Origin of the sequence: Collimonas humicola, from assembly GCF_018304945.1 — a bacterium.
Lineage (GTDB): Bacteria > Pseudomonadota > Gammaproteobacteria > Burkholderiales > Burkholderiaceae_D > Collimonas > Collimonas humicola.
In genome coordinates, this window is record NZ_JAGQEE010000008.1 from 57,672 (window position 1) to 115,342 (window position 57,671).

The following is a 57,671-nucleotide window of genomic DNA, read 5'->3' on the forward strand; positions in this document are numbered from 1 at the left end:
CGGACTGCTTGTAGCCGCCCACCGGCATTTCCGCCGCCGACTCGCCCCAGGTATTGATCCAGCAGATGCCGGCTTCCAGCTGATGGATCACGCGATGGGCGCGGCTCAGGTTTTCTGTCATCAGGCCGGCCGCCAGGCCATATTCCGTATCGTTGGCGCGGCGTATCACTTCATCTTCTTCCTCGAAGCCGAGGATGCACATGACCGGGCCGAAGATTTCTTCGCGCACGATCTTCATCTCGTCGCGGCAGTCGGTGAACACCGTCGGCTGCACGAATGCGCCCTGGGCAAAAGCGCCGCCGACTTCGCGCTTGCCGCCGGTCAGCAGACGCGCGCCTTGGGCGATGCCGGATTCGATGTAGGACAGCACGCTATCCATGTGCGGAAAACTGACCAGCGGGCCGAAGTTGGTGCTGGCGTCGAGCGGCATGCCGAGACGGATGCGCGCCACCCGCTCCAGCACCTTGGCTTCGAACGCCTGCTTGATCGCACTGTGCACGAAGACCCGCGTGCCGTTGGTGCAGACCTGGCCGGAGCTGTAGAAATTGGCCATGACGGCGACGTCGGCGGCACGCTCCAGGTCGGCGTCGGCAAACACGATCAGCGGCGACTTGCCGCCCAGTTCCATGGTCACTTCCTTCAGGGTCGAGCTGGAAGCGCTGGCCATCACTTTCTTGCCGGTAGCGGTGCCGCCGGTGAAGGAGATTTTCTCGATGCCGGCATGCTCGGTCAGCCAGGTGCCGACTTCGCGGCCGCTGCCGGTGAGGACGTTGAAGACGCCGTCCGGCAGGCCTGCCTCAGTGTAGATTTCGGCCAGCTTGAGCGTGCTCAGCGGCGTCACTTCGCTCGGCTTGAAAATCATGGCATTGCCTGCCGCCAGCGCCGGCGCCGACTTCCACAGGGCGATCTGGATCGGATAATTCCAGGCGCCGATGCCGGCCACCACGCCCAGCGGTTCGCGTCGGGTGTAGACAAACGAGCTTTCGCGCAAAGGGATTTGCGTGCCTTCGATGGACGGCACCAGGCCGGCGTAATATTCAAGGACGTCGGCGCCGGTGACGATATCGACCGCACGGGTTTCCGACAGCGCCTTGCCGGTATCCAGGGTTTCCAGCTCTGCCAGTTCGTCATTGCGCTCGCGCAGGATGGCTACTGCACGGCGCAGCACGCGCGAACGCTGCATGGCGGTTTGCGCGGCCCAGACGCGCTGGCCCTGCCTGGCGCTGGCGACAGCGCGGTCGACGTCTTCCTTGGTGGCGCGCTGGACTTCGGCCAGCACTTCGCCGTTGGCGGGATTGATGGTCTGGAAGGTATCGCTGCCGCTGGCGTCGACACGGCGGCCGCCGATGTAAAGTTGTTGTTGCTTGAAAACAGGCATGCAGATTCTCCTCAATGGGTTGCTGTCAGATAGGTCAAAGATCAGGCCGCTGCAGTGGCTGCGCCGCTCTTCTTTGCCAATTGGTAGTCCAGATATTCATAGGCCATCTGCCGGGCCGCATCGGCATCGAAAGCCTTGCCGGACAAGGATCCGCGCAGCCATAGTCCGTCGATCATGGCGGCCAGCCCGCGCGCAGCCTGGCGTGCCTGCAGCAGCGGCAGTTCGCGCTGAAATTGGCAGCACAGGTTGGAGCGCAGGCGCTGGTCGTTGACGTGCTGCAGCCGGCGCAGCGATTCCTGGTGCATGCTGGAAGACCAGAACGCCAGCCAGGTTTTCATCACGGGACCGCTCACCTGGCTGTCGTTGAAATTGGCGTCGACGATGGCGCGCAGGTGCGCGGCGGCGCTGTCGGTGCTGAGTTCGTTGCGGCGGCGCCGGGTATCGGCGCTTAAATCGTGCAGGATCTGGCGCATGGTGGCTTCCAGCAGACCGCTTTTGTCGCCGAAATAGTGGCTGATGATGCCGGTCGACAGTCCTGCCTGGCGGGCGATCAGGGCAATGGTGGCGTCCGCCAGGCCGGCCCGGTCGATCACTTCCAGCGTTGCCTGGATCAGCTGCTTGCGGCGCAGCGGCAGCATCTCGTTTCTTTTCCTCAACTCACTCTCCCATTGCGTTCGCGGAAAGCGGTCCGCCAATCCGCTGCATGAAATCAGTATAATTTAAATTGATTGGACGTTCAATCAATTTAAGATTAGGCTCTCATCGTGATGTCAGTGACAACATCATATTTTTCTTTCGACAACAATATCCATACCCGGCAACAGAATCGGAATGAGGTTTATTCAAATGCAACAACAGGCAAACACGAGACACCAATCGGCCATGCCGGCACGCCGCGGGCAAACCCAATGAGCGCGGCGACCATCATCGCCGGCAGCCTGCCGGCCAAGATCGGGCTCAACCGCCCGGTATTCTTTTCATCGGCGCTGCTGATCATCGCCTTCACCATCGTCATCATCGCTTTCCCTCAGGCCTCGACCACCTGGCTGTCGCAAGCCCAGGTCATGCTGGCCAGCAGTTTCGGCTGGTACTACATGCTGATAGTGGCCGCCTACCTCGGCTTCATCGTCTGGCTGGCGGCCTCGCCTTACGGCAAGATAAAACTGGGCGCGGACGATGAGCAGCCGGCTTTCAGTTACGGCGCCTGGGCCGGCATGCTGTTTTCTTCGGGGATCGGGATTTCGCTGCTCTATTTCGGCGCTTCGGAGCCTATTACGCATTACCTGCATCCGCCGCAGGGGGCAGCGGCGACACCGGCAGCCGCCGGCCAGGCGATGACGCTGACCTTCCTCCACTGGGGCCTGCACGGCTGGGCCATCTACGCGCTGATCGCGGTGGCGCTGGGATATTTTGCGTATCGCCACCAGCAACCACTGGCTTTGCGCTCCGCCCTGTATCCCTTGCTGGGCGAACGCGTGCATGGCGTCGCCGGCCATGCGGTGGATTGCTTCGGCATCGTGGTGACGGTGCTGGGCCTGGTCAGCAACCTCGGCATCGGCTCGCTGCAGATCAGCGCCGGCCTGGAACACCTGTTCGGCCTGCAAAACGGCCATGGCACGCTGCTGGCGGTCATCATCGTGATGACGATCGTCGCCACGCTGGCCGCCGTCTCCGGGATCGAGACAGGGATACGCCGCCTGTCGAATCTGAACGTGGTGCTGTTTGCCAGCCTGCTGATCTTCGCCTTGGCCATGGGCCCGACCCTGCACCTGTTGAACGCCCTGATCCAGAACCTGGGCGACTACCTCAGCAATGTCGTCGGCAAGACTTTCGACCTGTACGCCTACGACCGCCCCAGCGACTGGCTCGGAAAATGGACCCTGTTCTACTGGGCCTGGTGGATTTCCTGGGCGCCATTCGTCGGCCTGTTCATTGCTCGCATCTCGCGCGGCCGCACCATCCGCGAAGTGGTGACCGGCGTGCTGCTGCTGCCGCTGGCGTTCACGCTGGTGTGGCTGTCCGTGTTCGGCAACAGCGCGCTTGACCTGCTGATCAACCACGGCGCCACCGAACTGAGCCAGAGCGCGCTGCAACAGCCGGCCATGACCATGTACAAATTGCTGGCCCACTACCCGTTCGGCACGGCCATGTCAGGCGTGGCGATCTTCGTCGGCTTCGTGCTGTTCCTGACGCCGGCCGATTCCGGCGCCGTGATGCTGGCCAATTTGTCGATCCGCGACAGCAGCAATGGCGGCGAAGGCGATGCACCGCACTGGCTGCGCATATTCTGGTCGGCGCTGATCATGGCGGTGACCGCCGGCCTGATGTTCGCGGATAACATCAGCTCCATCCAGACCACCATCGTGCTTGCTTCCCTGCCGTTTTCTCTGGTTCTGGTGCTGTATATGGTGTGCCTGCTGAAGAGCTTGCGGATGGAATTCAAACCCGTGGTTGCTCCCAAAGCCATGGCAAAGACATTCAGGCAAACATAGCCAAAATCCGGCCGAAAAAAAAGCTGCGCAATGCGCAGCTTTTTTTCAAGCGAATCAAACCGGACTTCCGTCTCAGGACTTCTTCCGCAACAGAGCGTGCAAGATGATCGCCCCAAAAGTCGCGGTGCCGATGCCGCCCAGCGAGAACTGGCCCAGCTTCAGGGTAAAGTCGCCGGCGCCCAGCACCAGCGTCACGGCCGCCACGATCAGGTTGCGGTTATCGGAAAAATCCACCTTGTTCTCCACCCAGATCCGCGCGCCCGACACCGCGATCAGGCCAAACACCACGATCGAGACGCCGCCCAGCACCGCACCGGGAATGGTCTGGATCACGGCGCCGAATTTCGGCGAGAAGCCCAGGATGATCGCCAGGCAGGCCGCCACCACGAACACCAGCGTCGAATAGATTTTGGTGACCGCCATCACACCGATGTTTTCCGCATAAGTGGTAACGCCGGTGCCGCCGACGCTGCCTGAGACGATGGTCGCCAGGCCGTCGCCGACGAAGGCGCGGCCCATGTATTTGTCCAGGTTCTGCCCTGTCATGGCGGCCACCGCCTTGATATGGCCGAGATTTTCCGCCACCAGGATGATGGCGATAGGCGCCAGCAAGGCCATGGCGTCGGCCTTGAATACCGGCGCCGAGAAATGCGGGATGCCGAACCAGGCGGCGTTGGCGACAATCGCAAAGTCGATCGGCTTGCCAAGGCCGGCGCCGTTGGTCAGCACGGCATAGACGACATAAGCCAGCATCAGGCCGACCAGGATCAGCAGGCGCTGCAGCATGCCGCGCGCAAATACGGCGACCACGCCGACGCACAGCACCGTGCCGAGGGCCATCCAGGCATCGAAATTGTTGCCGCTGACGCCCTTGACCGCGATCGGCGCCAGGTTCAGACCGATCACCGCCACCACGGCGCCGGTGACCACCGGCGGCATCAGGGTTTCGATCCAGCGCGTGCCGATCGCCATCACCAGCAAGCCGATCAGCGCATACAGCACGCCGCAGGCAATGATGCCGCCCAGCGCCACGCCGAGATTGGCGTTCAAGCCGTGTCCGCCATACGCGCTGACGGCGATCACCAGGCCGATGAAGGAAAAACTGGAACCGAGGTAGCTTGGTACACGGCCGCCCACCAGCACGAAGAACAGCAAGGTGCCGATGCCTGACATGAAAATCGCCAGGTTCGGATCGAAACCCATCAGCAGCGGCGCCAGCACGGTCGAACCGAACATCGCCACCACGTGCTGCACGCCCATCGCAAAAGTCTGCGGCCAAGGCAGGCGCTCGTCGGCGGCGATGACCTGGCCCTGCCCGTCCGCCGTGCCGGCGCGCAAACGCCACGTGGGAAAATAAGATCCTGCCATGTGTTCCTCCCTGTATGCCGATCAGCCATCTTCCTGCCGCCCGCGGACCGCAGGAAGATGGCTGAATCGTGTGATTGATTTTGTTTTTAACCGGAGGCTAGTGTACGAAGGCAGCCATGAAATAACAATCGAGATCGGGACAAAATCGGGAGAAATCGACGCAACGGACACAAAAAAAGCACCGGCCGGCGGCTCGGTGCTTTTTCATCGCCGGTTCAACGATGCTACGGGAAAACCGGAATATGCTTTTCAACCCCGGCAAAGGAGGCTTCCGGATGGCGTTTTTCAAGCAGCTCCTCGATTTCCGGCACGCGCTTGAACGGCACGTCCACCAGCAGCAGGATCTTGCCTTCCTCGATGCCGGCATGGAAGGCTTTCAGGCGGGAATTCGGCAAGGCCGCCGCCGCCATGCCCGACATCCAGCTGCCCAGCACCGCGCCGGCCAGGGTCAGCGCGACCAGCGCCAGCCAGTTCAGGTGCACCCACTCGGGCGGGAAATACACCAGCCACATGCCCAGCAGCAGGCCGATCACGCCGCCGGCCAGCAAGCCGACTTCCGCGCCGTTGGCCAGATCGGTCTTATGCAACACATTGGCTTCCGGCATATCGGCCGGCAACTTGCCGTCGGCCGCCCAGAAGTGGATATGCCGGATCCCTACCCGCGCCAGCAATAATTCGTCCAGCATACCGCGCGCACTGGGAACATCCGGCAACATGAAGTAAAGCCTTTGTCTGCCCAACATGATGGTCTCCTATGACTGGTTATGCCTTCAGCATAGTCAATCGAGGTCGAATCCACAAAGTCTGATTGGCGCCTTGCGCCGTGAACAACCCGAAACAATGAAAAATGCGACAATCGCCATTCAGTTAACCAATCACGATGGAAACCCCATGATCCTCGAATTAGCCGATATCCGTATCCAGCCGGGCAAGCAACAGGAATTCGACGCCGCGATCCAGCGCGGAGTCGAGCAAATCATCAGCAAGGCCAAGGGCTTTGCCGGTTACAAGGTGCACAAGGGAATTGAATCGCCGGAGCGCTATGTCCTGACCATCCTCTGGCAAACCCTGGAAAACCACACCGTGGATTTCCGCGAATCGCCGGCATTTACCGACTGGCGGGCGCTGGTAGGACCGTTTTTCGCCGTCGCACCAACCGTCGAGCACTTTACGCTCTTGACAGAATCGCATTGATTGCAGGGCGGGGGAGTAAGAAGACGTGCACTGTGTGAGCAGCAGGGCAACCCGTTCAGACGGCCAATGCCGGCGGGATGCCCGACTGCTACGCAGCGACGATGTACTACGAGATGTTGAAACTACTGCTAAAACTGTACTACTTACTGCAAACAACTGCTGCGGACCTTCAATTGCCGGCAACTCCGGCAATTCCGCCCAAACAAGATTTCAGACCATGAAGCAGTCTTAGAAACTCTTGATCCATGCTGCAGTCTGGGCGCTTTCACGGTCCAGGCGTTGCATGCGGTATTCCAGGTCGTACAGGTCGACGGCTTCTGCCAGATAGGCTTCCTTGCGCGCAGCTTCCGAACGCTCGTAGGCGGTACCGAGACGCTTGAAGAATGCGGCGACCTTGCTCAGGGAGCCGGCGCTTTGCACAGCAGGCGCCGCTGGACGGCTCACGGCAGCAGGACGAGCTGCTGGGGCTGGACGGGCAATACTAGAACTGTTGCTGATTGTCATTGTAGACATGATGAATTCCTCTTTCGTTTTGCGTTCACCGCAAGCCAATTGTTGCGTCGCACAACCAGAATAGCGTTTCCCCATTAATTATCCAATTTCGATTGCCAATAGCAGTTATCAGTTTTGTGAATTTAAGGGGCTAAATGCGGTTTTCCGAGCACTCCCGGGATTTGTCTTGATGTGTTGTAAAACTGCTATACAGGCATGGAAAGATGCCTGTAAACTGCAGCACCTTCCTTACCAGCCTAGCCCCGATGTCTAACCACACCTTCCTCTGGCACGACTACGAAACCTTCGGCGTGCAGCCGCGCCGCGATCGCCCGGCCCAGTTTGCGGCGATCCGCACCGACGCCGAGCTGAACGAAATCGGCGAACCGATCATGCTGTATTGCCAACCAGCAAATGACTTCTTGCCGGATCCGCAGTCTTGCCTGATCACTGGCATCACGCCGCAGCATTGCCTGCAGCATGGCATTCCAGAGCACCAGTTCGCCGCCCGGATTGAAAAGGCGTTTTCCGAACCCGGCACCATCGGCGTCGGCTACAACACCATCCGCTTCGACGACGAAGTCACGCGCTTCCTGTTCTGGCGCAACCTGATCGATCCCTATGCGCGCGAATGGCAAAACCAATGCGGCCGCTGGGACATCCTGGATGTGGTGCGCACCGCCTATGCGCTGCGGCCGGACGGCATCCAGTGGCCCATCAATGACGAAGGACGGCCCAGTTTCCGCCTCGAACTGCTGACCAAGGCCAACGGCCTCAGCCACGAAGCGGCGCATGACGCGCTGTCCGACGTACGGGCGACAATCGCCCTGGCGCGCCTGATCCGGCAGCACCAGCCGAAGCTGTTCGACTTCTGCCTGGCGCTGCACAAGAAAGACCGCGCCGGCGCCGAAATCGGCCTGCCGACGCCGCGTCCCTTCCTGCATATTTCCGGCATGTTCCCGGCCGAGCAAGGCTGCCTAGCCGTCATGTGGCCGCTCGGCGTGCATCCGACCAACAAGAATGAAATACTGGCCTGGGACCTGGCCTACGATCCGAGCGAGCTGTTTGCGCTCGATGCCGACACCGTACGCACCCGCCTGTTCAGCAAGTCGGCCGACCTGCCGGAAGGCGTGACGCGGCTGCCCTTGAAATCGGTGCATCTGAATAAATCGCCGATGGTGATCAACAAGCTGCAAACCCTGTCGGGCGACATGGCGGCGCATTGGGGCATCAATATTCCACTGGCTCTGAAACATGCGGAAATCGCGGCGCAGGCGCCCGATCTGAGCGGCTTGTGGCGCCAGGTGTTCCAGCGTCCGGACGAAGGCGCAAGCGATGTCGACGAGGATTTGTACGGCGGCTTTGTCGGCAACAACGACAGGCGCAAGCTGAACGAGCTGCGCGCCATGACGCCGCAAAAACTGGCGGCGGCGCATATCAGTTTCGACGACCAGCGGCTGGAAGAACTGACCTTCCGCTACCGCGCCCGCAATTTTCCCGACACCCTGCTCCCGGCGGAGCAGGAACGCTGGGAAGAGCATCGCGCGGCGCGCCTGTTCGACGGCGAAGGCAAGGCGCGCACGATCGACATGCTGTTTGAAGAGATCGACAAGCTGTCAGAGACAGCGGACGAGCGCGGCGAGGAAGTCCTCGGCGCACTGTATGACTACGCCGAGATGATTGCGCCGGCGCGGGAATAAGCGCGCTGGCCGCGGCGCACGCCAGGACCACAGCAACCAAGCGGGGCCAGGATGGTTTTCGATCAGCTGCACGAAAACCATCCTGGCCCCGCTTGCTTAGAAAGTACTAAGCCGAGATTGAGTCATGTTTTTGCGAATCCGTTCAAGCCCTGGCCGGCAAATCGGCAAAACAACATCAGCGCGGGCGCTTGGCCAGGTATTCGGGCTGGAACATGCACATGCGGATCGCATCGCGATACACGCCGTTGATAAAAAACTCGCTCTTCAATTCGCTTTCCAGCTCAAATCCGCACTTCTGGTAGATATGGATCGCCTTGTGGTTTTCCTTGTCCACATACAGATACAGCTTGTACAGGTTGAGCACGCAAAAGGCGTACTCGATCGCCAGCCGCGTGGCGCGTTCCGCATAGCCCCGGCCCTGGGCGCTCGGCGCCACGATGATCTGGAATTCGGCGCGGCGGTGGATATGGGTGATCTCGACCAGTTCGACCAGTCCCACCATCTCGCCGTTATCGCTTTCAAGGATGAAGCGGCGCTCGCTCTGGTCGTGTACGTGCTGGTCATATAGCTGCGTCAGCTCAACATAGGCTTCGTACGGCTCTTCGAACCAGTAGCGCATGATGTGGCTATTATTGTCGAGCTGGTGCACAAAGTGCAGATCGTTGCGTTCCAATGGGCGCAGTTTAAGGCCCGGTTGCACGAGGGTAGTCATAAAACGTCTTTCTTGTTTGTTAGTTTGTTTGTTTTTTGTTGAAAATATTATCGTTATCGATGGCTTGAATGATTGCTGCCTGCCTGCATCGACTCAAGCCGGCTGAAGTCTTGCGGGAAGTCGTCCACCTGCACGCTGATGTCGCCATAACGGGCAAAATCCTGCAGCACCTGCTGTTCTTCTTCGGTGATCGCGCCAGTGGCCGCCACCGCCGCGATCCAGCCTGGCATTTCGATCAGGCTTTGCGGCATCGGCGCCAGGCTGCCGGCCTTGAACGATAGCTTGAGCCGCGCTTCGATGGCATTCACTTGTGGAATCAGCTGGAACGCCAGTTCGCCAAAAGCTTGCGGCGATTGTTCGGCGCTCGGCATGAAGATTCCTCCGACCAGGCGGTCGCGGCTGGCGCCGTTGGTTTGCATGGCTTTCGCCACGGCGCTGTCGAGCGCATCGGAGGGCTTGTCGTAAGGCCGGCCGAAAGGAAACACGATGGCCCGCAGCAAAACCGCCAGCAGCCGGTTCGGGAAATTGTCGAGCACGCCTAGATAAGCTTCCTGCGCCTGGTGCAAGGCATCCTGGATCGCCCAGTGCACATACGGCAGATCTTCCTGCGGACGGCCATCGTCCTCATAACGTTTGAGGACGCTGGAAACCAAATAGAGCTGCGACAGGATATCGCCCAGGCGCCCGGAAATCCGTTCGCGGAACTTGAGCGAGCCGCCGAAAACGAACATCGACTTGTCGCTCAGCAGGGCGAACGCGGCCGACATGCGGTTGACTGCGCGGTAAAAATGGCGCAGCTCGGCCGGCGCCGCGCTCGGCGCCGCCGGGAAACTGCCGCCCGACAGGCCGGCCACCAGGGTCCGCGAAAAATTGGCGAAGACAAAACCGATATGGCCGAAGAATGCCTGGTCGAAATCGGCCAGCGCCTTTTTCTGGTCGGCCTCGCCCGCCGCCGCCATTTCCTTCAGCACATAAGGATGGCAGCGGATCGCCCCCTGGCCGAAGATGATCAGGCAACGCGTCAGGATGTTGGCGCCCTCGACCGTGATGGCGATCGGCATCTGCTGGTAGCTGCGCGCCAGGAAATTGTTCGGCCCCATGCAGATGCCCTTGCCGCCCAATACATCCATGCCGGCATTGACCAGGATGCGGCCGCGTTCGGTGACGTGGTATTTCGAGATCGCGGAAATCACCGATGGCTTTTCACCGGCATCCACCGCCAGCGCCGACAGCCGCCGCACCGCGTCCATCAGATACAGGTTGCCGCCCATGCGCGCCAGCATTTCATGGATGCCTTCGAACTTGCCGATCGGGATCCTGAACTGATGGCGCATCGCTGCGTAAGCGCTGGTGCCGCGCACCGCCAGCTTGGAAAAACCGACTGTGGAGGACGGCAAGGAAATGGCGCGGCCGGCAGCCAGGCATTCCATCAGCATGCGCCAGCCCTTGCCGATCCGTTCGCGGCCGCCGATCACCCAGTCCAGCGGAATGAACACGTCCTTGCCGGAAGTCGGGCCGTTCTGGAACACCGCGTTCAGCGGCCAGTGGCGCCGGCCGGTGACAACGCCGGGATGGCTGGTGGGAATCAAGGCGCAGGTGATGCCAAGATCGACTGCCGCGCTACTGTCTCCCGCGGCCAGCAGATGATCCGGATCCTGCACCTGGAACGCCAGCCCCAGCACGGTCGCCACCGGACCCAGGGTGATGTAGCGCTTGTCCCAGGTAAGGCGGAAGCCCAGCATTTCCTGGCCGTCGTATTCGCCCACGCAGACGATGCCGACGTCCGGAATCGCGGCCGCATCGGAACCGGCGTAAGGGCTGGTCAGCGCGAAGCACGGTATCTCCTCGCCGGCGGCAAGGCGCGGCAGGAAATAATCCTTTTGCGCCTCAGTGCCATATTGCAGCAGCAGCTCGGCCGGCCCCAGCGAATTGGGCACCATCACAGAAATCGCCGCCGCGGAACAGTGCGAGGACAGCTTCATGATCACCTGCGAATGCATGTAGGCGGAGAACTCCTTGCCGCCGTACTGCTTCGGAATGATCATGCCGAGAAAACCTTTGTCCTTGACGAATTGCCAGGCCTGCGGCGACAGGTCCTGCCATATTTCGGTGCTGTCCCAGTCGCTGACCAAGCCGCACAGCTGCTCGACTTCATGATCGAGAAAATCCTGCTCCTCCGCTGTCAGCGCGGGCGGCGCCAGCTGCAGCAATTTGTCCCACGCCGGCTTGCCGGAAAACAGTTCGGCATCCCACCAGGTGGTGCCGGCCTCGATGGCGTCGCGTTCGGTCTGCGACATGCGCGGCAGGATGCGCCGGAACATCTGCAGCACCGGCCCGCTCAACAGACGGTAACGCAGCGGCCGGATGGCTACGATCAAGGTCGGGATCGCCAGCAGCAGCAACAGCAATATGGCCGCCAGCGCGCCGATGCCGGCCAGCCGGAAACCGCCGGCTATCCACAGCAGCATGGCGCCCAGCCAAACCCAGGCGCCGAGGCGCAACTGCATCAATGCCAAAGCGCCGATAAGCAGCGCTGCGATCCAATAGAACATGCTTGCTCCCAAATTTGACTGTTGTTCGTGCGGCGAGTCTTGACATGCGCGCCGCCAGGCGGACGCGATCAGGAAGACAGAATGTGACTGAATGTAGATGAGCACATAATGGGCACATAAAAGCATTGCCCGGAAAACCATGGCCCAGTTAAAGAAATAAGGTAATTCTTTATCCTTTGGTCACTTTTTGGACACGAAAAGTTCACGGACAGCAAATTTAAATGTTAAACAACAACAAGTTAGCTTATTCTATGCAGCGCTTGAGGGAACAATTAAAAAGATATGGAATCAGCAACATGCAACCCTTTGTAAATCTTTGTATCCATTTGTCAACCATACTATACAATCGCGCGTTAGACCTTCGTATAGTTACGCATTGCTATGGGAAAACCTAGTAAAACCAATTCCTAGCCTGAGCGCTCGGCCCATATTGCCTATGTGTACCTCGTAGCCAGCCCGCCCGCAGGCGAGTCTCCAAACCGTATCAGACCAGTTACAAGAGCATTTAGCCTTTAATGAATAATTTAATTTTGATGACCGGCGCGACCGGCTTTCTGGGTGGCGCAAACGCTGTCGAGGCAATTCACCGTGGGCTAGGCAAAAATCTGTTGTTGCTGGCACGCGCGGACACCCCTGAGGCAGCGCACGCCCGGGTGATCAAGAACCTGCAATTGCTGGGCGCCAGCGCGGCCGACATCGCACAGATCGGCGTCGAACAAATCCTCTGTTCGGACTTGTCGGAGCTCGACAGCGTCGCCGGCGATCCGCGCCTGGACCAGGTATCGGTGGTAGTCCATTCGGCGGCGCTGGCAACTTTCTCGAATCATCCCTCGCTGGAAAAAATCAACGTCGACGGCACGCTGGCGCTGGGCAAGCTGATGCACCGGCGCCCTGCCCTGAAACGCTTCATGTACATCGGCACCGCCATGGCCTGCGGCGAAGGCGCCGGCATCAATGCCGTGGTCAAGGAAAGAATCGACCTGCCGCTGGGCGACGAACACCTGGTGGCGTATACCCGCTCCAAGGCCATGGGTGAAAAGAAACTGCGCGACACCTATCCCGACCTGCCGGTGATCTACGTGCGGCCATCGATCATCGTCGGCCACACTGTGCTCGGCTGCGCACCCTCGCAAAGCATTTTCTGGGTCTTCATGGTGTGGCAGCTGCTGGGCGCGCTGACCACCGCCCTCGATGAAAAAGTGGATGTGGTGCCGGTGGACTGGTGCGCGCAAGCGATCATCGACCTGGCGCAAAAGGAAACCCTGACGCACAATGTATTCCATATCTCGGCCGGCACCGGTTCCAGCGTCTCGTTCCGCGAGATCGACCTGGCACTAGCGGCGGCGCGCGGCATCGAACCGATCGGCGCTACCTACAAGCAGATCACGCCGGACGCCATTGCCACCCTGCTGCCGCGCATGCGCGAATGCGTGCCGGAATGCAATGACCGCCTGCTGCTGCGCGCGCTCAAGCTGTATGGCGCCTTCGCCGGCCTGAATTACGTATTCGACAACAGCAACCTGCTGGCAGAAGGCATCCGCCCGGCGCCGCTGTTTACCGACTACATCCCGCTGTGCGTCGAGTCGGCAAGGCATATCCCGATAGCAGAACAGATGAAATGGGACTTTAAATAGTCTTCGCCGTCAGGCCGCACATATCTTTTGCATTCATCGCTTGCCCCTAATCAGCGCCGCTTTCCGTTAGAATTGGCTCCTCGCGGACAACAAAATCAACAGGGGTAACGACCATGAAATGGGAAGGCAATCGGGAAAGTGACAACGTCGAAGACCGTCGCGGCGATGACGGCGGCGGTGGCGGCGGCGGATTCGGCGGCCGCTCGATAGGCCTCGGCACCATAGCGATTGCCCTGGTCGCCTCGTATTTTTTCGGCATCAGCCCTAGCACCGTCCTCAGCCTGTTGAGCGGCGGCGGCCCGGTCAGCCAGCCGCAATCGCAGCAAGCGCCCGCACCCAACCGCAACAATCAGCCGGAAGATCAAAAGAAGAAATTCGTGCGGACCGTGCTGGCCGACACCGAAGATGTCTGGACCCAGATTTTCCGCGCCAACGGCAAGACTTATCCGCCGCCAAAACTGGTCTTGTTTTCGGGCGCCACCCAGACTGCGTGCGGCACCGGCCAGACCGCCTCCGGACCGTTCTACTGCCCGGGCGACCGCAAGGTCTATATCGACCTCAGCTTCTACCAGCTGATGCAGCAGCGCTTCCACGTGTCGGGCGAATTCGCCCAGGCTTACGTGATCGCCCACGAAGTCGGCCACCATGTACAGAACCTGATGGGCATCATGGACAAGGTCAACAGCGCCGAACGGCAGATGTCGAAGGCCCAGGCCAACGCCATGTCGGTACGGCTGGAGCTGCAAGCCGATTGCCTGGCTGGGGTCTGGGCCTTCCATGCCAACCAGGCGCGCAGCATCCTGGAACAAGGCGATGTCGAAGGCGCGCTGAACGCGGCCACCGCCATCGGTGACGATGCCCTGCAAAAACAGGAACAGGGTTACGTCGTGCCGGACTCGTTCACCCATGGCACCTCGGCGCAACGGGTGCGCTGGTTCAAGCAAGGCGTCAGCAGCGGCGAAGTCAAATCCTGCAATACCTTTGAAGTAAAGACGCTTTAATCGACGACACATGGCAAGCCGGCCTGCGCAGCTTGCCGGGCTTGCGCAAGCGCTCCGCAATGCAACCGTTCAAGACAGGGCGGCAAGCCGCCAAAGCCGGATGGGCTGGCCGGAACCTGCCGCTAAGCCCTGAGGCCAAGCGCGTCCTCAAACATTCATCGCGACTCATCAAGCATGTCACATCAAGAAACCATTCAATTACTGCGCACCGCCCTCGCTGCGAAGCCAAGCACTCCCCCGGGAATCACCGCCCTGGCCCAGACCTGGCGCGCGCAGACTGCTCTGCTGTCGGCGCTGCCGCCGCGTTTTACCGAGGTGGCTGAAAATTTCCTCGGCCGGCTGGAAGCCGCAAGCCTGTTCTCGGAAGAAAGCTGTTCGTACAGCCAGCAAGACCTGCTCGATCATCTGGGCGCCTGGCTCGATCAGGCGCAGCTGGCGCTGCAAAAGAGCGCCAGCCTTTAATTTTTTCATCCCCACCATCATCGGAATACTATGCAACAACTGGAATTACGCCTCAACAGCGATTACGTCGAACTCAATCAATTGCTCAAGCTGACCGGCGTCTGCGACAGCGGCGGCGCAGGCAAGGCGCTGGTTGCCAGCGGCGTGGTGTCGGTCGATGGCAAGGTCGAGCTGCGCAAGACCTGCAAGATCGTGGCTGGCCAAAAGGTCACCATCGGCGATCTTCTGATCTACGTGCTGCCGCGGCGCGCGGCAAACTGACCGACAAAACCCGGCAAGACGAGCAAGCGCGAAGTATCGAGGGGGAGACGAAATGGCAGAAGATATTCTGACGATCAGGCAATTCTGGTTTGGCGACAATCCGGATGACGCAGCCGTCGCCAGCCAGCAATCGGCCCTGTGGTGGAGCAAGAACCCGGCCATCGACCTGCAGATCAGAGAGCGCTTTGAAAGCGTGTTGCTGGCGGCTGACAGCAAGCAGCTGTCCGACTGGGAAACAACACCGCATGGCGTACTCGCGCTGGTGATCCTGAACGATCAGTTCCCGCGCAATATGTACCGCGAGACGCCGCGCTCGTTTGCTTTCGATGAGCAGGCGCGCGGCTTTTGCCGGCTAGGCCTGCAGCCCGGCTTCTATGACGCCTTGCGCCCGATCGAACGCAGTTTCCTGCATTTGCCGCTGACCCATTCGGAACTGCTGGCCGACCAGGAGCAGGCGGTGGCGCTTGCCGCCGCACTGGTCGAGCAAGTCCCCGCCAGTCATAAGGAATGCTTTGCCGGCTACCTCTCGTTTGCGGTCCGGCACCGCGACATCATCGCCCGCTTCGGCCGCTTCCCGCATCGCAACCGCATCCTGCAGCGGCCATCGACTGCGCAGGAACTGGCATTCCTGCAACAGCCTGGATCCTCTTTCTAGCCGGCTGCAACAGCCTGCTCGGCGCCTTACAGGGCGATATTCAAGGGAATTTTCAGATAGCTGACGCCGTTCTCTTCCGGCGCCGGCAATACCCCGGCACAGATATTCAGCTGGATCGAGGGCAGCATCAGGGTCGGCAAACCCAGGCTGGCATCGCGCCTGGTGCGCATGGCGATGAATTCGCTTTCGCTGATGCCGTCCCTGACGTGGATATTCTTTGCACGCTGCTCGGCGACCGTGGCCTCGCAGGCCGGCGCCCGCCCCTCCGGCGGATAGTCGTGGCAGACGAACAGCCGGGTCGCCGGCGGCAGCTGCAACAGCTTGCCGACTGAGCGATACAGGCTGCTGGCGCTGCCGCCGGGGAAATCGCAGCGCGCCGAACCGAGATCCGGCATGAACAAGGTATCGCCGACAAACGCCACCTCCTGCTCCACCAGATAAGCCATGTCGGCCGGCGTATGGCCGGGCACATGCAGCGCCTGTGCGCGCAAATTGCCGATATGGAAAATCTCATCGGCCGCAAACAGGCGATCGAACTGGGCGCCGTCCAGCAGGAATTCCGATTGCAGGTTGAAGACCTTCTTGAATACCCCCTGCACCACCCGGATCTGGTCGCCGATGGCGATGGCGCCGCCCAGTTGCCGGCGCAGATAGGGCGCCGCGGAAATGTGGTCGGCGTGGGCATGGGTTTCCAGCAGCCACTGCACTTTCAGATTCTTGGCGCGCACGAATTCAATCACGCGATCGGCAGCCGCGGTCGAGGTATGGCCAGCCACCGGATCGTAACCAAGCACGGAATCGACGATCGCGCATTCGCTGCCCGCCTTCTCGTACACAACATAAGTAAACGTGGCGGTACTCTGATCAAAAATCACTTCTACCTGAGGACTAGGCATCGAATCACATCCTTAAACTTAACAATAGGTAACTATATATAAAAATATATAACATTGACAAATACTTAATCCGCCTTTATATTATTAACAATTAAATAAGTAGTAATCTGACAATCTAACATTTAACACAGCGTTTCATTGAAGCATCCGATATAACGCGACCAGTCGCAAAATGATCGCAAATTGTTAAACGCATTGGTAAACCGAAGAGCATGTCTAGCCCCGGTCGTTCATCTGTGCACGTTTGTCCCGCCATCTTAAACATTTGCGACCTGTGGCGATACTGGTGCATATCGATACCTGATCCGCTGGCCGCGCGTGTAAAGAAGCCGGCCGGCCAAACAACGGGCAGAGAAGCAGCGCCATTCACCCGTCACGATGGAAGCAGCGCCTATGAATCTTAATATCATCAAGCATAGCGAATTATTTTCGACTGCCGGTCAAATCGGCATGGAAGACTTGAGCGAGATCGCAGCGGCCGGCTACCGGTCGGTGATCTGCAATCGGCCCGATGCCGAAGACGGCGGCCGTCATGTCTCCAGCGGCGAGCTGGCAGCCGCCTGCGAAAGACTCGGGCTGGCCTTCAGCTATCTGCCGGCGGACGCCACCCATCTCAGCAAGGAACATGGCGCCGCCTTGCGCCGGCTGCTGGTCAGCATGCCGCCCCCTATCCTGGCTTTTTGCCGCACCGGCAACCGTTCCACCAACATCTTCCGCCTGGCGAATGCAGCCGAGACAGCCGCTCCCGCATCGCAGGCAGGGCCGGCGGACGACAGGCCCAGGCAATTTGAAGTCGTGATCGTCGGCGCAGGCGCTGCCGGCATCGCCGTCGCCGCCAGCCTGTTGCGGCGCGCACCGAATATGCAGATCGTCATGATCGACCCGGCCAGCCGGCACTACTACCAGCCGGCCTGGACCCTGGTCGGCGGCGGCGCCTATGCGCAGAAAAAGACGGTACGGCCAATGGCCTCGGTGATCCCGGAGCGGGTGCAATGGCTGCAGCGGTCGGCGGTGGAATTCCTGCCGGACCATAACCGCGTCCGGCTCGACGACGGCAGCCTGATCGCCTACCAGCAACTGATCGTCTGCCCTGGCCTGCGCCTGGCCTGGGAAAAAATAGAGGGCCTGGAGCAGACCCTGGGCCGCAACGGCGTCACCTCCAACTACCGCTACGAACTGGCGCCGTATACCTGGCAGCTGGTGTCGCAGTTAAAACAAGGCAAGGCGCTGTTCTGCCAGCCGGCCATGCCGATCAAGTGCGCCGGCGCCCCGCAAAAAGCCATGTACCTGTCATGCGACCACTGGCTGCGCAGAGGCGTGCTGGACAAGATTGCGGTTGAATTCAATATCGCCGGCGTCGCCTTGTTCGGCGTTCCTGCGTTTGTGCCGCCGCTGATGTCCTACGTCAAAAAATACCAGGCGCAGCTGGCATTCGAGTCGAATCTGGTCAAGGTCGACGGCGATCGCAAGCTGGCCTGGTTCGATGTCAAGGACCGCGCCGGCAATATCGTGCGCCAGGAAAAATCCTTCGACATGCTGCATGTGGTGCCGCCGCAGGTGGCGCCCGACGCGGTCCGCAACAGTCCGCTAGCCAATCTCGACGGCTGGTGCGAAGTCGATCCGGCAACGCTGCGCCATGTCCGTTACCGCAACGTCTTTGCGCTCGGCGACATCAGCTCCACCAGCAATGCAAAGACAGTGGCCGCCGTCCGCAAGCAAGCCGTGGTGGTCGCCGCCAACCTGCTGTCGGCCTGCGCTGGAGAGCCGCTGAGCGCACACTATGACGGCTATGGCGCCTGCCCGCTTACGGTGGAAAAAGGCAAGGCGATACTGGCCGAATTCGGCTATGGCGGCAAACTGCTGCCGACCTTCCCGCTCGATCCGACCATTGCCCGCCGCAGCAACTGGCTCCTGAAAACCACCGTGCTGCCCTGGGTCTACTGGACGCTGATGCTGAAAGGCCGGGAGTGGCTCACCCAATCCTCTGCCTCCAAAGAACATCCATAGCGCCGGCATTGTTCCGCCGGTGCGCATGCAGACGCAATCTCAGCGCAGCGCCCGCAGCAGCCGCAAGCCGTTGAACACCACCAGCAAGCTGGCACCCATGTCGGCAAACACCGCCATCCACAGCGTCGCTTCGCCGCTCAGCGCCAGCACCAGGAAAATGGCCTTGATGCCGAGCGCCAGCGTGATGTTTTGCATCAGCACGGCGTAAGTCTTTTTGCTCAGGCGGATGAAGTCCGGGATCTTGCGCAGATCGTCGTCCATCAGCGCCACATCGGCGGTTTCCAGCGCCGTGTCGCTGCCGGCTGCGCCCATGGCAAAGCCGATATCGGCTTGCGCCAGCGCCGGCGCATCGTTGATGCCGTCGCCCACCATGCCGACACAGGCGAAGCGCGCGCGCAAATCGTTGATCGCTTCCAGCTTGTCCTGCGGCAGCTGGTCGCCACGGGCATCGCCGATGCCGACCTGGGCCGCGATGGCTTGCGCGGTGTGCGCATTGTCGCCGGTCAGCATCACCGCTTCCACGCCGATCGCGCGCAACGCCGCCACCGCTTGCGGCGCAGTATCACGCACCGTGTCGGCCACCGCCAGTATCAGCAGAGGCTGCGAGGCCGAGCACAGCACCACCGTGGTCTTGCCTTCGCTCTCCAGCGCCGACAAGCGCGCCTCCAGCGCGGGGCTGCAGATGTTCATTTCATGCACCAGGCGGTGATTGCCGAGGTAAAGCTGCTGGTTGCCTATCATGCCCTGCACGCCGCGCCCGGTCAGCGCTTCAAAGGCGCTGACCTCAAGCAGGCTCTCGGCCGCTTGCCAATGCGCCGCCACCGCCGTCGATACCGGATGGTCGGAACGGCCGGCCAGGCTGGCCGCCTGATGCAGCAGCTGGCGCAGCAAGCCGCCATCGGCGTCAACCGCGGGCTGCACCAGCTGCACATCCGTCACGCGCGGCTTGCCCAGGGTCAGGGTGCCGGTCTTGTCCATCGCCAGCGCCTTGATCTTGCGTCCCATTTCCAGATAGACCCCGCCCTTGATCAGTATCCCGTGCCTGGCCGCGGCCGCCAAACCGCTGACCACCGTCACCGGCGTCGAAATCACCAATGCGCAGGGACAGGCAATCACCAGCAGCACCAGCGCCTTGTACAGCCATGGATAGAAAGCCGCGCCCATCAGCAGCGGCGGCAAGGTCGCCACCAGCAACGCTGCCAGCACCACGACCGGAATGTAGTAGCGGGCGAACTGGTCGACGAAGCGCTGGGTCGGGGCGCGCTCGCCCTGCGCCTGCTGCACGCTCTTGATGATGCGGGCCAGCGTCGAATTGGCTTGCAGCGCGGTGACCCGGTAGACGAACGAGCCGCGTTCGTTGATGGTGCCGGCAAATACCTGGTCGCCGGCCTGCTTGGCGACCGGCATGCTTTCGCCGGTGATGGCCGCCTGGTTGATGGTGGTCTGCCCTTCCGTCACCGCGCCGTCGAGCGGCACGCGCGCGCCCGGCCTGACGCGGATCAGCGCCGCCAGCTTGACCTCGCCGGTGGCCACCTCATGCCATTCGCCATCGGCGCCTTGCACCGTCGCCAGGTCCGGCGCCATGGCCATCAAACCCTTGATGGCATTGCGGGCGCGGTCCAGCGACAGCGCTTCGATCATTTCCGCCAGCGCAAACAGGAAAATCACCACCGCCGCTTCCGGCCACTGGCCGATGATGGCCGCGCCGATCACCGCCAGCGACATCAGGAAATTCATGTTGAGCGAGAAATTGCGCAGCGCGATCCAGCCCTTCTTCAGGGTATCGAGGCCGCCAGCCAGGATGGCGGCCAGCGCCAGGCCGATCACCAGCCACGAGCTGTCCTGGCCGCTGCTCCAGGCCACTACCTCGGCGCCGACCGCGGTGATCCCCGAGATCGCCATCAGCAGCCATTTCTTGCGCGATATCTTGAACGCGCCGTCGCCCAGGCCTTCAGTGAGGCCGACGGCGCCGGTCAGTGTGTCCGACTTCAGCGCCGGCTCCATGTCCAGCGCCTTGAGGGTAGCGACGATGGAATCCAGCGACGGCAGGCGATGCTGGACCGTCAGCTCGCGCTGGATCAGGTTGAACTGCATGGCCTCGATGCCGGCCATCTGCCTGAATCTGTCGCGGATCAGCTTTTCTTCCGTCGGGCAATCCATCTTCTGGATCAGGAACACCGCCTCTTGCGCGCCGGCTGCCAGGATCGGGCGGCTGGCGCCGGCATCGGCCTGCGCGTGCTCGTGGCGCCGGCTTTGGCCATGTCCGTGGCTATGCTCATGGCTATGCTCATGGCCATGCTGGTGGTCGTGATGATCATGATGATCGTCATGATCGTTGTGATCGTGCTTGCAAGCGGCCATAGGCCCTCCTCGATGCAGGTTTTAGCAATGCAGATTGCATACTCCTTGCATATTTAAAACCCTGTAGCTACTATAAGGTCAAGGATTTACTTGAAATAATCAGGAAAGGAGCAGGTACATGGCTGCAACTGCACTCAAGATCGGCGAACTGGCAGCGCATGCCGGCTGCCCGGTGGAAACCATCCGCTACTACGAGCGCGAAGGCCTGCTGCCGCTGGCGGCACGCTCGCAAAGCAACTACCGCCTGTATGGGCAGGCGCATATCGAGCGCCTGCAGTTCATCCGCCACTGCCGCTCGCTCGACATGACGCTGGATGAAGTGCGCCGGCTGTTGCAGTTCCGCGACTTGCCTGAAGATAATTGCGCGGAAGTGAACACTCTGCTGGACCACCATATCGATCACGTCGCCGCCAGGATCACGGAATTGAAGGCGCTGCAGACGCAGCTGAAGCAATTGCGCAAGCAATGCCAGAAAACCCAGGCGGCCAAGGATTGCGGCATCCTGCAGGGCCTGGCCAGCATGGACGATGAAGCGCCGGCCAATCTCGGCAGCCATGGCGGCGGCGTCCATTAAGCCAAGCCAGATGAATATTCACTCCGACGATCTGCGGATCTTCATCGCCGTGGTTGACTGCGGCACGCTGAGCGCCGCCGCCGAACAGCTGGGGCAGACCACCTCGGGCCTGAGCCGCGCCCTGTCGCGGCTGGAGCAGAAGCTGGCCACCTCGCTGCTGACGCGCACCACGCGCCGCATGGAGCTGACCGAAGAAGGCCATCTGTTCCTGGAAAAGGCGCGCGCCATCATCACGGCAATGGAAGAGGCGGAAGAAGCGATCCAGGTGCGCCACCAGCGCCCGTCGGGGCGTTTGCGGGTAGATGCCTCGCCGCCCTTCATGCTGCACTGCATAGTGCCGCACATTGCCGAATTCCGCCGCAACTATCCCGACATCACGCTGGAACTGACCAGCAACGACCAGAATATCGACTTGCTGGAGCAACGCACCGATATCGCCATCCGCCACGGCGCCTTGCAAGATTCGATGCTGCACGCACGCCGGCTGGGAGCGAGCCAGCAGCACATCGTCGCCAGCCCCGGCTACCTGCGCCTGCACGGCACGCCGGCCGACGCCACACAGCTCGGGCAGCATCAGCTGCTCGGCTTTACCCAGCCCGATTCCTTGAATACCTGGCCCTTGCGTCACCAGCAAGATGAAAACATCAGCATCAGCCCGACGCTGCTGGCCTCCGGCGGCGAAACCATCCGCCAGCTGGCGCTGCACGGGCTGGGGATCGCCTGCCTGTCGGCTTTCATGGTGCGCGAAGATATCGCTCGCGGCGCTCTGGTCGATATCCTGGCGCCCTATAACAATGGCTACCGCCAGCAGATTCACGCGGTGTATTACCGCAATACCCAGCTGGCGCGGCGCATCAGCTGCTTCCTCGATTTCCTGCAATTGAAACTGTGAGATCGAGGCCGGCCCAGCGCTTCAAGGCTGGCCGGCAGCCGATGCTCATTTCGAGTGCGACTGCTCGCTATCGAGGTGCGCCATCATCACCGGCGCATAGCGTTCGCCGGCGATGGCATCCGCCGGCAGCGCGGTTTCTATGCGCCCCAGGTCGTCGGCGCTCAACTGCACATTGCTTGCCCCCAGCGATTCGGCCAGACGATCGCGACGGCGGGCGCCGACCAGCGGCACGATATCGCTGCCGCGCGACATCACCCAGGCGATGGCAATCTGCGCCACGGTAGCCTGCTTGCTGTCGGCGATAGCGCGCAAAGCATCCAGAAGAGACAGGTTGTGCGCCAGGTTGTCGCCGCTGAAGCGCGGGCTGCGGCTGCGGAAATCGCCTGGCGTCAGCGTCTTGTCCTGGTTCCAGTGGCCGCTGATCAAGCCGCGCGACAGCACGCCGTAGGCGGTCACGCCGATCCCCAGTTCGCGGCACACAGGAAGGATTTCGGCTTCGATGCCGCGCGAGACCAGCGAATATTCAATCTGCAGGTCGGAAATCGGATGCACAGTCTGCGCCCGCCGTATGGTTTGCGCGCCTACCTCGGACAAGCCGATATGGCGCACATAGCCAGCCTTCACCAGGTCGGCGATGGCGCCCACGGTTTCCTCGATCGGCACGTTCGGATCGAGGCGCGCCGGACGGTAGATATCGATGTGGTCGGTGCCCAGCCGCCGCAGGCTGTAAGTCAGGAAATTCTTCACCGCCTCAGGGCGGCCGTCGATGCCGCCCCAGGCGCCGGCGGGATCGCGCATGGCGCCGAATTTAACGCTCAGCAGAACCTGCTCGCGCTTGCGGCTGCGCAGCGCTTCCCGGATCAGCATTTCGTTGTGGCCCATGCCGTAGAAGTCGCCGGTGTCCAGCAAGGTGATGCCGGCGTCGATAGCGGCGTGCAGGGTGGCGATGCTTTCGTTTTCGTCGGCAGGTCCGTACAAATCGGACATGCCCATGCAGCCCAGGCCGATGATCGAAGATTGCGGGCCGGTACGGCCCAGTTGTCGGGTTTTCATATTGAATCCTTGGTTGGTTTATCCAGATGCAGCGAACAGGCAAGGCCGGGTCCGGCTGCCTCGAAACCATTATTGATCATCACCGCCAGCGAATAAATGGGCATAAAATGATTTCTTTATTCGAAAATCACCAATAATTCCCTTGATATGGGAGAGAGCACGATGGACCGCATCCAGACCATGGAAGTCTTTGCAAGAGTGGCGGAACTGGGCAGCTTCAGCCGCACGGCGGAACAGCTGAACCTGCCTGCCGCGACTGTCACCAATGCGGTGCAGGCGCTGGAGAAGCACCTGGGCGTGCGGCTGCTGCACCGGACCACGCGCAAGGTGACGCTGACCGACGAGGGCATCACCTACCTCGATCGTTGCACGCAATTATTAACGGAATTCGAAGATGTCGACGCCTTGTTCCAGCATGACCAGTTGCAGCCGCGCGGCGTCATACGGGTCGACCTGCCGGAGCGCCTGGCGCACATGGTGGTGATCCCGGCGCTGCCGGAATTTTTCGCGCTCTATCCGCAGCTGCGCTTGAAGCTGAGCGCCACCGACCGCTTTGTCGACCTGGTCGGCGAAGCGGTCGATTGCGTGGTGCGGGTCGGCGCGCTCAGCGATTCCAGCCTGATCGCCAGGCGCATCGGCAGCATGGAGCAGATCAACTGCGGCGCCAGGTCGTATCTGGAGCGCCACGGCAGGCCGCAAACCCTGAACGATCTGCAGCATCACATGGTGGTGAATTATTTTTCCAGCCGCACCGGGCGCGACCTGGGCTGGGAGTACATGGTGGATGGCGAAGCGCGTTTCCTGAAACTGCCTGGCCTGATTTCAGTGGCCAGTTCCGATGCCTACCTGGCCAGCTGCAGCGCCGGGCTGGGATTGATACAGGCGCCGCGGTTCGGCCTGGAAGCATCGCTGGCGAGCGGCGAGATTGAAGAAGTGCTGCCGGATTTCAAGCCGGCGCCGCTGCCGGTATCGGTGGTGTACGCCCACAACCGGCATCTGTCGCCGCGGGTGCGGGTGTTTGTCGACTGGATCGCCAAACTGCTGGCGGCCCGTTACGCATAAAGCAGCGCCGGCCGGGACGCCTTGCGGCCGGGCGATCCGAAAAACTATCCGGCTTTGGCTTGCTGCGCGATCCAGCCGTCGATTTGGGTCTCCAGCATCTCCAGCGGCAAGGCGCCGTTGTCGATCACGGCATTATTGAAGCGCCGCAAATCGAATCTGTCGCCCAATGCTGCCTGCGCCTTTTCTCGCAGCGCCTTGATCTTCAGCTGGCCGATCTTGTATCCCAGGGCCTGGCCCGGATCGACGATGTAGCGGTCGATTTCAACCTGGTTGTCGTGCGGCGGATTGGCGGTGTTCACGTTCATGTAGTCGATCGCCTGCTGGCGCGTCCAGCCCAGCGCATGCATGCCGGTATCCACCACCAGCCGCGCAGCCCGGAACAGCTCGTCATTGAGATGGCCGAATTTCGAATAGGGATCGGTATAGAAGCCCATTTCGCCGCCCAGGCTTTCCGCGTACAGCGCCCAGCCCTCGCCGAAAGCGACATACCAGCCGAAGCGGCGAAACGCCGGCAAGCCTTTGATTTCCTGCGCCCGCGCTGTCTGCAGATGATGGCCTGGTATCGATTCGTGCAAGGTCAGGGTTTCCATTTCCCATTTCGGCCGCGTCTCCAGCTTCGACAGGTTAGCGAAAAAATAACCCGGGCGCGAACCGTCAGGCGTGCCCGGTTCGTAATAGGCGCCGGCCTGGTTTTCGGCGCCGACGTCAGGCACAGGCTTGACATCGACCGGCGCCTTGGGAATATCGGCAAAGAAGCGCGGCAGCTGCGCCGAGGATTGCTTGATGATGTCCTTGTAGCCGTTCAGCAGGTCTTCCCGCTTGGTGAAGTAAAAACGCGGGTCGGTATTGAGGAAGGTGATGAATTCCGCGAACGTGCCGGTAAATCCGGTCTGCTGCATCACCAGCTTCATCTCCGCCTGGATGCGCGCCACTTCCTGCAGGCCGACCTGGTGGATTTCCTGCGGCGTCATGCCGGTGGTGGTGTTTTCCTTGACCTTGTAGGCATAGTAAGCGGCGCCGCCGGGGAGGCTGGAGGCGGCAATGCTGTCGCGGCAGGCCGGCAGATAGGTGTTGCTCACATAGGCATCGAGCTTGCGGAAAGCCGGCGCGACACCCTGCTGCAACAGCAACTGCCCCTGGCGCGCCAGCTGCGCGCGCTGCACCGCCGGAATCGACGGCGGCATGTCCTTGAACGGCGCCGCCAGCGGACTGCTATCCAGCTTGGCGACGAATTCCTGCAACTGCCCGGGCACCACGCCCATGGTCGCCTTGGGAGCTACCCAGCCGGATTTGACGCCTTGCTGCAATTGCGCGATCACGCCGTCGACGTACTTAGGCAGCGCCCGCAGACGCGCCAGGTAGTCGCGGTAATCCTTGGCGTTGTTGAACGGCGTCTGCGCCACCAGCTGCGGGAAAGCGAACTGGATGCCGCTCAGCTGCGTCAGCGGCGACGGGTCGTAGGGATAGAATCCGGCGGCCCGGATATTCTTTTGCTTCTCATAGACAAACAAATCATAGGAAAGCAGGTCCTGGCCGCTCAGCTTGCTGCGGTCGATGCGCCTGGCTTGCGCCAGCATCTGTTCCTGATGCGCATTGGCGGCCAGGCTGGCGGCCGGCGACGCGTCCGACAGGCGGTCGTTGTAGCGGTTGTCGCCGACCGCGGTCGCCATCTCCGGCGCATTGCGCAGGCTCCATTGCCAATCGCTGTCGAATAGTGTGTTGAGCTGTTGAGCAGAGGTCGCCGCGTTGCTGAACGGCGCCAGTAAAAGAGCAAGGACAAAAACGATTTTATGCATGCATGTCTCCGGAGATTAGCCCATCATTCTAGCCGGATTCATTTCTCAATGGAAATCCTCAACACCTTTCCTTTGCGCGCCCGCGCGGCACCAGTCACTGCCATCCTGGGCGCTGCCGCGAACGCCCTGCCCAGGCTCGCGCGGCAAGGCCATGACCATGTTGCGGCCGCCATCCTTGGCTTTGTACAAGGCCTGGTCGGCCCGCACGATCAGGTTTTCCAGGGTGTCGTCATGATCAAAAGCGACCACGCCGAAACTGGCGGTGATCTTGATGGACACGCCCTCCTCCAGCTGGAAATGGCAGGCTTCGATTTCACCGCGCAGTTTCTCTGCAACGGCGCGCCCGTGCTCCAGGTCGATTTCAGGCAGCATCAGCAAGAACTCTTCGCCGCCGTAACGCGCCAGCAAGTCAACCTTGCGCCGCCAGCGCCCGCTCAGCTCCGCCACCTTGCACAGCACCTGATCGCCGGCATGATGGCCATGCTGGTCGTTGACGGCCTTGAAGTGATCGACATCCATCAGGATCAGGCTCAGCTGTCGCCGGTAACGCTGGGCGATGCCGAACTGGTGTCCTCCGTGGGCAAAAAAAGCGCGCCGGTTCAACAGGCCGGTCAGGAAATCGGTATCGGAGGCGGCCTGCAGCTGAGCGATCAGCTCTTCGCGCTCTTTTTCCAGGCAGCTTCTTTCCTGGCTATGCGCATTCAATACATGGATCGCGCGCATCATGTCGCCGATTTCGTCGTCGTAGCGCGGCGTCGGGATGGCAGTAGCCAGGCGTTCGTTGGCCAGGGAAACGAATAAATCGGTGGCGTCGACAATCGGCCTCAAGACGCGCCGCCGTATCACGCGCAGCAGCAGCACGAAAATGCCCAGGGCCAGAAACACCAGGCCGACTGTCGCCAGCAAGAAATTACGCGCCCGCAGGTTGCGCTGTTCGGCTTCGCGGATCATGTCGGCGACGATCAGATCGCGCAGGCCGGGAATCGCCGCCATCTTCGGTACGTAGCTGGCGACCATTTCATCCGGACTCAGGCCGTAGTTTCCCGAGCTGCGTCCGGTGACGAACAGGTTCGTCAGGAGATCCAGCCCCTCGCCCAGGGAATGATCGCGGATGATCTGCAGCGCCGCCTTGAAATCCGGCTTGTGGCTGTAGCCGCGCAGCTGCAGTTCAATCACGGCATACAGCTGGTCGGCCTGCCCGGAGAGCTTAACGAAGGCATACCTTTCCTGCGCCGTCAGCGGCCGGCGGGCGACAATCGGCGCGGCCAGGGTCGAGACCATCTGGCCGGCGACATCGCGCAGGCTCGAAGCCAGCTGCGCGCTGGCCACGCCGTCATCGAGTTGCCGGTCCGACTGAATGGCGGCGCTGGAAAGAGCGGCAATGGCCGGCGCAAAAGCATCCATCGTGTTCATGATCATGCCGGTAGCGGCAGCGACCGTTCCCGGATCGCGCTGCGCTTTCGGCTCGGCCGCCAGCAAGTCGACATCCTGGCGCGCGGCGGCGAGCGACTGTTCTGTCAGCTGCACGTTCGCCGTCACCGGCGCCAGCCAGGGGCTGGCCTGCTCCCGCAAAACCTGCCGCAGATTGCGTAGCGCATGATCGCTGGCGGCACGCGCCGGCAGCAGCCTGGCGCGTACTGCTTCTCCGTCCTGCAAATCTTGCTGGAGCAACAGAGTGGTGGCCCCGCGCTCGATGACCAGCTTTTCTTCCACCTGCAGCGCCAGATGCAGTTTTCTGATGACCGGAATGCTTTTCGTACTGCGCTCATACACAGTCCACTCGCTGTCGACAATTTTGCCGGCGAGGGCCAGGAACAGCGACATCAGCAGCAGGGAGATGACCCCGAATAAGCGATTTAGCGGCATACGAAATAACACCCGCACCCGCCAAAATCCGGTGTGAATGTAATCCAAAGTTTTTAATAGTTAAACGCTATTTGAAAAATATAATCAATAGCTTATCTATTAAATGATCGTATCACAAAACGCTAAAATCCCAAGATGGGATCCGGCCGAGGGCTCAGGCGCCCAGGCTGGCCGGCTGCTCCGTCACTCCGCGCATTGCCAGCACATCGCGATACAGCGAGGCATAACTTTCACCCATCACCCTTGCGGTAAACAATTTCTGGTAGCGTGCCTGCGCACGCGTTCCCATCGCCTGCGCCTGGTCCGGGTTGTCCCATAAGCGCTGCATGGCCGCCCTGAAGGCGCCAGGGTCGCTGGGTGGAACCACGATGCCGGTTTCGCCGTGGTTGTTGATATAACTGGTGCCGGTACCGATCTCGCTGGAAATCATCGGCTTGCCATACATCGCTCCTTCCAGCAGGGAGATGCCGAAGGCTTCCGAGCGCAGGTGCGATGGAAAGACCAGTGCGTAGCATTGCTGCAGCAGCGCAACCTTGTCCTCATCGCTGACGATGCCCAGGAATATCACATTGTTCAAGCCCTGCTCAGCAGCGCGCTGCTTGAGTTCCTGCTCGATCGGACCGGCGCCGACGATCACGATCGGATAATCGGTGCCGTGCGCGGCATCCAGCAGGATGTGCAAGCCTTTGTAGTAACGGATGGCGCCGACGAACAGGAAGAAACGGCCGCCTATGCGCTGTTGCCATTGCTCCATCACGGAGTCCGACGGCGTCGGATAGCTGTTTTTATCGAGGCCGATAGGAATGACCTGGGTTTTTTCCCTGTAGCCGGCCAGCACCGAACTGGTCTGCAGGTAGTTGGGCGAAGTCGCCACGACAGCATCGACGCTGCTCAGGAAGCGATGCATCAAGGGGCGGTAAAGCTGCAGCAGCACTTTGTAGCGCACGATATCGGAATGATAGGTGACCACGCTCGGCTTGTTCATGCGCGTGACAAAATGGGCCAGGTCCATGAAGGGCCAGGGGAAATGATAGTGCACCAGATCGAAATCCTCTGCCAACTGCGCGAAGCGCCTGATGGCGGACAGGGAAAATCCAGTCGAGGCAATCTGCAAGTCCAGCTTGACCCGATGCACCGTGTGTCCGTGAAATTGCAATTCGGCCGGATCCGGCGCTTCGCTCAGGGTCAGCACCTCGCTTTCAACGCCGCTGGCAGGCGAGCATTTACACAACTGGAATATGGTCTGCTCGATGCCGCCGTACGACTCAGATTGATAAGTCTTGTAAAAATGAAGAACTCGCATTGCATCCTCTTTTAATTCTGCCGCATCACCCGTTGCGACGAGAAGGCTATTTTCCGTTGACGTCGACTGCCGGTCTCTGCGCCAGTCTATATCTTTTAATGTTATTTAATATCTACAAATGTTATTTAACTGCGCGCTGCTTGCCGATAAACCTCAGCGGTGATCGTTGCGCATCTTGCCCAGGAAAACGCCTGCGAGCGCAGCAGGCCAGCGCCGCGCCGCTCAGTCCAGAGCAACTCATCCTCCATCAAGCGCTGCATCTGTTCAGTCAGGGCGATGTCATCCTGGGGATGGACATAGGTGCCGGCCGCGGCCGCAACCTCGGGCAGGCTGGCGCAATCCGATGCGATCACCGGCGTACCGCTGGCCATCGCTTCCAGCAAGGGCAGGCCGAAGCCCTCGTACAGCGAAGGGAACACCATGATCCTGGCGGCTGCCGTGACGCAAGCCAGATCGGCCTGATCCAGATAACCTGCAAAGCGTACATGGCCGGCCCTCACCGCCTGCGCCAGCGCCCCCTTCAACTCATCCGCCTGCCAGCCCGCCATGCCGACTACCAACAGAGGAAAACGCGCGCGCAGCGACGGCGGCAGGCGCGCATGCGCCTTGAGCGTCAACAGCAGGTTCTTGCGCGGCTCCAGCGTCCCGACAGAAAGAATGAAGCGGCGATAAGTCAGGCCCATGGCTTTCAGGCGCGGCAGCAGTTCGCGTTCATCGCGCGGCTGGAAAATGTCAGAACAGGCCAGCGGCGCCAGCACCACCTTCTCTGGCGGCAGGCTGAACTGCTGCCTGAGCTCTGCGCCGATATAGGCGGAATCAACCAGTATCCGGCTGGCCTGCGCCACGGCAGACGGCAGGCGCCTTTCAATTTCCTTCAAGCGGTCTTGCGGCTGGGTTTGCGGATAATGAACATGCGTCAGATCGTGCACGGTCATCACGGTCGGCCCGGAAAAATCCAGCGGCCACAGGGTCGGCTCATGATAGACATGCGGACGGATCTTGCGTGCGCCGCGGTCGAAGCAGCGCTGTTCAAGCAGCCGCCGCATCCGGTAGGCAGCCGGCAGCAGCCGCTTGGCGGCGCCGGTCCAGCGCGCATATCCAGGCATGGCTGCGGCGGCCAGCGCAGGCCGCCAGCCGGCGCCGTAAAAATATTGCATGTCCAGCTCGGGGTGCCGCTGCAAGGCCTGCGCCAGCTCGGCAACATAGTTGCCGATGCCGGTGCGAGGCGCCAGCAGCACCTTGCTATTCAGGGCAATGGTCAGTTTCATCACAGGCGCTTTGCGCATGCTTTTGGGCTTTCACCTGCTGCAGAACGCGCTGCACCAGCTGACGCGCCGAACCTTCCCAGCTGAGCCAGGACCAGTCTTTCATTTCCTGCAATGCCGGAAAGACGCCGCTGTCCTCAAATTGTGCGACTTGCCGGCCCAGCGATTGCGGCTGGTCCAAATCGAAATAACTGATGAAGTCGCCGCCGATCTCGTGGAAAACAGGAATGTCGCTGGCCATCACCGGCAAACCGCGCTGCATGGCTTCCACCAAGGGCAAACCGAAACCTTCCACGAACGATGGAAAGACCAGCGCTTTCGCATGGCTATAGGCATGCTCCAGCTCGGCGTCGCCAAGATCGTTGAACATGTACAGCCGCCGCTTCAACTCCGGATGCTTCCTTACGCGTTCGATCAGGCGTTCATTTTTCCAGCCGATGCGCCCGATAAAACACAGGACCGCGTCGCTGCCCTCTTCCCACAGCTGCTCAAAGGCATCCAGCAAATAGGCGTGGTTCTTGCGCGGTTCAATGGTGCTGACCATCAGGTAGACAGAGCGGCCGGACGAGAACAGCTTTTGCACCGCGGGACGCACCGCTTTGCCGGCGTCAACCTGGTCGAGCTCAGAACCCAGGTGGAAAAAATCGAACCAGCGGCTGCGGGCCTGCCCGCTTCCCAGCCGCCGCCGCACCTCGGCATGCACTTCGTCGCGAATGGTGCCGGATATTGCGATGAAGCCGTTGGCGGTGTTGGCGATCCATTCAAACCAGCGGTCGAATACCTGCACCAGCGGACCATCGCAAAATTGCGGGTGGGTCAAGGGAATCAGATCGTAGATGACCGATACGATGGAGACGCCCTGCCGCTGCAGTTTTTCCGCCACCGGGAAAAAATCGGCATGCCAGGAGGAGTCGAGCAGCACCAGGACATCGTCGGCGCGGCACGCCATTTCAAAGGCGCGCGGCTGCAGCTCGATGTTTTCCAGGACCTTCTCGGTCAGATACAGCGGCAGCATGAATGAAAAACTTAACAAGCGGCATAGCACGTAGGTCACCCGCTTTACGTTATGCGATGCCCGCCATGGCCAGAAGCGCAGCAAGCGCGAGTGAATCAGCCAGTAACGGTTGCGCACCTGCACCAGCTTCTGCGCCGCTTTCTCCAGTTTTTTCTGCACGCGGCCGCGCCACTCGTCGGAATGCGTGGGCGTCAGCTGCGTGACTTCAAGTATTTTCCCCTGCTTGAAGATGACGGGAATGCACACCGCTTCATCTTGCACTGCCGGCAGATGATTGATGATATTGCGCACCACGCGCTGTATCCCGGAATTCATTTCGGGATGATGGAACACATAGGTACATTCGATCAGCAGTCTGCTCATGCCGCCACTCCATCCGGGCGCATGGTTCCAGACGACCGTTCAACCGCGATCTCCGCGTCCAGGAATGCGCAGCCGACAAAATCGGGATGGCGGGTATTGATCACATGAAAAATCACGCTGTAGTCGCGCCATTCGTAGTTGGTGTCGAGATGGGAGTCCAGCCGCGACAAGGAAATGGCGATCGAATAGCTGCCCTTGCCCAGGTTCATCGGGAAACGGCAGCGGTATATGACGTTTTCGCCGGGCTGCAAGTCGGTCTGCGGCATCTCGAGCCGGTGCGTGTTGATGCCGAAGATCGACTGCCCGAGCTTGTCCTTGATCATGTAGCCCATCACCAGGCGCGGCACTTCAGCATTGATCGCAACCTGAACTTCCAGCGTGGCGTAGGCGCCGACTTCCACCACATCGAGCCGCTTGCCTGCGTCATCCAGCAAATTCACCGACGCGATGCTGGCTTCGCCGGTGCCGGAAATCGTTCTTAACCTGCCGTCTTCGAGACGTTCCTGGCGCACGGTCTGCTGTTCGCGCTCCGCCAGCATGGCATTGTAAAAATCCATGACGTCCACCGGATCGCCCTGCATTTCCAGGCGGCCGCGATTAAGCAGGATGGCGCGGTCGCAAATGGTCTGGATCGCATAACGGTCATGCGAGACGATCAGCAAGGTGGTGCCGGCGCGCCGGAACTCGCGGATCCGCTCGAAGCTCTTGTGCTGGAAATAAGCGTCGCCGACGGACAAGGCTTCATCGACGATCAGCACGTCCGGCCGGCTGGCCGTGGCGACGCTGAACGCCAGCCGCATCTGCATGCCGCTCGAATAGGTGCGCACCGGCTGGTCGATGTATTCGCCAATCTCGGCGAATGCCTCTATCGCCGGCATCAAGGCCGTTATTTCGTCGTTCCGCAAGCCTTGCAGCTGGCCGGCCATGATCGCGTTCTGCCTGCCGGTAAAATCGGGATGGAAGCCCATGCCGAGCTCCAGCAGCGCCGCCACCCGTCCCTGGATATCGATAGTGCCCGCGCTAGCCTGGGTAGTACCGGCAATCAGCTTCAGCAAAGTGCTTTTGCCGGCGCCGTTGATGCCGACAATGCCGACCGCTTCGCCGGCCGCCAGCTGGAAATCGATGTCCTGCAAGACCCAGTGCAATTGATGCCGCACCCTGGAAAACGGCGAAATCCATTCAGCCAGGCGAGCCCAGCGGCCGTCATATGTCTTGTAGGCCTTGCCGAGCCCTTTAACCGTCACTTTACCCATCAGAGTTCATCCACCATTTCACCCGCATGCCGGCGAAACAGCAACATCCCGAAAATGCACAAGACAACGCTCAGCAAGGCGACCGCCCACAGGTCGCTCCAATGCGGCCATGCAGCGCTGATGAAAATACCCTGGTAGGCGACAATCAGTGCGCTCATCGGATTAAATTTGAGCAGGGTCTGCACGCCGGCAGGCAGGGTCGACACGGTATAGACAATCGGCGTAAACCAGAACCAGAACTGCAGCACGATGCCGAACAGCTGGCCGATATCGCGGAAGAAGACATTCAGCACGCCGAGCACAATGCCCAGTCCGACCGAAAACAGCACCTGTATCAGCAGCAGCGGCAGCATCGCCAAGAAGACCCAGCCCGGGAAATTGCCCGAGACCAGCAAGAAGCCAAGGAACAGGGCGAAGATGATGGAGAAATTCAAGCCCGCGTTCAGCACTGTAATGATAGGCAGGCAGATGCGCGGAAAATTGAGCTTCTTGATCATGTTGCCATTTTCCAGAAACACGTTCTGCATGCGCGATACCGTCTCTGTAAAGAATCCCCACGTCAGCAAGCCTGCGCAAAGATAAATCCCGTAGGCGAACTGGCTCGCGGCATTCGGCAGGCGCGCATGCATGAGCTGCGAAAAAATCACCGTATAGACCACGATCATGGCCAGCGGATTGAGCACCATCCAGGCGGCGCCCAGCATTGAATTGCGATAGCGCGACTGGAACTCGCGCCTGACGCTGCCGACGATGAAGCCGCGATAGTGCCAGATCGAACGCAGCAAGGTTTGCGCCTTGCTCTTCTGCATGATGGTCAGCACTTTCAGCACTATTTGCACCTGCCGTATTTGTCGTCAAAGCGTACGATATCGTCTTCGCCCAGATAAGCGCCGCTCTGCACTTCGATCATGACCAGCTCCAGCAAGCCAGGGTTTTCAAGGCGATGCCTGGTGCCGGCGGGGATGTAGGTCGATTCGTTGGTGTTGACGTAGATTTCGCGGTCGCCGTTGACCACCTTGGCCATGCCGTGCACCACCACCCAGTGCTCGCTGCGGTGATGATGCATCTGCAGCGACAGCGATGCGCCCTGCTTGACCACGATGCGCTTGATCTTGAAGTTGGGGCCTTGCTCCAGCAAGGTATAGCTGCCCCACGGACGGAACACGGTGCGATGCAGCTTATAGGTATCGTGCTCGCTGCTCTTGAGCTGCTGCACCACCTTCTTCACGTTCTGCACGTGATCCGGATGGGCGATCAGCAAGGCGTCGGGCGTGTCCACCACGATCAGGTTGTTGACCCCGACAGTGGCCACCAGGCGCTGTTCCGAATAGATGTAATTGTTCTTGCTGTCGATCAGCACCGCCTCGCCCAGCACCCGGTTTTCCTGTTCGTCCGGCTCCACCAGCTGCCGCAAGGCGCCCCAGGAACCGATATCGTTCCAGTCGAAGCCGGCCGGTATCACCGCCACCTTGTCGGAGCGTTCCAGCACCGCATAATCGATCGAGATGTCTTGCATCGCCATGAAGCTTGCGCTGTCCAGTTCCTGCAGCAGGACGCCGGCCGAAGAACCGGCCGGGCTGGCTTCGATGCAAGCGGTAGCCGCCGCCAGGATCTCAGGCGCATGCTTTTCCAGCTCGCTCAAAAAGGCCGACACCGAGAAACAGAAAATGCCGGCATTCCACAGATGCTTGCCGCTGCCGACAAAGCCGGCGGCGCGCTCGGCATCCGGCTTTTCGATGAAACGCTTTACCTGCGCAGCGCCGGCGCTGTCGATCTCGTCGCCGCACTCGATATAGCCAAAGCCGGTTTCCGGCGTCAGCGGCCGCACGCCGAAGGTCACCAGGTAGCCCTGCTTGGCGATTTCCACGGCATGCCGCACCGCTTCGGCGAAGCACTCAACGTCCTTGATCAGGTGATCGGCCGGCATCACTACCATGATGGTGTTATCGCCATGCAAGGCGCGCAGGGACACTGCCGCCGCCGCGATCGCCGGCGCCGTATTGCGGCCGGCGGGTTCCAGCATGAAATGCGGGCGATGATGGATTCCCAGGTCGGCCGAGATGAATTCATCCTTGCTCTGGAAATAATAATCGCGATTCGTCACGCTCAGGATATCGCCGCGGATGCCTAACTGCGCCACCCGCTGATAGGTTTTCTGCAGCAAGCTTTTGCCGTCCGGGAGCTTGATGAAGGGCTTCGGATGCCCTTCCCGCGACACCGGCCACAAGCGCGTGCCGGCGCCGCCGGAAAGGACCACCGGCACGATCACCGCCGTCGCTGTCAATGGAATACCGGGTTCTGGCGTACGCATCTTGGTCTCCCTTTATTCTTTAGCTAAGGTCAGGCGGCGCATATCGGCGTCAACCATTTGCTGTATCAATTGTTCCAGTCCGGTCTTCGGCTTCCAGCCCAGCTTGCGCTGCGCCTTGGCCGGATTGCCGAGCAAGACGTCTACTTCAGCCGGGCGGAACAGCTGCGGGTCGATCACCAGGTGCTCTTCATAATCCAGATCGAGATGAGCGAAGGCAATCCGGCACATCTCGCGCACGCTGGTGGTGACGCCGGTGGCGATCACGTAGTCCTCAGCCTGCTCCTGCTGCAGCATCAGCCACATAGCTTCCACGTAATCGCCGGCAAATCCCCAGTCGCGCTTGGCGTCGATATTGCCCAGCCGCAGTTCGCGCTGCTTGCCGAGCTTGATGCGCGCCGCGGCGTCGGTCACCTTGCGCGTGACGAATTCGATGCCGCGCAACGGCGATTCATGATTGAACAAGATGCCGCTGGACGCGTGCAGGCCGAAACTTTCACGATAATTGACGGTGATCCAGTGGCCGTAAAGCTTGGCGACGCCATACGGGCTGCGCGGGTAGAACGGCGTGTTTTCATCCTGGTGCTGCGCCTGGATCAGCCCGAACATTTCGCTGGTGGATGCCTGGTAGAAGCGCGCCGCCGGGCAGAACTGGCGAATCGCTTCCAGCATATGGGTGACGCCCAGGCCATCCACCATCCCGGTCACCACCGGCTGGTTCCAGGAAGTGCCGACAAAGCTTTGCGCACCCAGGTTATAGATTTCGTCAGGACGCGCCTGGCACACGGCGCGTATGGCGGAAGTAGCGTCCGCCAGGTCGCCTTCTATGAATTGCAGCCGCTCCAGGATTCCCAGCTCGCGCAGGCGCCATAAGGTATCGCTGCTGCGCCTTGCCAGCAGGCCGTACACCTTGTAATCCTTGTCAAGCAGCAGCTTGGCCAGGTAAGCGCCGTCTTGCCCGGTGACGCCGGTAATTAATGCTGTCTTTGTCATAGCCTGTATCTCCAAATATCTGTTTTTTATCTGTTCTTAAGTCACGACCGCGTTTGCGCTGCGCTTTCCGCGGCTACCCTGGCATCCCAGTCCGCCAGGACGTTCAATAAAGTCTGCTGCATGGGAATGGCGGGCTGCCATGCCGTGGCCTGTGTGATTTTCCGGTTGCTGCCTTTTACCCGTCGCAAGTCCGAAGGCCGCAAACGCGCCGGATCCTGCTCGATCGCTGCATCGGTCTCGGTCAGGTACAGCATGCTGGCGATCATGTCGCGGACCAGATATTCCTTGCCCGAGCAGACATTGTAGATTTCGCCGTTCTGGCCGCTTTCGAGCAGAGCCAGATAGGCGGAAATGACATCTTCCACGTCCAGGAAATCGCGGCTGACGTCGACATCGCCGACCAGTATCCGCGGCTCTTGCAGCTTCAGGCGGATGCGCGCCAGCTGGCGGGCGACGCTGGAGATCACGAAATCTTCGCGCTGCCCAGGGCCGATATGATTGAACGGCCGGGCCACCAGGATGCGCCACGGCAGATTGCAGCTCCACTGATAGCAAAGCAGTTCCGCCGCCGCCTTGCTGACCGCGTACGGATTTTGCGGACGCGCCGGCTGCTGCTCGCTGATCGGCAGCAGTTCCGGATCGACCCGCCCGTAGACGTCGCCCGAACTGACGTAGAGAAAAGTGCCGCTGAAGCCGTTGCGCTGCAAAGCCTGCAGCAGGTTGAGCGTGCCCTTCAGGTTGACGTCCAGGGTGTGCGCAGGGTCGCGGAAAGCTTCCGGGATAAAGGTCTGACCCGCGAGATGGATCACGGCGTCCGGCCGCGCCTGCTGCAGCACCTGGTCCAGCGCCGCCGGTTCCAGCAGATCGTAGGCGCTGTCGGCAGTTACCAACTGCCAGCCATGGGCGGCGACGGCGTGTTCGCGCAGACGTTCAAAGGCAAGGCCGACAAAGCCTGACTGTCCGGTGATAAATAGCCGTTTCATAAGCACTCGCTCCTTTCCTGCGGTTGTTCGGTTAAAGCCATCGCGCACATTTCATCCCGGCTTGCGCGCAATAATGATCTGGCTCTTCGGCATGAAATCATTCAAGGCCTTGCGCACCTGTTCCCCGTTCGGGCTGTCCATCAGCAGTTCCCAGGTTCTCGCCCAGCTGTCCAGCAAGGGATGATGCGCATTGCTCAGGTCCACCTTGCAGACCCAGAAAAGCAGCCACCAGACCGACCAGTAGAAACCGTAGTAATCGTGGCGTTCGACGATCAGGCCGGCGTCCGTCACCATCTTTTCAAACTGCTCGCGCTCGATGATGCGGATGTGGTTCGGTTTTTCAAAATGCGACGCCGGCGCCACCTTCTTCTGTATGTGCTCCTGCACAGGATCCGGTACTGACAACAGGTAATGCGCGCCGGCTTTGCCAACCCGCACCAGTTCGCCCAGGAACTGCGCCGTATCGTCGACGTGCTCAAGCACCTCCATGCAGATCACCTTGCTGGCGATGCCGTCTTCCAGCAAAAAGGGATTGGCGTCGCCCACCAGTCCTTGCACTATCCTGGCCCGGGTTTCGGTCAGGCGTTGCTTGGTGAATTCGACTTTGCCGGCATCGATGTCGGCCACGATCACATGGGCGCCGCGATGGCCGCAAAACAATGAATTGCCGCCGTCGCCGCAACCGGCATCCAGCACCACATCCTCTGCATTGATGGCAAAGCCGCGATACAGTTCGTCGCTTTCCTGGAGATACCAGCCGCTCGCCAGGGCATCGCGCAATCCGATATGAAAGGAATCGACAGCCGCGGCTGGCGCAGGCGCGGGCGGCGCAGCCTCGGCTACCGGCATTACCTGAACGGCGGCATCTGGTTTAACGCTGCCGAAAAGCCTTTTGATCAAGTCTCGCATGCTATTTTTTTGCTTCCATCGTTATGATCTAAGTCTGCAACTGGAGCCGGGACTGCCCCATCGCGTCGGCAATTCGTTTGCCGCGCGCGCGTAAAGGGGTCTCGATAAAGCGGTAATTCAGCTCGCTGAACGCCACCACCAGCACTGCAGCCGTCAACGCCAGCCTGGTGTTGTAGGTATGGTCGAAAATGGTATCGGTAGGAGCAATCCAGTACCAGATCTGACGGCTCATGAGATAGGCCGGCATGTGCGTCAGGTACAGCGCGTAGGAACGGCTGCCGACCCACAGCAAGAGACGCTTCAGGGGATTGTCCGGCATCAGGTAGTCCGCGTCATAAGAAGCGAGCCAGACCAGTACAATCGAAATCAGCGCGACGCTTCCGACCCAGAAACGGAATTGCTGATATTGCGGCGATCCGATCTTTGCCAGGCAAGCCGCCAGGATCAAGAGCGGAAGCCAACGCGCCCATTTCCAGCTTTTCAAGAATACCGGTTCCAGCCTGCGGTAACTGCCGCGCTTGCTCCAGATTGCCAGCAGCACTCCCAGCAGCAAGGCGTCGGAGCGCACCAGCATCAAAAACAGCGACTGGTGGCGATTGGCAAAAAACTGCAGCACGACCAGGACAATCAGCACGCCGGACAGCCAGCGGCGGCAGAGGAACACGGCCAGCGGCAGCAACAGATAAAACTGCTCTTCCAGCGACAGGCTCCAGTACGGCGTGGTGGGACCAAGCTCATCGTGGCCGAATTTCAGCATCACGCGGAAATTCATATAGTTCAGCAATCCTGCCAGGCTGCCTTCCAGGTTCACCTGCAGGGAACTGAATATGCCCGACTTCTTGAACGCCACTGTCGCCAGCAGCAGCAGCGCCAGCCAAAGCCATGCGGTAGGCCACAGGCGCCAGGCGCGCCGGACCCAGAACTTGGCGGCAACGGAGAAGAAAGAAGCCCGGCCGTCGCTGCGGTCAAGGCGCGGGATCAGGTCCCGGGCGATCACGAAGCCGGAAATCGCAAAGAACAGATCGACGCCATTCCAGAATCCGAAATGGGTATAGATGAATGCAAGAATCTCGCTTGGCTGCCCGAACAGATTGAAGCGCGTATGCTCGAACAAAACGAAAAGCACCGCAATTCCGCGCAGCAGCTCGATATCCTTGATTCGATGATTCATGTGCCATCAGCTCCGATAGTTACCGACGGTGCGGCTTGCGGGCGATGATCGCCTGGCTCTTGGGCATGACGCTATCCAATACCTGCTTGATCCTGGCGCCCTCGGGCAAAGAAATCAATTGATACCAGGTGCTTGCCCATTCATTGAGCAACGGCGAATGAGGCGGCTTGATATTGTCGCGGGTTGCACCTTCGGCGCCATCGGCGCCGGATTTGTCGGCCCAGTAATCGGCCCAATACAAGCACATCCAGATCGACCAGAAAAAGCCGGAAGCATGCCGCTGTTCGATTTCCAGGCCGGCGTCGGTCACCAGCGCGGCGAACGCATCGCGTTCGAAAACATGGATATGGTTAGGCTTCTGGAAATGCGACGGCGGCGCCAGCTGCTTCTGCAGACCTTCGCCGACCGGATCCGGCACCGTCAGCAGATACAGCGCTCCGGGCTGCCCGACGCGCACCAGTTCGGCCAGCACTTGCGCCGGGTCGTCGACATGCTCCAGCATTTCCATGGCGACGATGCGGCTGACGCTGCCATCGACCAGCGGCAGCGGATTGGTGTCGCCGACCAGGGCCTGATAGCCGCGCGCCGGGCTGTTCGCCACATTGGCGGCCAGCCGCGCCACCTGATCGGCATCGGTATCGGAAAAAATCACATGCGCGCCGCAGCGCGCGGCGAACAAGGTCGCCCCGCCCTCGCCGCAGCCGACATCGAGCACGACATCCGCAGGCGCGATCGGAAATCCTTTCAGCAGCTCGCCGCTGTCCGATTGAAACCAGCCGCTTTGCACGGTGTCGATAAAACCGCAGACGCGCGAATCGACCACGCCTTCCGGCGACACCGGCGCCGGCAGCGCTTCTGGCTCGGCTTGTTGCTCATTTTCCGGCTCAACAGCCTCGGCTTTCGGCGGACGCAGCCAACCGGTAAGAAATTTCATCATGCCATGGCCTTTTCCGCGGTCTTGCCGGTATCGCGCGCGTGCCTGGCGAGGCGCTCTGAAAGAAAGGCGTCCAGGCGCTGCTTCACCACGGCGCGCGAGCAATGCTGCTGCAGGCTCTGCACCGCGTGCTCCGCCATTTGCCAGTATCTTTGCGGATCTTGCCGGGCGACGCGATAACTATCCTTGTAGGCGGCCAGCAGCGTACCCCAGTCTATGCGGTAGCGCAAAGTCCTGTAGGCCTGGCGCGGGTCGTGCGGCCAGTGGCTCGGTTCTGTGCTGGAGTCCAGCACGAAAGCGTTGTCGCGATCGATATAGTCAGCCATTGCGGTATTGACCGGTGCGATCGCCGGCTTGCCGCAAGACATGAATTCCATCAACGGCAGGCACTGGCCTTCGCCGTGCGAGGTATTCAGTACATAGGTAGTGGCGGACACCAGTTTTTCGTAGTCGGCGTCGCTCAGATAGCCGTGGATCAGCAGCACGCGGCACTTGAACGGCGTCAGCTTGTAGACGTTCTCCAGCAGATTGTCGATGCCGATGCGGACGTCGTGGTGAGTCAGCTTCAACACCAGCGTGGCATCTTCGGTATCGCGGAATGCCCAGCAAAAGGCGCTGATCATGTCGTACCAGTTCTTGCGGCCGTCATAGGGGTTGAAGACCGAGGTATAGACCACGCCGTCGATATGCACCTTGACCGGCTCGCGCCGCGCCAGCGCCGGCGGCCGCACCAGGTTCGGCTTGGGGAAGCGCCGCAGCGGCACGCTGTAGGGGGAAAGATCGACCGTGCGGCTATCGACCACGGTGCCGGCAACATGCAGGTCGACGCCATCGGGATGATTGGCGATCGACAGCTTTTCGCGCAATGCGGAAAAGCGGTCCCATACCGGCGCCGGTATCGAGACCACCGGAAACTCCGGCGTCATCGCGCGCCGCACCGAATCCGCGGTGAATACCGAATGCGTGATGGCGCTGCCGATCTTGTCGAAGACATAGCGCCAGTCATGGCGCGGCTCGCCAAACCAGACCTCGTTCGGCAGCGTGCTGAACTCCCATGCGAACACAGGAATGGTCGGACAAGCCAGGCCGACCACCGTTTTATGCGGCGGCGAGAACGACAGGAATACGCAGGATTGACCGTGCGCGGCGGCGCTGCGGTAGATGTCGTCGACTTCGCGCGCGGGATCGCTGACGGTCACCACGATGCCGAGCTGCTCCAGCACCGGGCGAAATTCCTTCAGCACGAAGTAGTAGCTGTACTCAGGCAAGCCGAGGTTCGAGGCAATCGAACCGGAGTTGGTTTCGGAATAAATAATGATAATCATCAGGCGCCGGATGTCAGGTAAGAGCGAGGATGAACGGAGCCGCTGACGCAGCGTGGGGAGGACAGCGTCATGCCGGCTCCTCCACCGCTTCTTGCTGGAAAAAATCGCGCAGTTGTTCCTTGACGACCGCGCCCGCGCTGTACGCTTGCATGCGCGCGATTGCGTGTTGGCCCATCGCCAGGTATTTTTCCGGATGCTGCTTCGCTATCTGATAGCTCTCCGCATAGCCGTTGCAGATCGATTCCCAATCCAGGCGGTAACGCAGGGTGCGGAACAGGTCGCGCGGATCATGCGGCCAGACATTGTGCTCAAGGCTGGACTTGACGATGAAGGCGGCGCCGTCGTCGATGTAATCTTCCATCGCCGTATGCCGCGGCGCGATGACCGGCCTGCCGCAGCTCATGAATTCCATCAGCGGCAGGCACAGTCCTTCGCACAAGGAGGTATTGACGTAAAAACTGGTGGCGCCTATCAGCTCTTCATAGGTGGCGTCATCGAGATAGGCATGCAAGGTCAGGACCCGGCACTTGAATGGCGCCAGCTGCGACAGCAAAGTCAGCAAGGTGTTGTGATACAGCGACAGATCGCGCTCATTCATCTTCAGCACCAGCGTCGCATCCTCGACGTCGCGGAAGGTCCAGCAGAATGCGGTCACCATGTCGAACCAGTTCTTGCGGCCATCCTTGGGACTGAGGATGGAGGTATAGACCACCCCTTCCAGATTGACGCCCACCGCGGGCTCTTGCGGCGGTTCCGGCGCAACGGTGACTGCCGCTGGCGGCGCGGCCGGCGCCGCTTGCTGCTGCGGCTCTGCCGGCAAGGGCTGCTGCACCGGCGCATGCGCGCGGCTTTCGTAGCCCATGATGGCGCGTGCAACGGTATTGCCGCCGCGTCCGCCAAGCGCCACCGCGCGGGCCAGCCATAAAGGCAGCAAGTCGCGCACCGCTTCCCGGTACCAGGTCAGCAGATGGCGCTTGGTCACCGCCAGCCGGTAGCGCAGGTTCTTGGCCGGCGCCACGGGCTCAGGCTGGAGCGGCGGCGCGACCGGTTCTGGCGCGGGTTCCGGCTGGACTGGCGGCAGCAGCGGCGCCTCATCGGGCTCATCGAGCTCGTCCGACGCCTGCGGGAAGGTGACATGTGCGATCAGGCCGTCGGCAGACAAACCCAGGACATGGCTATCGATCACGATGCCGCGCACCTGCAGCTGGCTTTGAGCGGGCGGCAGGCTGGATCCGAAGCGCGCCCGCGGAGCGGCGAACTGTTCCCACAACGGCGCCGGCACCGCCAGCACCGGGAAGGTCGGCCCCATCGCTTCCCGGACGATGCGCGCGGTATAGCTGGACAAGGTGATCGCTCTGCCGTGGCGGCCAAACACGTTGCGCCAGTCGTTGCGCACATCCTCATCCCACTGCTCGTCAGGAATATTGCTGTATTCCCAGGCGAACACCGATACGGTCGGGCAGCGCAGGTCGATCAGGGTTTTGTTGGGAGGGGAAAAGGAAAGGAAAACGCATTCTTCGCCGCGCTCGCGGCAGGCGTCGAACAGTGGATCGACTTCGGTCTCCGGCTGCCGCACCACGGTCACCGTGCCGAGCTCCTGCAAGACGGTGCGAAAAGCTTTCAAGACAAAGTAGTAGCTGTACTCTGGCAAACCAAGGCTTTTGTTGATTGTATTTTCGCCAATATCCGAATACAGAATGAAATTCATCAAAATCGTACTTTTAATCGAATGTTAATCGTCCGAATCATTGCCTTGACCACTTACTGCCTGCCATCGCGCCGCTTCAGACCTGTCTCAGCCTCGTACTCGAGGCCATTCTTTTTTATCGCGGGGAAAAAATGCAGGAGCTGCCATACGCCAAGAAGTTTCCTGCCAAACATTCCCCTTGGGCGATGATACCTGATACGGCGCGGGGGTAGTCAAATGAGGAAGGGCTTTAGAGAGTAGCCCCTATTATGGAAGAGCTTGCAGATACGCTAATTTCTTGCCGGATCCATAGGCAAAAAACACGCTGGAATTGCTGAGGCGGAAGGAGAATGGCGCGGCGCAACGAACAATATCATTGGCCAATATGTGCAGGCTGCCGCCGGCGCAAGGGAGATACCACTTGGCGCCGGCAGGCTTAAGGCCCGTTGCGGATGATTGTCTTCTGCGCGATCAGTTGGCCTGGACGTCGTTGCTCACCAGCCATACCCACGATGACGACAGTTCGTCGCCGCGTGCCGGCTTGGCGCCGGCGCCGCTGGCCGAAGCGAGGGCGCGGCCATAGGTTTTCACATTGGCGCGCCTGATCGACCTTTCCGTATTCAGACGGGTGTGCTCGTCGCCCAGCACGATGATGGCCTGCAAGATCGCTTGTAATTCATGGTGGTCGGCCAGGCTTTCGGCCACGCGCCGCCAGACATCGGCCTTGGTCCAGCGCCTAAAGCGCATGTAGCTGGTTCTCCAGCGGCCGAATTCCGGCGCCAGGTTGCTCCATGTGCCGGTTTTCAGCGCCACCCACAGCACTGCCTCCATGAACAGACGATTGTCGCGGCCGCACATGCCGGAATCCCCTGGCCGCCCTACCAGCAAAGGCTCCAGTTTCTCCCACTGATCATCTCGAAGAACGCGGTTAATTTTCTGCATCTATCTACTCTTTAATTGTTGAACTTGGATCAGGCAACTCGATTTGCCTCTCGGCAAATCTTTTTCTTTTGAAAATCGCCAGATCATATCCAATCGGTTACCCCTGTCGCTATGCGCTCACCGGTTTGTTAAGTTTGGTGGCTGCATACATACAAAGAGTAAAAGCAAGAGCCTAATGAAACCACTGAAAAATTGGATTTTTAACTATAGTTCACATAAATTAACGATATTTAACCCTAAAATGAGGTCAGATGCACATTCATTATTTCCGTAAGAAAACTAAATGATTTAACTATTTCTTTTGGATAACATTTTTTGGCCATCGGCTTTTCAAAAAAAACCATGGCGATGTTTCACAATTGGATAATTCAAAGTTAACGATTCACCTTATCTTGTCCGCCTCGCCAGCCAAAAAATGACGCTCTGCGGCACCGATAGCGCGTCAGCACACAGCTTGCCGCCCGCCGAGATCAGATACTCAGACGGGCGGCAAGGCAATGTTGCATATCAGTGCAGGAACCTGCCCGATTTTGCCACCATGGTCAGGTCGACGAACTCCGAACCATTGTGGCTGCTTGGACTGAAGGTAATGAAATAGCCGCCGGCATCGTAATGACTGACGGTTTCCAGCGCCCGGATCAGGCTATCGCGCGACAGGTTGCTGCCGGCGCGGCGCAGGCCTTCGACAAACACTTTGGCGGCGATGAAGCCTTCCATGCTGACGTAGTCCCATTGTTTCTTGCCGTCCTGCAGATAATATTTGCGGTATTCCTTGACGATGGCGCGGGTTTCGTCCCACGGCGCCGGCATGACCTGGGAGATCTGCACGCCGCTGGCATCCTTGCCGAGCGCGGTCACCAGCTGCTGGCTGCCGACGAAGGAGATATTCCAGAACGAGGGCGGGCTGCCGGCAACGATCATAGCCTTGATGAAGGCGGCGCTGGAATTGTAGGCCGATACCATGATCACCGTCTGCGGCTTGCCGGCGCGGATCTTGGCGACGGCGTCGCTGACCTCGACGCTGTTGCGCTCCACCGTGCCGAGCGCGGCCACTTCGATGCCGCGCTTCTTCAAGGCCCGCGTGACGCCTTCCAGGCCAGCCTTGCCATAGGCGTCATTCTGGTAAAACACCGCGATCCGCTTCAGCGACAAGGTCGAGATCTGCTGCACGATCTTCTCGGTCTCGACGAAGTAGCTGGCGCGGATATTGAAGACATTGCGGTTGAACGGTTCACGCAGCGATTGAGCGCCGCTGAACGGCGCGAAGAACGGCACCTTGGCTTTGCTTACCGCAGGAATCGAGGCGTTCGAGGTCGGCGTGCCGACATAGCCGAACAAGGCCAGCACCTCATCCTGTTCGATGAACTGCTTGGTATTCGCGGCGGCGCGGTCCGGCTCGTAGCCGTCATCCAGGGTCTTCAGGATGATCTTGCGGCCGAACACGCCGCCGCTGGCGTTGACCTGATCGAAATAAGCCTGGGCGCCGTCGTGCATGCCCTTGCCCAGTTCTTTGGCCGGACCGGAAAACGCTGCCGACTGTCCCAAGGTGATGGTGCTGGCGGTGACGCCGGTTTCGGCCTGGCAGATGGCGGCTGTCAGCAGCAGCGATGAGAGGACAAATATGTTGTTGAAGCGCATGGGGATCCGATCCTTCACAGGAATTGAGTTGATGGAGACTGCAAGGCCAGCCGATGTTAGCGCTACCGAAAAACCGCGTAAAACGACGCCCGCAATCGTGCGGGCCGGATGCTTACTTGGCAATGCGAAATGAGCGCGGGATCGGGCGAGGACAAAGCCGATTTGCCTGCACGCTGCAACCTGAATCAGCGCGCAGGCAATAGCAAAAACGAGCGCGCGGTTTGTTGCAGTGCAGAAAATTTCGCTAAGTAAAACGCAAAGCAGGTAACGCTGTCAAGCAAGCGAAGCATATTCGTGGCTAAAAAACAGAGAAACAGCTCTCGCTATATTTCAAAGGGAATAGCGTAAGCAAGCGCTGCCGCCCGCATGAAATTGCCACTTCGCAACATTACCAATATGATGTGGCCACATTGCGCGGACCGCGCCCTACTCTGTTCCGGTCAGCCTATCCCTTTCACTTGTCGCAGCCGCCTCGTCACTGCGAATACGGAGAAGTCCATGAATCGATTTACCGTTCCCATGCTGCTGAGCGCCGCCACGCTGGCTGCGTCGAACTACGCCACGGCGGCGACGCCATCCCCGGCCTGGATAGAAAAAAGCAACGCCGCCGCCCAGATGCTCTTGAAGACGCAAGCCGAGTTCAACCCGGAAAATGCATCGCAACAAGGGATGGCCGAATACGACGATAAGGTCATCGACCTGAAACCGGATCTTGAAGCGCGCGAACGCGCAGCCACGCTGGCAGCGATCCGGCAACTGCGCAGCCAGCTGGAACAGGAGAACGATCTCAAGGTGCAGCAGGATTTGCGCATCATGATCCGCGCCGCCGAGCTGGCCAATGAAGGGCATGACCTCAATGAACGCTACATGCTGCTGTACGAGGACGTCGGCCAGGATATTTTCAGCGGCCAGTTCGCCCTGCTACAAGACCAGGTCGCCCCGGCCCGCCGTGCTCAGGCGCTGGTCCGGCTAAAACGCTATCTTGGCCTGGAAGCCGGCTACACGCCGCTGATCAAGCTGGCTCAGGCGCGCTTCGAAGCGCTGCACGGCAACGCTAGGCTGCTCGGTCCTTACAGCAAGGAGATCGAGCAGGCGCTGGGCAATACCGGCGAATACGTGGATGGCATCCGGCAGCTGTACGCCAAGTACAAGATCGCCGGCGCGGAGGCAGCATTGAGCGCCTTGCAACAGCAGCTCGATGATTACTCGGCGTGGACCAAAAGCGTGGTCATGCCGCGTGCGCGCAGCGACTTCAAGCTGCCGCCGGAACTGTATGCCTTCCAGCTGAAACAGATAGGAGTGGATATCCCGCCAGCGCAGCTGATGCGCGAAGCACAGCTGGAGTTCATGGAGACCCAGGCGGCCATGCAGCTGATCGCGCCAATGGTCGCCAAGAGCCAGGGCATCAATGCCAGCGACTATCGCGATGTCGTCAATGTGCTCAAAAAGCAGCAGCTAGACAAGCAGTCTATCGAACCGCACTATCACGCCATCATCGGCAGGATCGAAGAGATCATCCGCCGCGAAAACATCATCACCCTGCCGCAACGGCCTATGGTGATGCGCACCGCTTCCGACGCCGAGAGCGCGCAGGTGCCGGCGCCGCACATGCAGCCGCCGCCGCTGGTCAACAATCAGGGCGAGTCCGGGGAATTCATTCTTTCTCTTGGGGTGCCAGCCAGCACCGGGGTCGCCAACGCCAGGTTCGACGACTTCACCTATAAGGCCGCGGCCTGGTCGCTGACCGCGCATGAAGGACGTCCGGGACATGAATTGCAGTTTGCCGGCATGCTGGAAGGCGGCGTCTCGCTGGCGCGCAGCGTGTTTTCCTTCAACAGCGTCAACGTGGAAGGCTGGGCGCTTTACTCGGAAGCGGAAATGCTGCCGTACGAGCCGCAGGAAGCCCAGCTGGCGGCGCTCGACGCCCGCCTGCTGCGCGCCGCTCGCGCATTCCTGGACCCGATGCTGAACCTGGGATTGATCACGCCCGAGCGCGCGCACGACATCCTGGTGCACGACGTCTGCGCCTCCGAAGCGCTGGCGCAGGAAGAACTGGACCGCTATACATTCCAGAGCCCCGGTCAGGCGACTTCTTACTTTTACGGTTATGCAAGGCTGATGCAATTGCGCGCCGAAGCCCAGATCGCCATGGGGCCACGCTTCAACCGCAAGGCCTTCAACGATTTTGTCGTCAGCCAGGGCTTGCTGCCGCCGGATGAACTGGCGCATGAAGTGCGAAAGGATTTCGTGCAGCCGACGCTGCTGGCCGGGCAAAAATCATAAAACCGGCGGCGGGGGGAGCGCCGCGCACTTCCTGCCCGCCAGGGTCATCGCGCCGGGAGCGCAGCGTGGGACGAATCCTTGATGCGCGGCGCTTGGCAAGAAAACACGAACAACTCAATTTATTTCCATTTGGCATTTTTATGTCAATCACCGGCTGCAATCCCTTTGTTTTGTAACCGAAGCGCATGCGGGCGACCTTCAATGGTTATAATGAGAATCATTATTAGTAATGGCGTTTGTATGAGACTTTGCGACTTGACCCCGTTTACACCTGCAGTCATCGAACAGGTAGAAGATGTGCTGACTGCAGACCCGATTGCGAAGCGCTTGCGCGAGCTGGGATTCGTCAACGGCGAAGCGGTCAGCGTGGTGGCGCGCGGCCCGGTCGGCGCCGATCCGCTGATGATACAAATCGGCTTCACCCGTTTTGCCCTGCGTCGCGCCGAAGCGCACCGGGTGCATGTCAACCTGGCTTCCTGAATCAAGCACCATGTCCAGCACTACCTCCCTGCGCATCGCCCTGGTCGGCAATCCCAATTGCGGCAAGACCGCCCTTTTCAACCAGCTGACCGGCAGCCGCCAGAAGGTCGCCAACTATGCAGGCGTCACGGTCGAACGCAAGGAAGGCCGCTTCACCGCGCCGTCCGGCCGCGTGTTCCAGCTGCTGGACTTGCCTGGCGCCTACAGCCTGGAGGCGACCAGTCCGGATGAAATGATCACGCGCAAGGTCTGCCTCGGCCAGATGCCGGGCGAGGCGCTGCCCGATCTGGTGGTGTGCGTGGCCGATGCCACCAATCTGCGCCTGCATCTGCGTTTCGTGCTGGAAGTGAAACGGCTGGGCCGGCCGATGGTGCTGGCGCTGAACATGATGGACGCCGCCCGCAAACGCGGCATAGTCATCAACCGCGAAGAACTGGAACGCCGCCTCGGCATTCCGGTGATCGAGACGGTGGCGGTGCGCAGCGGCGGCGCCCGCGCGCTGATCCAGCACCTGGACCAGGCCGGCGCGCCGGCCTCGGCGGCCACGGCGGCCGGAACCAGCGACGAAGACTTGCACGCACAGGTGCGCGCGATGCTGGCCGCGGCTGTCGCCATGCCGCGCAATACGTCGATGATCGACGACGCCATCGACCGCTGGGTGCTGCATCCGGTGATAGGACTGGCGCTGCTGGCTGCCATCATGTTCTTCATTTTCCAGGCAGTATTTTCCTGGGCGCAGCCGCTGATGGCGGCAATTCAGGCCGGCGTCAGCGCCGTCGGCGCCTGGGTCGCCGCGGCGATGCCGGAAAGCCTGCTGCGCAGCCTGATCAGCGACGGCATCTTCGGCGGCCTCGGCACCGTGCTGGTGTTCCTGCCGCAGATCCTGATCCTGTTTTTCTTCATCCTGACGCTGGAAGAATCCGGCTACCTGCCGCGCGCCGCCTTCCTGCTGGACCGCATGATGTTCAGCGCCGGACTCACCGGCCGCTCCTTCATCCCGCTGCTGTCGAGCTTTGCCTGCGCGATTCCCGGCATCATGGCCACGCGCAGCATCCAGGATCCGCGCGACCGCCTGACCACCATCCTGGTGGCCCCGCTGATGACCTGCTCGGCGCGCCTGCCGGTGTATACGCTGCTGATCGCCGCCTTCATTCCCAACACCAGCGTGTGGGACCTGTTCAACATGCAAGGCATGGTGCTGTTCGGGCTGTACGTTGCCGGCATCGCCAGCGCCCTGGCGGTGTCCTGGGTCATCAAGCGCGTGCGCAAGGACAAGAGCGAGCATGCGCTGCTGATGGAGCTGCCCTCCTACCGCCTGCCCGGCGCCCGCAATATCGCCATCGGCCTGTGGGAACGGGCGCTGATCTTCCTGCGCCGCGTCACCACCATCATCCTCGCCCTCACCGTCTTGCTGTGGTTCCTGTCGACCTTCCCCGGCCCGCCCGCAGGCGCCACCCTGCCGGCCATCGACTACAGCCTGGCCGGCCGCATCGGGCACCTGCTGGAATACGTATTTGCGCCGATCGGCTTCAACTGGCAGATCTGCATCGCGCTGGTGCCAGGCATGGCGGCACGTGAAGTCGCTGTATCGGCGCTCGGCACGGTGTACGCCATGTCCGGCAGCGAAGAGGCGATCACGTCGCAGCTGGGCCCGGTGATCGCCCACCAATGGTCGCTGGCGACCGCGCTGGCGCTCTTGGCCTGGTACGTATTCGCCCCGCAATGCATGTCGACGCTGGCGGTGATGCGGCGCGAAACCAACTCCTGGAAAGTAGTCGCAGCCGCCACTGCCTACCTGTTCGGCCTGGCCTACCTGGCCGCGTTCCTGACTTATCAAATCACAAGGCTGCTGACATGACCCCGTTCCTGATCATCCAAGCCATCGTCATCAGCCTGGCGGTCATCGCCAGCCTGATCTACGCCTGCCGCCGCCTGATGCCAGCCACCAGCCAGCGCGTGCAGGCAAACCTGGCCAATGCGCTAAGCCAGCCGGCGCGCCCAGCCCTGCTGCGCAAACTCGGCGGACAACTGCAACCGACAGCAGCGGCAGGCGGCTGCGGCAGCGGGTGTGGTTCATGCTCCACCGGCTGCGCTACAAGCGCCCAGACAGTAGAAGAACAACCGCTCAAATTCCGCGAACGTCCTAGCGAATAAAGTGAACCAACAGCTGCGAAAAATCGCATGCGCTCCGTGGCCCGTCAATTGGGGTCAGAGTAATTTTCGCAAAGAACGCGAAAAAAAACTCTGACCCCAATTGACTAGAGCGGCTCCGGTTTTGACGTTGGGGTTGTTTTTGAAGTTGCTGTTGCCGTTGCTTTTGACGTACCCCGCATTGAGACGTTGCCAAATCCGGCGCGTGTCAGCCGGGAATTGTGAGGGGCATGTTTGAGCCGAAGGCGAGTTTTGCCCCTCACCCGGCTGGCGCGCGCCGGATTTGGGAACCCGACCGAAGGGAGGGCAACGGCTTTGCGGTCGCCTTTTCTTTGCTTACTTTCTTTTGGCGAAGCAAAAGAAAGTGAGCGGCTGCCGGGCCGCTCCCGGCAAGCATCCACGGAGCAGCAACCGTTTTAGCAACCCTCAGACCGTTCTTAGCTTGCCAAGACCTGCACTCCGTAGAACGTCAAATGGGGTCAGAGTAATTTACGACGATAAAACTGTCGTAAAAAAACTCTGACCCCATTTGACTGCATTTGCGATTGGCTAGTCGTCCTGCAAGGCAAATCGCGCACAATACTCGTCGGTAATCAACCCCGACCACCACCCGCCCCGCAACACCGCCCGGATCGCCTCCGCCTTCTTCGCCCCGCCCGCCATCCCGATCACCGGCTTCGACGGCGGCGAAGCCAGCGGCAAACTCGTCACCCGATCCTCGATAGGCGAAGCAACCAGCCGCCCATCCCCCGCAATCGCATGCCCGATCATCTCCCCCACCGCCCCATGCGCCTGCAGCTGCGCCACCTCCGCCGCGGTAAGGAAACCATCCTCGTGCATCGGACAGCCAGGCGCAATCGTGCCGACCCCGATAAACGTCACATCCGCCTGCTGCGCCAGGTCCGCAACGATGCGGTACACCCGGTGCTGGCACCACTGCCGCATATCCTCGGCGCTGTCCGCCACCAGCGGCGCCGGCAGCAAAAAGAAGCGCCCCTGCGTTTTATCGGCCACCGTCAGCGCCACGTCATAGCGGTTCGACGAACCGTCCGCCGCAATCGCTCCCACCATCGATACAATCCGGTGCTGCGGCCTGTCCATTTCACTCACTGCCTCCAGCACCGCCTTCAAGGTCCGCCCGGAACCGACATTCACCACCAGCGGATTTTCCTGCTGCAGGTAACGCTCGACAATCTCGGCGCCCACCACCGCCAGCATCTGCTGCACGCCGGCATCGTCCACCATGCTGCCAGCCGCTCCCACGCTCGGCACGACATGGCATTGCTCCAGGCCATAGCGCTGCTGCAAGGCTGCCGCCAGCTCCAGGCATTCCGACACCGGATGCTCGACCCTCACCTTGACCAGCCCCGATTCGCGCGCATAAGCCACCAGCCGCTGCGCCATCTGCCGCGAAATACCCAGGTGGTCGGCGATCTCGTTCTGGGTATTGCCAACCACGTAATACATCCACGCCGCCCGGGCTGCGAGATCCAGTTTTTCATTTCTTGATGCCATTTGATGTCCTTTTTTCGTCGGCGCGCGGCAACGCTGAGGTCTTATTGCAGTGCACTAAAAGCGCGGCCTGCGTACGGCATGCGATCACGAATTGTCCCAGATAGCGCACCGCAACATAAGCATTCGGCAGGGATTTATTCGGCAAAAAAATCTTGACATGACTTGGATCATGAATGATTATTTGCTCAACGAGAAGTCTTTTGCTCAATATTTTCACTGAAGCGTACGAAAATGCGGAACAAGGGACGGCGTTACAGCAGCTTTCGGGCGGCCAGCGCAAGCGCGGCATGCCGACGGAAGCGACAAAGCGAAGCCGCGCAAGTCGGCATGGCTAATTGATGATTCCTACCACGGAGACAAACATGAAACGTCGCAGCATCGGCAGCAGCCCGTTCGCAGCCATCCTGGCCCCCCTTTCCATGGCAATGCTCTGCAGCAGCGCCTGGGCCGCCCCGGTTACCGTCAACATCGCAACGATCAACAATCCGGACATGATCGAACTGCAAAAGCTTTCCGCCAATTTCGAAGCCGCCAATCCCGACATCAAGCTGCGCTGGGTGGTGCTGGAAGAAAACGTCCTGCGCCAGCGCGTCACTACCGACATCGCCACCGGCAGCGGCCAGTTCGACCTGATGACCATAGGCGCATATGAAGCGCCGATCTGGGCCAAGAAAGGCTGGCTGGCGCCTATGGAAGGCTTGCCCGCCAATTACGATGAAGGCGACCTGATCAAGAGCGTGCGCGACGGCCTGACGGAAGGCGGCAAGCTGTACGCGCTGCCGTTCTACGCCGAAAGCTCGATGACCTACTACCGCAAGGACCTGTTTGCGGAAAAGGGTTTGAAAATGCCTGAGCACCCGACCTACACGGACATCGCCGGCTTCGCCGAAAAACTCACCGACAAGCAGAACGGCATCGCCGGCATCTGCCTGCGCGGCCGTGCAGGCTGGGGCGAAAACATGGCGCTGGTCGGGACCATGGTCAATACCTTCGGCGCCCGCTGGTTCGATGAGAAATGGCAGCCGCAGCTCAATACGCCGGAATGGAAAAACGCTGTCACCACCTATGTCGACCTGCTGCGCAAATACGGTCCGCAAGGCGCCACCTCCAACGGTTTCAACGAAAACCTGGTGCTGTTCTCCAGCGGCAAATGCGGCATGTGGATAGACGCCACGGTGGCAGCCGGCATGATCTACAGCAGCAAGGAATCGAAGGTTGTCGGCAAAGTCGCATTTGCGCCGTCTCCGGTCGCCGTTACGCCGAAGGGCGCGCACTGGCTGTGGATCTGGTCGCTGGCGATTCCGAAATCGTCGAAATCGCAGGACGCCGCCAAGAAATTCGCCGCCTGGGCCACTTCCAAGGAATACATCCAGCTGGTCGCCAAGGAAAAAGGCTGGGGCCTGGTGCCTCCCGGCACTCGCATGTCGACCTACGCGTCGCCTGACTACAAGAAGGCGGCGCCGTATTCCGACTTCGTCCTGAGCGCCATCCAGACCGCCGACACCAAGGACCCCACCTTGCAGAAAGTGCCTTACACCGGCATCCAGTTTGCGACGATTCCTGAGTTCCAGTCGCTCGGGACGGTAGTCGGACAGGCGATTGCCGGCGCGCTGGCAGGCAAGTCGACCGTCGACGTCGCGCTGCAGACATCGCAGGCGCAAGCGGACCGGGTGATGCGTCAAGGGCGCTATATCAAATAAGTAAGCAAGTAAATAAGCAAGTAAATAAGCAGGCAATCGTGTAAGCAGCCATCAATAAAAACAGCAGGCCCGCAAGCGGACGCCGACGTCCGCTTGCCTTCCCTTGCCGCTGCCGGGTCTGATCGGACCCAGCCTTTTCCGGTCCATCATTCGCAGCGCAAAAAAAACGTAAGAGGTAAATCATGTCGACTCCTTTCGCCCAGGCCGCCAACGCAGCCCTGCCGGCACGGCCCAGCGCCGGCAAGTTCAAGCCGGTACGGCTGCTGCAAACGCCTTCAGTGCTGTTGCTGCTGCTGTGGATGATCGTGCCGCTGGCGATGACGCTGTATTTCTCGGTCATCCGCTACAACCTGATGATGCCCGACGCCACCGGCTTTGTCGGCCTGGACAACTACGCCTTCCTGCTCAGCGATCCGGCGTTCTGGCCGTCGATCCTCAATACGCTGGTGCTGATCGGCTCGGTGCTGGTCATCAGCGTGGTCGGCGGCACCTTGCTGGCAGTGCTGTTCGACCAGCCCTTCTTCGGCCGCGGCATCGCCCGCCTGCTGGTGATCGGCCCCTTCTTCGTGATGCCGACCGTGGCCGCCCTGATCTGGAAAAACATGATCCTGCATCCGGTCTACGGCCTGCTGGCATGGGCTATGCGTCTGGTCGGCCTGGAGCCGGTCGACTGGCTGGCTGAATACCCGATGCTGTCGGTGATCATGATCGTCGCCTGGCAATGGATTCCGTTTGCCTTCCTGATCCTGCTGACCGCGCTGCAGTCGCTGGACATGGAACAGAAAGAAGCGGCGCAGCTGGACGGCGCCGGACCGGTGCGGGTGTTCTGGTATGTGGTGCTGCCGCATCTCAAGCGCGCCATCACGGTCGTCATCATGATCGAAACCATTTTCCTGCTGTCGATCTTCGCCGAAATATTCACCACTACCGCCGGCGGCCCCGGCACGGCGACCACCAACCTGGCTTACCTGGTGTATTCGATCGGCCTGCAGCAGTTCGATATCGGCATCGCCTCGGCCGGCGGCATCATCGCCGTGGTGCTGGCTAACATTGTGTCGTTCTTCCTGGTGCGGATGATGGCCAAGAACCTGAAAGGAGCGAACGAAAAATGAAAGCTAAAAACACCAATCGCCTGTGGCTGGGCGTGCTGGCATGGGCCTGCGCCATCGTCCTGTTCTTCCCCATCTTCTGGGTGGCGATCACCGCCTTCAAGACCGAGCACCAGGCTTATGTGCCGAGCCTGATTTTCTGGCCGACGCTGGAAAGCTTCCACGAAGTGCTGGCGCGCAGCAGCTACATGAACTTCGTCAGCCACTCGCTGATCGTCTCGCTCGGCTCCACCGTGCTGGCGCTGCTGATCGCGGTGCCGGCAGCCTACTCGATGGCGTTCTTCCCGACCGCCAAGACCCAGAAACTGCTGCTGTGGATGCTGTCGACCAAGATGATGCCGGCGGTCGGCGTGCTGATCCCGATCTACCTGCTCGCCAAGAACACCGGCCTGCTCGATACCGTGACCGGCCTGACCATCATCTATACCCTGATCAACCTGCCGATCGCGGTGTGGATGGCGTTCACCTATTTCAACGACGTGCCCAAGGAAATCCTGGAAGCGGCACGCATAGACGGCGCCAACGCCTGGCAGGAAATGCTCTACCTGCTGTTGCCGACGTCGATGCCAGGACTGGTCTCGACCGCGCTGCTGCTGATCATCCTCTCCTGGAACGAAGCATTCTGGAGCATCAACCTGACCAGCGTCAGCGGCGCGCCGCTGACCGTCTTCATCGCTTCCTATTCGAATCCGGAAGGCCTGTTCTGGGCCAAGCTGTCGGCGGCATCCTTGCTGGCGATCGCGCCGATCATGGTGCTTGGCTGGCTGGCGCAAAAGCAGCTGGTGCGCGGCCTGACCTTTGGCGCGGTGAAATGACGCCGATGACCCATACCGCAATGAACCAACATATCACTCACCTGATCTGCGACTGCGACGGCGTCCTGCTGGACAGCGAAAGCATCGCCCTCGCCGTCCTCCACCGGCAGCTGAGCAGCTACTTGCCGCGCAGCCTGGTGCGAGGCGACGGCCAGGCCGAACTGGCGCTCGAGTCGGCACTGCACGGCGCGATAGCGGAACGGCTGGGCATGATGACCGACCAGCTGCTCGATGAGCTCAACGCCCAGTTCAGCCTCGGCTTGCTGACGCCCGACTACTCCGCCATCAACCTGGCCGTCAGCCGCGCCTGCAGCGAAGAAGTCACGGCGGTGCCGGGCGTCATCGACGTGCTGGCGGCGATCCCCTTGCCCAAGGCCGTCGCCAGCAACAGCAGCCTGCTGCGCATCGCCGCCGGCTTGCGCCGCTGCGGACTGCTGGAACTGTTCGACGGCCATATCCACAGCGGCCACGACATGGGCACGCCCAAGCCGGCGCCGGATGTTTACCTGGCCGCCGCCGCCGGCTTCCAGGTCGCGCCGCGGCACTGCATCGCCATCGACGACAGCGTCACCGGCGTCCGTTCCGCAGTCGCCGCCGGCATCCGCGTGTTCGGCTTTACCGGCGTTGCGCACGACCGCGGCCAAGCCGCCGCACGCCTGCTGGCGGCGGGCGCCGAGCAGGTATTCGAGGACATGCAGCAGCTACCCGGCCTGCTGGCGGCTTAGCTGCACGATTTCAGCCATCGCCTTGGCGCCGAGCGGCAAGGCGATTCGAGAATAAAACAGAAGGAGACCATCATGGCAGGCGTAAAAATCAGGAACCTCATCAAGAGCTACGACGACAATGAAGTCATGCGCGACATCAACCTGGATATCGACGATGGCGAATTCGTGGTCTTTGTCGGCCCCAGCGGCTGCGGCAAATCCACCCTGCTGCGCATGATCGCCGGCCTGGAAGACATCAGCAGCGGCGACCTGTTCATCGGCGACACCCGCATGAACGACGTGCCGCCGGCCAAGCGCGGCATCGCCATGGTGTTCCAGTCCTATGCGCTGTATCCGCACATGACGCTGTACGACAACATGGCTTTCGGCCTGAAGATCGCAGGCAAATCGAAAGCC

The 57,671-nt window shown here is 60.6% G+C and carries 50 protein-coding genes (2 of these 50 cut by a window edge); 21 read left to right on the forward strand and 29 right to left on the reverse strand.

Annotated features, from left to right (window positions below; genetic code table 11):
• Positions 1-1,378, reverse strand: the 5' portion of a protein-coding gene (gene betB, locus KHU30_RS20950; RefSeq protein WP_211444550.1) for a betaine-aldehyde dehydrogenase. Its footprint begins 95 nt before the window's first position; the window shows 1,378 of its 1,473 coding nt (coding positions 1-1,378); it begins with the start codon at positions 1,376-1,378; its stop codon lies off the left edge, out of view.
• Positions 1,379-1,419: 41 nt separating this feature from the next.
• Positions 1,420-2,016 (reverse strand): transcriptional regulator BetI, encoded by a 597-nt coding sequence (gene betI, locus KHU30_RS20955; protein ID WP_211444746.1) that lies wholly within the window; start codon positions 2,014-2,016, stop codon positions 1,420-1,422.
• Positions 2,017-2,286: 270 nt separating this feature from the next.
• On the opposite strand from betI, the gene KHU30_RS20960 reads away from it, so the two are divergent.
• The gene (locus KHU30_RS20960) at positions 2,287-3,870 is read left to right on the forward strand and encodes a BCCT family transporter (RefSeq protein WP_211444551.1); all 1,584 of its coding nucleotides are present in this window, start codon (positions 2,287-2,289) and stop codon (positions 3,868-3,870) included.
• A 72-nt stretch (positions 3,871-3,942) separates the two neighbouring features.
• On the opposite strand, the gene KHU30_RS20965 is transcribed toward KHU30_RS20960, so the two are convergent.
• Together KHU30_RS20965 and KHU30_RS20970 are read right to left on the reverse strand one after the other, a co-directional pair.
• Entirely contained in the window at positions 3,943-5,238 is a 1,296-nt protein-coding gene (locus KHU30_RS20965; protein WP_211444552.1) for a solute carrier family 23 protein, read from the reverse strand.
• Positions 5,239-5,462: 224 nt separating this feature from the next.
• The gene (locus KHU30_RS20970; RefSeq protein WP_098493537.1) at positions 5,463-5,981 is read right to left on the reverse strand and encodes a DUF1269 domain-containing protein; all 519 of its coding nucleotides are present in this window, start codon (positions 5,979-5,981) and stop codon (positions 5,463-5,465) included.
• Positions 5,982-6,129: 148 nt separating this feature from the next.
• Between KHU30_RS20970 and KHU30_RS20975 the strand changes: the two genes are divergently transcribed.
• Positions 6,130-6,432 (forward strand): antibiotic biosynthesis monooxygenase family protein, encoded by a 303-nt coding sequence (locus KHU30_RS20975; RefSeq protein WP_098493538.1) that lies wholly within the window; start codon positions 6,130-6,132, stop codon positions 6,430-6,432.
• A 228-nt stretch (positions 6,433-6,660) separates the two neighbouring features.
• On the opposite strand, the gene KHU30_RS25265 is transcribed toward KHU30_RS20975, so the two are convergent.
• Complete coding sequence (locus KHU30_RS25265) at positions 6,661-6,834, reverse strand: DUF3563 family protein (RefSeq protein ID WP_230411082.1); 174 nt, start codon at positions 6,832-6,834, stop codon at positions 6,661-6,663.
• 356 nt (positions 6,835-7,190) lie between these two features.
• On the opposite strand from KHU30_RS25265, the gene sbcB reads away from it, so the two are divergent.
• On the forward strand, positions 7,191-8,624 hold the full coding sequence (sbcB, locus tag KHU30_RS20985) for an exodeoxyribonuclease I (RefSeq protein ID WP_211444553.1): 1,434 nt from the start codon (positions 7,191-7,193) through the stop codon (positions 8,622-8,624).
• 175 nt (positions 8,625-8,799) lie between these two features.
• Here the strand turns inward: sbcB and speG are convergent, their stop codons facing one another.
• The gene (gene speG / locus KHU30_RS20990; protein WP_211444554.1) at positions 8,800-9,336 is read right to left on the reverse strand and encodes a spermidine N1-acetyltransferase; all 537 of its coding nucleotides are present in this window, start codon (positions 9,334-9,336) and stop codon (positions 8,800-8,802) included.
• 53 nt (positions 9,337-9,389) lie between these two features.
• Complete coding sequence (locus KHU30_RS20995; protein ID WP_211444555.1) at positions 9,390-11,888, reverse strand: acyl-CoA dehydrogenase; 2,499 nt, start codon at positions 11,886-11,888, stop codon at positions 9,390-9,392.
• A gap of 515 nt (positions 11,889-12,403) precedes the next feature.
• Between KHU30_RS20995 and KHU30_RS21000 the strand changes: the two genes are divergently transcribed.
• The 5 genes from KHU30_RS21000 to KHU30_RS21020 all read left to right on the forward strand — a co-directional run bounded on the left by KHU30_RS21000 (position 12,404) and on the right by KHU30_RS21020 (position 15,901).
• Entirely contained in the window at positions 12,404-13,522 is a 1,119-nt protein-coding gene (locus KHU30_RS21000; RefSeq protein WP_211444556.1) for an SDR family oxidoreductase, read from the forward strand.
• A 113-nt stretch (positions 13,523-13,635) separates the two neighbouring features.
• The gene (gene ypfJ / locus KHU30_RS21005; protein ID WP_211444557.1) at positions 13,636-14,523 is read left to right on the forward strand and encodes a KPN_02809 family neutral zinc metallopeptidase; all 888 of its coding nucleotides are present in this window, start codon (positions 13,636-13,638) and stop codon (positions 14,521-14,523) included.
• Between the two features lie 174 nt (positions 14,524-14,697).
• Positions 14,698-14,985, forward strand: a complete 288-nt coding sequence (locus tag KHU30_RS21010) for a hypothetical protein (RefSeq protein ID WP_211444558.1) — start codon at positions 14,698-14,700, stop codon at positions 14,983-14,985.
• A 30-nt stretch (positions 14,986-15,015) separates the two neighbouring features.
• Entirely contained in the window at positions 15,016-15,246 is a 231-nt protein-coding gene (locus KHU30_RS21015) for an RNA-binding S4 domain-containing protein (RefSeq protein WP_211444559.1), read from the forward strand.
• Positions 15,247-15,298: 52 nt separating this feature from the next.
• Positions 15,299-15,901, forward strand: a complete 603-nt coding sequence (locus tag KHU30_RS21020) for a DUF924 family protein (RefSeq protein WP_211444560.1) — start codon at positions 15,299-15,301, stop codon at positions 15,899-15,901.
• 26 nt (positions 15,902-15,927) lie between these two features.
• On the opposite strand, the gene KHU30_RS21025 is transcribed toward KHU30_RS21020, so the two are convergent.
• Positions 15,928-16,797: an MBL fold metallo-hydrolase gene (locus tag KHU30_RS21025; RefSeq protein ID WP_211444561.1), complete on the reverse strand. Its 870-nt coding sequence runs from the start codon at positions 16,795-16,797 to the stop codon at positions 15,928-15,930.
• A gap of 393 nt (positions 16,798-17,190) precedes the next feature.
• Here KHU30_RS21025 and KHU30_RS21030 point away from each other — a divergent pair, with 393 nt between their 5' ends.
• Positions 17,191-18,804 (forward strand): bifunctional protein tyrosine phosphatase family protein/NAD(P)/FAD-dependent oxidoreductase, encoded by a 1,614-nt coding sequence (locus KHU30_RS21030; RefSeq protein ID WP_268907195.1) that lies wholly within the window; start codon positions 17,191-17,193, stop codon positions 18,802-18,804.
• Between the two features lie 39 nt (positions 18,805-18,843).
• Here KHU30_RS21030 and KHU30_RS21035 read toward each other — a convergent pair whose 3' ends face one another.
• Positions 18,844-21,165, reverse strand: a complete 2,322-nt coding sequence (locus tag KHU30_RS21035; RefSeq protein WP_211444563.1) for a heavy metal translocating P-type ATPase — start codon at positions 21,163-21,165, stop codon at positions 18,844-18,846.
• A gap of 118 nt (positions 21,166-21,283) precedes the next feature.
• On the opposite strand from KHU30_RS21035, the gene cadR reads away from it, so the two are divergent.
• Both cadR and KHU30_RS21045 read left to right on the forward strand, forming a co-directional pair.
• On the forward strand, positions 21,284-21,739 hold the full coding sequence (gene cadR, locus KHU30_RS21040; protein ID WP_211444564.1) for a Cd(II)/Pb(II)-responsive transcriptional regulator: 456 nt from the start codon (positions 21,284-21,286) through the stop codon (positions 21,737-21,739).
• 10 nt (positions 21,740-21,749) lie between these two features.
• The gene (locus KHU30_RS21045) at positions 21,750-22,631 is read left to right on the forward strand and encodes a LysR family transcriptional regulator (protein WP_211444565.1); all 882 of its coding nucleotides are present in this window, start codon (positions 21,750-21,752) and stop codon (positions 22,629-22,631) included.
• A 45-nt stretch (positions 22,632-22,676) separates the two neighbouring features.
• On the opposite strand, the gene KHU30_RS21050 is transcribed toward KHU30_RS21045, so the two are convergent.
• Positions 22,677-23,684, reverse strand: coding sequence for an aldo/keto reductase (locus KHU30_RS21050; RefSeq protein ID WP_211444566.1), 1,008 nt, complete (start codon positions 23,682-23,684; stop codon positions 22,677-22,679).
• Positions 23,685-23,846: 162 nt separating this feature from the next.
• On the opposite strand from KHU30_RS21050, the gene KHU30_RS21055 reads away from it, so the two are divergent.
• Entirely contained in the window at positions 23,847-24,746 is a 900-nt protein-coding gene (locus KHU30_RS21055; RefSeq protein WP_211444567.1) for a LysR family transcriptional regulator, read from the forward strand.
• 44 nt (positions 24,747-24,790) lie between these two features.
• Here KHU30_RS21055 and KHU30_RS21060 read toward each other — a convergent pair whose 3' ends face one another.
• From KHU30_RS21060 to KHU30_RS21140, 17 genes are all read right to left on the reverse strand, one after another.
• The gene (locus tag KHU30_RS21060) at positions 24,791-26,542 is read right to left on the reverse strand and encodes a DUF885 domain-containing protein (RefSeq protein ID WP_211444568.1); all 1,752 of its coding nucleotides are present in this window, start codon (positions 26,540-26,542) and stop codon (positions 24,791-24,793) included.
• Positions 26,543-26,587: 45 nt separating this feature from the next.
• Positions 26,588-28,408: a diguanylate cyclase gene (locus KHU30_RS21065; protein ID WP_211444569.1), complete on the reverse strand. Its 1,821-nt coding sequence runs from the start codon at positions 28,406-28,408 to the stop codon at positions 26,588-26,590.
• A 154-nt stretch (positions 28,409-28,562) separates the two neighbouring features.
• Complete coding sequence (locus tag KHU30_RS21070) at positions 28,563-29,711, reverse strand: glycosyltransferase family 4 protein (RefSeq protein ID WP_211444570.1); 1,149 nt, start codon at positions 29,709-29,711, stop codon at positions 28,563-28,565.
• A 125-nt stretch (positions 29,712-29,836) separates the two neighbouring features.
• Positions 29,837-30,979 (reverse strand): glycosyltransferase family 4 protein, encoded by a 1,143-nt coding sequence (locus tag KHU30_RS21075; protein WP_211444571.1) that lies wholly within the window; start codon positions 30,977-30,979, stop codon positions 29,837-29,839.
• Positions 30,954-32,354, reverse strand: coding sequence for a glycosyltransferase family 4 protein (locus KHU30_RS21080; RefSeq protein ID WP_211444572.1), 1,401 nt, complete (start codon positions 32,352-32,354; stop codon positions 30,954-30,956). The genes KHU30_RS21075 and KHU30_RS21080 overlap by 26 nt, the downstream gene beginning before the upstream one ends.
• Entirely contained in the window at positions 32,351-33,607 is a 1,257-nt protein-coding gene (locus KHU30_RS21085; RefSeq protein ID WP_211444573.1) for an ABC transporter ATP-binding protein, read from the reverse strand. Before KHU30_RS21085 ends, KHU30_RS21080 begins: the two co-directional genes overlap by 4 nt.
• Positions 33,607-34,416, reverse strand: a complete 810-nt coding sequence (locus KHU30_RS21090; protein WP_211444748.1) for an ABC transporter permease — start codon at positions 34,414-34,416, stop codon at positions 33,607-33,609. Before KHU30_RS21090 ends, KHU30_RS21085 begins: the two co-directional genes overlap by 1 nt.
• Positions 34,417-34,436: 20 nt before the next feature.
• Positions 34,437-35,918, reverse strand: coding sequence for a mannose-1-phosphate guanylyltransferase/mannose-6-phosphate isomerase (locus KHU30_RS21095; RefSeq protein ID WP_211444574.1), 1,482 nt, complete (start codon positions 35,916-35,918; stop codon positions 34,437-34,439).
• A gap of 12 nt (positions 35,919-35,930) precedes the next feature.
• Positions 35,931-36,908, reverse strand: coding sequence for a GDP-mannose 4,6-dehydratase (locus KHU30_RS21100; RefSeq protein WP_211444575.1), 978 nt, complete (start codon positions 36,906-36,908; stop codon positions 35,931-35,933).
• 41 nt (positions 36,909-36,949) lie between these two features.
• Complete coding sequence (locus KHU30_RS21105) at positions 36,950-37,891, reverse strand: GDP-mannose 4,6-dehydratase (RefSeq protein ID WP_211444576.1); 942 nt, start codon at positions 37,889-37,891, stop codon at positions 36,950-36,952.
• A gap of 51 nt (positions 37,892-37,942) precedes the next feature.
• On the reverse strand, positions 37,943-38,800 hold the full coding sequence (locus KHU30_RS21110) for a class I SAM-dependent methyltransferase (RefSeq protein WP_211444577.1): 858 nt from the start codon (positions 38,798-38,800) through the stop codon (positions 37,943-37,945).
• A 28-nt stretch (positions 38,801-38,828) separates the two neighbouring features.
• Positions 38,829-39,971, reverse strand: a complete 1,143-nt coding sequence (locus tag KHU30_RS21115; RefSeq protein ID WP_211444578.1) for an acyltransferase family protein — start codon at positions 39,969-39,971, stop codon at positions 38,829-38,831.
• Positions 39,972-39,990: 19 nt separating this feature from the next.
• Positions 39,991-40,908: a class I SAM-dependent methyltransferase gene (locus KHU30_RS21120; RefSeq protein WP_211444579.1), complete on the reverse strand. Its 918-nt coding sequence runs from the start codon at positions 40,906-40,908 to the stop codon at positions 39,991-39,993.
• Entirely contained in the window at positions 40,905-42,230 is a 1,326-nt protein-coding gene (locus KHU30_RS21125; RefSeq protein ID WP_211444580.1) for a glycosyltransferase, read from the reverse strand. Before KHU30_RS21125 ends, KHU30_RS21120 begins: the two co-directional genes overlap by 4 nt.
• Before the next feature lie 67 nt (positions 42,231-42,297).
• A complete protein-coding gene (locus KHU30_RS21130) occupies positions 42,298-43,938 on the reverse strand; it encodes a glycosyltransferase (protein WP_211444581.1) in 1,641 nt (546 codons plus the stop codon).
• A 450-nt stretch (positions 43,939-44,388) separates the two neighbouring features.
• Positions 44,389-44,859 carry a transposase gene (locus KHU30_RS21135; protein ID WP_211444582.1) on the reverse strand — a complete coding sequence of 157 codons (471 nt, stop codon included), beginning with the start codon at positions 44,857-44,859 and terminating at the stop codon, positions 44,389-44,391.
• Positions 44,860-45,366: 507 nt separating this feature from the next.
• Positions 45,367-46,497, reverse strand: coding sequence for an ABC transporter substrate-binding protein (locus KHU30_RS21140; protein ID WP_211444583.1), 1,131 nt, complete (start codon positions 46,495-46,497; stop codon positions 45,367-45,369).
• Between the two features lie 498 nt (positions 46,498-46,995).
• Between KHU30_RS21140 and KHU30_RS21145 the strand changes: the two genes are divergently transcribed.
• The 4 genes from KHU30_RS21145 (at position 46,996) to KHU30_RS21160 (ending at position 51,414) form a co-directional block, all read left to right on the forward strand.
• A complete protein-coding gene (locus KHU30_RS21145; protein WP_211444584.1) occupies positions 46,996-48,780 on the forward strand; it encodes a DUF885 domain-containing protein in 1,785 nt (594 codons plus the stop codon).
• 240 nt (positions 48,781-49,020) lie between these two features.
• On the forward strand, positions 49,021-49,260 hold the full coding sequence (locus KHU30_RS21150; protein WP_211444585.1) for a FeoA family protein: 240 nt from the start codon (positions 49,021-49,023) through the stop codon (positions 49,258-49,260).
• A 10-nt stretch (positions 49,261-49,270) separates the two neighbouring features.
• Positions 49,271-51,118 (forward strand): ferrous iron transporter B, encoded by a 1,848-nt coding sequence (gene feoB, locus KHU30_RS21155; RefSeq protein ID WP_211444586.1) that lies wholly within the window; start codon positions 49,271-49,273, stop codon positions 51,116-51,118.
• Positions 51,115-51,414 carry a DUF6587 family protein gene (locus tag KHU30_RS21160; protein ID WP_211444587.1) on the forward strand — a complete coding sequence of 100 codons (300 nt, stop codon included), beginning with the start codon at positions 51,115-51,117 and terminating at the stop codon, positions 51,412-51,414. The genes feoB and KHU30_RS21160 overlap by 4 nt, the downstream gene beginning before the upstream one ends.
• Before the next feature lie 546 nt (positions 51,415-51,960).
• On the opposite strand, the gene KHU30_RS21165 is transcribed toward KHU30_RS21160, so the two are convergent.
• On the reverse strand, positions 51,961-52,926 hold the full coding sequence (locus KHU30_RS21165; protein ID WP_211444588.1) for a sugar-binding transcriptional regulator: 966 nt from the start codon (positions 52,924-52,926) through the stop codon (positions 51,961-51,963).
• Positions 52,910-53,134: a hypothetical protein gene (locus KHU30_RS21170; RefSeq protein WP_211444589.1), complete on the reverse strand. Its 225-nt coding sequence runs from the start codon at positions 53,132-53,134 to the stop codon at positions 52,910-52,912. Before KHU30_RS21170 ends, KHU30_RS21165 begins: the two co-directional genes overlap by 17 nt.
• A gap of 211 nt (positions 53,135-53,345) precedes the next feature.
• Here KHU30_RS21170 and KHU30_RS21175 point away from each other — a divergent pair, with 211 nt between their 5' ends.
• The 5 genes from KHU30_RS21175 to KHU30_RS21195 all read left to right on the forward strand — a co-directional run.
• Positions 53,346-54,626, forward strand: coding sequence for an ABC transporter substrate-binding protein (locus KHU30_RS21175; protein ID WP_407928126.1), 1,281 nt, complete (start codon positions 53,346-53,348; stop codon positions 54,624-54,626).
• Positions 54,627-54,808: 182 nt separating this feature from the next.
• Positions 54,809-55,738 (forward strand): carbohydrate ABC transporter permease, encoded by a 930-nt coding sequence (locus tag KHU30_RS21180; protein WP_211444591.1) that lies wholly within the window; start codon positions 54,809-54,811, stop codon positions 55,736-55,738.
• Entirely contained in the window at positions 55,735-56,550 is an 816-nt protein-coding gene (locus KHU30_RS21185; protein ID WP_211444592.1) for a carbohydrate ABC transporter permease, read from the forward strand. The genes KHU30_RS21180 and KHU30_RS21185 overlap by 4 nt, the downstream gene beginning before the upstream one ends.
• Positions 56,551-56,570: 20 nt before the next feature.
• A complete protein-coding gene (locus tag KHU30_RS21190) occupies positions 56,571-57,275 on the forward strand; it encodes an HAD-IA family hydrolase (protein WP_211444593.1) in 705 nt (234 codons plus the stop codon).
• A gap of 72 nt (positions 57,276-57,347) precedes the next feature.
• Positions 57,348-57,671, forward strand: the start of a protein-coding gene (locus KHU30_RS21195; protein WP_211444594.1) for an ABC transporter ATP-binding protein. It continues 822 nt past the right edge of the window; only the first 324 of its 1,146 coding nucleotides appear in the window; its start codon is at positions 57,348-57,350; the stop codon falls past the right edge of the window.

Bases quoted from the DNA above. Each gene is read 5' to 3' on its own strand.
- KHU30_RS21070 (WP_211444570.1), bottom strand. From the start codon at position 29,711: ATGCGAGTTCTTCATTTTTACAAGACTTATCAATCTGAGTCGTACGGC.
- KHU30_RS21135 (WP_211444582.1), bottom strand. From the start codon at position 44,859: ATGCAGAAAATTAACCGCGTTCTTCGAGATGATCAGTGGGAGAAACTG.
- KHU30_RS21065 (WP_211444569.1), bottom strand. From the start codon at position 28,408: ATGCCGCTAAATCGCTTATTCGGGGTCATCTCCCTGCTGCTGATGTCG.
- KHU30_RS20975 (WP_098493538.1), top strand. From the start codon at position 6,130: ATGATCCTCGAATTAGCCGATATCCGTATCCAGCCGGGCAAGCAACAG.
- KHU30_RS21020 (WP_211444560.1), top strand. From the start codon at position 15,299: ATGGCAGAAGATATTCTGACGATCAGGCAATTCTGGTTTGGCGACAAT.
- KHU30_RS20970 (WP_098493537.1), bottom strand. From the start codon at position 5,981: ATGTTGGGCAGACAAAGGCTTTACTTCATGTTGCCGGATGTTCCCAGT.
- sbcB (WP_211444553.1), top strand. From the start codon at position 7,191: ATGTCTAACCACACCTTCCTCTGGCACGACTACGAAACCTTCGGCGTG.
- KHU30_RS21110 (WP_211444577.1), bottom strand. From the start codon at position 38,800: ATGCGAGACTTGATCAAAAGGCTTTTCGGCAGCGTTAAACCAGATGCC.
- KHU30_RS20995 (WP_211444555.1), bottom strand. From the start codon at position 11,888: ATGTTCTATTGGATCGCAGCGCTGCTTATCGGCGCTTTGGCATTGATG.
- KHU30_RS21160 (WP_211444587.1), top strand. From the start codon at position 51,115: ATGACCCCGTTCCTGATCATCCAAGCCATCGTCATCAGCCTGGCGGTC.
- KHU30_RS21145 (WP_211444584.1), top strand. From the start codon at position 46,996: ATGAATCGATTTACCGTTCCCATGCTGCTGAGCGCCGCCACGCTGGCT.
- KHU30_RS21120 (WP_211444579.1), bottom strand. From the start codon at position 40,908: ATGATGAAATTTCTTACCGGTTGGCTGCGTCCGCCGAAAGCCGAGGCT.
- KHU30_RS21090 (WP_211444748.1), bottom strand. From the start codon at position 34,416: ATGCAGAAGAGCAAGGCGCAAACCTTGCTGCGTTCGATCTGGCACTAT.
- KHU30_RS21100 (WP_211444575.1), bottom strand. From the start codon at position 36,908: ATGACAAAGACAGCATTAATTACCGGCGTCACCGGGCAAGACGGCGCT.
- KHU30_RS21190 (WP_211444593.1), top strand. From the start codon at position 56,571: ATGAACCAACATATCACTCACCTGATCTGCGACTGCGACGGCGTCCTG.
- feoB (WP_211444586.1), top strand. From the start codon at position 49,271: ATGTCCAGCACTACCTCCCTGCGCATCGCCCTGGTCGGCAATCCCAAT.
- KHU30_RS21010 (WP_211444558.1), top strand. From the start codon at position 14,698: ATGTCACATCAAGAAACCATTCAATTACTGCGCACCGCCCTCGCTGCG.
- KHU30_RS21025 (WP_211444561.1), bottom strand. From the start codon at position 16,797: ATGCCTAGTCCTCAGGTAGAAGTGATTTTTGATCAGAGTACCGCCACG.
- cadR (WP_211444564.1), top strand. From the start codon at position 21,284: ATGGCTGCAACTGCACTCAAGATCGGCGAACTGGCAGCGCATGCCGGC.
- KHU30_RS21080 (WP_211444572.1), bottom strand. From the start codon at position 32,354: ATGAGCAGACTGCTGATCGAATGTACCTATGTGTTCCATCATCCCGAA.
- KHU30_RS21075 (WP_211444571.1), bottom strand. From the start codon at position 30,979: ATGAAACTGACCATTGCCCTGAATAGCAAGGTGCTGCTGGCGCCTCGC.
- KHU30_RS20965 (WP_211444552.1), bottom strand. From the start codon at position 5,238: ATGGCAGGATCTTATTTTCCCACGTGGCGTTTGCGCGCCGGCACGGCG.
- KHU30_RS21060 (WP_211444568.1), bottom strand. From the start codon at position 26,542: ATGCATAAAATCGTTTTTGTCCTTGCTCTTTTACTGGCGCCGTTCAGC.
- KHU30_RS21130 (WP_211444581.1), bottom strand. From the start codon at position 43,938: ATGAATTTCATTCTGTATTCGGATATTGGCGAAAATACAATCAACAAA.
- KHU30_RS21140 (WP_211444583.1), bottom strand. From the start codon at position 46,497: ATGCGCTTCAACAACATATTTGTCCTCTCATCGCTGCTGCTGACAGCC.
- speG (WP_211444554.1), bottom strand. From the start codon at position 9,336: ATGACTACCCTCGTGCAACCGGGCCTTAAACTGCGCCCATTGGAACGC.
- KHU30_RS21000 (WP_211444556.1), top strand. From the start codon at position 12,404: ATGAATAATTTAATTTTGATGACCGGCGCGACCGGCTTTCTGGGTGGC.
- KHU30_RS21015 (WP_211444559.1), top strand. From the start codon at position 15,016: ATGCAACAACTGGAATTACGCCTCAACAGCGATTACGTCGAACTCAAT.
- KHU30_RS21045 (WP_211444565.1), top strand. From the start codon at position 21,750: ATGAATATTCACTCCGACGATCTGCGGATCTTCATCGCCGTGGTTGAC.
- KHU30_RS21050 (WP_211444566.1), bottom strand. From the start codon at position 23,684: ATGAAAACCCGACAACTGGGCCGTACCGGCCCGCAATCTTCGATCATC.
- ypfJ (WP_211444557.1), top strand. From the start codon at position 13,636: ATGAAATGGGAAGGCAATCGGGAAAGTGACAACGTCGAAGACCGTCGC.
- KHU30_RS21105 (WP_211444576.1), bottom strand. From the start codon at position 37,891: ATGAAACGGCTATTTATCACCGGACAGTCAGGCTTTGTCGGCCTTGCC.
- KHU30_RS21150 (WP_211444585.1), top strand. From the start codon at position 49,021: ATGAGACTTTGCGACTTGACCCCGTTTACACCTGCAGTCATCGAACAG.
- KHU30_RS21115 (WP_211444578.1), bottom strand. From the start codon at position 39,971: ATGAATCATCGAATCAAGGATATCGAGCTGCTGCGCGGAATTGCGGTG.
- KHU30_RS21095 (WP_211444574.1), bottom strand. From the start codon at position 35,918: ATGCGTACGCCAGAACCCGGTATTCCATTGACAGCGACGGCGGTGATC.
- KHU30_RS21125 (WP_211444580.1), bottom strand. From the start codon at position 42,230: ATGATTATCATTATTTATTCCGAAACCAACTCCGGTTCGATTGCCTCG.
- KHU30_RS21180 (WP_211444591.1), top strand. From the start codon at position 54,809: ATGTCGACTCCTTTCGCCCAGGCCGCCAACGCAGCCCTGCCGGCACGG.
- KHU30_RS21185 (WP_211444592.1), top strand. From the start codon at position 55,735: ATGAAAGCTAAAAACACCAATCGCCTGTGGCTGGGCGTGCTGGCATGG.
- KHU30_RS20960 (WP_211444551.1), top strand. From the start codon at position 2,287: ATGAGCGCGGCGACCATCATCGCCGGCAGCCTGCCGGCCAAGATCGGG.
- KHU30_RS21085 (WP_211444573.1), bottom strand. From the start codon at position 33,607: ATGGGTAAAGTGACGGTTAAAGGGCTCGGCAAGGCCTACAAGACATAT.
- KHU30_RS21055 (WP_211444567.1), top strand. From the start codon at position 23,847: ATGGACCGCATCCAGACCATGGAAGTCTTTGCAAGAGTGGCGGAACTG.
- KHU30_RS21030 (WP_268907195.1), top strand. From the start codon at position 17,191: ATGAATCTTAATATCATCAAGCATAGCGAATTATTTTCGACTGCCGGT.
- KHU30_RS21165 (WP_211444588.1), bottom strand. From the start codon at position 52,926: ATGGCATCAAGAAATGAAAAACTGGATCTCGCAGCCCGGGCGGCGTGG.
- KHU30_RS21035 (WP_211444563.1), bottom strand. From the start codon at position 21,165: ATGGCCGCTTGCAAGCACGATCACAACGATCATGACGATCATCATGAT.
- KHU30_RS21175 (WP_407928126.1), top strand. From the start codon at position 53,346: ATGGCAATGCTCTGCAGCAGCGCCTGGGCCGCCCCGGTTACCGTCAAC.
- betI (WP_211444746.1), bottom strand. From the start codon at position 2,016: ATGCTGCCGCTGCGCCGCAAGCAGCTGATCCAGGCAACGCTGGAAGTG.